Origin of the sequence: Streptomyces sp. NPDC047061, from assembly GCF_040643955.1 — a bacterium.
Classification (GTDB): Bacteria; Actinomycetota; Actinomycetes; order Streptomycetales; family Streptomycetaceae; genus Streptomyces.
This window is the reverse complement of the sequence record NZ_JBEYVI010000029.1, coordinates 112,246-153,967: the sequence shown is the minus strand read 5'-3', so window position 1 is coordinate 153,967 and position 41,722 is coordinate 112,246. Positions and strand designations below refer to the sequence as shown.

General features: G+C 69.2%; 36 protein-coding genes and 3 pseudogenes (1 of these 39 cut by a window edge). 14 read left to right on the top strand and 25 right to left on the bottom strand.

All coding sequences use genetic code 11. The features are described 5' to 3' along the window. The coding region (locus ABZ887_RS33905) for an enoyl-CoA hydratase/isomerase family protein (RefSeq protein ID WP_361297896.1) at window positions 1-956 on the bottom strand (956 nt) is incomplete at its 3' end. A gap of 345 nt (window positions 957-1,301) precedes the next feature. Between ABZ887_RS33905 and ABZ887_RS33900 the strand changes: the two genes are divergently transcribed. Beyond that, entirely contained in the window at window positions 1,302-1,991 is a 690-nt protein-coding gene (locus ABZ887_RS33900; RefSeq protein WP_361297893.1) for a WHG domain-containing protein, read from the top strand. Window positions 1,992-2,015: 24 nt separating this feature from the next. Here ABZ887_RS33900 and ABZ887_RS33895 read toward each other — a convergent pair whose 3' ends face one another. From ABZ887_RS33895 to ABZ887_RS33850, 10 genes and pseudogenes are all read right to left on the bottom strand, one after another. Next, window positions 2,016-2,924 carry a short-chain dehydrogenase/reductase gene (locus ABZ887_RS33895; RefSeq protein WP_361297890.1) on the bottom strand — a complete coding sequence of 303 codons (909 nt, stop codon included), beginning with the start codon at window positions 2,922-2,924 and terminating at the stop codon, window positions 2,016-2,018. 232 nt (window positions 2,925-3,156) lie between these two features. Further along, window positions 3,157-3,834 carry a response regulator transcription factor gene (locus tag ABZ887_RS33890; protein WP_361297887.1) on the bottom strand — a complete coding sequence of 226 codons (678 nt, stop codon included), beginning with the start codon at window positions 3,832-3,834 and terminating at the stop codon, window positions 3,157-3,159. A gap of 39 nt (window positions 3,835-3,873) precedes the next feature. Further along, entirely contained in the window at window positions 3,874-5,052 is a 1,179-nt protein-coding gene (locus tag ABZ887_RS33885; RefSeq protein WP_361297884.1) for a sensor histidine kinase, read from the bottom strand. 77 nt (window positions 5,053-5,129) lie between these two features. Then, window positions 5,130-7,313, bottom strand: coding sequence for an MMPL family transporter (locus ABZ887_RS33880; protein ID WP_361297881.1), 2,184 nt, complete (start codon window positions 7,311-7,313; stop codon window positions 5,130-5,132). A gap of 389 nt (window positions 7,314-7,702) precedes the next feature. Next, a pseudogene (locus ABZ887_RS33875) lies at window positions 7,703-8,081 on the bottom strand (ISKra4 family transposase); the annotation flags it as partial. 537 nt (window positions 8,082-8,618) lie between these two features. Continuing rightward, window positions 8,619-9,290 (bottom strand): response regulator transcription factor, encoded by a 672-nt coding sequence (locus tag ABZ887_RS33870; protein ID WP_361297878.1) that lies wholly within the window; start codon window positions 9,288-9,290, stop codon window positions 8,619-8,621. Then, on the bottom strand, window positions 9,287-10,483 hold the full coding sequence (locus ABZ887_RS33865) for a sensor histidine kinase (RefSeq protein WP_361297875.1): 1,197 nt from the start codon (window positions 10,481-10,483) through the stop codon (window positions 9,287-9,289). The genes ABZ887_RS33870 and ABZ887_RS33865 overlap by 4 nt, the downstream gene beginning before the upstream one ends. Before the next feature lie 117 nt (window positions 10,484-10,600). Continuing rightward, a complete protein-coding gene (locus ABZ887_RS33860) occupies window positions 10,601-11,746 on the bottom strand; it encodes an ABC transporter substrate-binding protein (protein WP_361297872.1) in 1,146 nt (381 codons plus the stop codon). A 465-nt stretch (window positions 11,747-12,211) separates the two neighbouring features. Continuing rightward, window positions 12,212-12,553: an alpha/beta fold hydrolase gene (locus tag ABZ887_RS33855; protein ID WP_361297869.1), complete on the bottom strand. Its 342-nt coding sequence runs from the start codon at window positions 12,551-12,553 to the stop codon at window positions 12,212-12,214. A gap of 475 nt (window positions 12,554-13,028) precedes the next feature. Continuing rightward, the gene (locus tag ABZ887_RS33850) at window positions 13,029-13,631 is read right to left on the bottom strand and encodes a TetR/AcrR family transcriptional regulator (RefSeq protein ID WP_361297866.1); all 603 of its coding nucleotides are present in this window, start codon (window positions 13,629-13,631) and stop codon (window positions 13,029-13,031) included. A 129-nt stretch (window positions 13,632-13,760) separates the two neighbouring features. Between ABZ887_RS33850 and ABZ887_RS33845 the strand changes: the two genes are divergently transcribed. Then, window positions 13,761-14,903: an NAD(P)/FAD-dependent oxidoreductase gene (locus ABZ887_RS33845; protein WP_361297863.1), complete on the top strand. Its 1,143-nt coding sequence runs from the start codon at window positions 13,761-13,763 to the stop codon at window positions 14,901-14,903. 718 nt (window positions 14,904-15,621) lie between these two features. Here the strand turns inward: ABZ887_RS33845 and ABZ887_RS33840 are convergent. Then, window positions 15,622-16,677, bottom strand: coding sequence for an aldo/keto reductase (locus ABZ887_RS33840; protein WP_361297860.1), 1,056 nt, complete (start codon window positions 16,675-16,677; stop codon window positions 15,622-15,624). A gap of 236 nt (window positions 16,678-16,913) precedes the next feature. On the opposite strand from ABZ887_RS33840, the gene ABZ887_RS33835 reads away from it, so the two are divergent. Further along, window positions 16,914-17,519: a helix-turn-helix domain-containing protein gene (locus ABZ887_RS33835; RefSeq protein WP_361297857.1), complete on the top strand. Its 606-nt coding sequence runs from the start codon at window positions 16,914-16,916 to the stop codon at window positions 17,517-17,519. A gap of 369 nt (window positions 17,520-17,888) precedes the next feature. On the opposite strand, the pseudogene ABZ887_RS33830 reads toward ABZ887_RS33835, so the two are convergent. After that, window positions 17,889-18,053, bottom strand: a pseudogene (locus tag ABZ887_RS33830) (pirin family protein); the annotation flags it as partial. A gap of 95 nt (window positions 18,054-18,148) precedes the next feature. Between ABZ887_RS33830 and ABZ887_RS33825 the strand changes: the two are divergent. Next, complete coding sequence (locus tag ABZ887_RS33825; RefSeq protein WP_361297854.1) at window positions 18,149-19,303, top strand: tyrosine-type recombinase/integrase; 1,155 nt, start codon at window positions 18,149-18,151, stop codon at window positions 19,301-19,303. Window positions 19,304-19,325: 22 nt separating this feature from the next. On the opposite strand, the gene ABZ887_RS33820 is transcribed toward ABZ887_RS33825, so the two are convergent. The 6 genes from ABZ887_RS33820 to ABZ887_RS33795 all read right to left on the bottom strand — a co-directional run bounded on the left by ABZ887_RS33820 (window position 19,326) and on the right by ABZ887_RS33795 (window position 25,909). Next, window positions 19,326-19,511 carry a hypothetical protein gene (locus ABZ887_RS33820; RefSeq protein WP_361297851.1) on the bottom strand — a complete coding sequence of 62 codons (186 nt, stop codon included), beginning with the start codon at window positions 19,509-19,511 and terminating at the stop codon, window positions 19,326-19,328. 933 nt (window positions 19,512-20,444) lie between these two features. Further along, window positions 20,445-22,073 carry a CocE/NonD family hydrolase gene (locus ABZ887_RS33815; RefSeq protein WP_361297843.1) on the bottom strand — a complete coding sequence of 543 codons (1,629 nt, stop codon included), beginning with the start codon at window positions 22,071-22,073 and terminating at the stop codon, window positions 20,445-20,447. Window positions 22,074-22,086: 13 nt separating this feature from the next. Continuing rightward, a complete protein-coding gene (locus ABZ887_RS33810; RefSeq protein ID WP_361297840.1) occupies window positions 22,087-22,488 on the bottom strand; it encodes a hypothetical protein in 402 nt (133 codons plus the stop codon). Then, entirely contained in the window at window positions 22,485-23,582 is a 1,098-nt protein-coding gene (locus ABZ887_RS33805) for a dihydrodipicolinate reductase (RefSeq protein ID WP_361297837.1), read from the bottom strand. Before ABZ887_RS33805 ends, ABZ887_RS33810 begins: the two co-directional genes overlap by 4 nt. 31 nt (window positions 23,583-23,613) lie before the next feature. Next, window positions 23,614-24,984 (bottom strand): cytochrome P450, encoded by a 1,371-nt coding sequence (locus ABZ887_RS33800; RefSeq protein ID WP_361297834.1) that lies wholly within the window; start codon window positions 24,982-24,984, stop codon window positions 23,614-23,616. 64 nt (window positions 24,985-25,048) lie between these two features. After that, on the bottom strand, window positions 25,049-25,909 hold the full coding sequence (locus tag ABZ887_RS33795) for a mycofactocin-coupled SDR family oxidoreductase (protein ID WP_361297831.1): 861 nt from the start codon (window positions 25,907-25,909) through the stop codon (window positions 25,049-25,051). 231 nt (window positions 25,910-26,140) lie between these two features. Here ABZ887_RS33795 and ABZ887_RS33790 point away from each other — a divergent pair, with 231 nt between their 5' ends. The 5 genes from ABZ887_RS33790 to ABZ887_RS33770 all read left to right on the top strand — a co-directional run bounded on the left by ABZ887_RS33790 (window position 26,141) and on the right by ABZ887_RS33770 (window position 31,259). Beyond that, window positions 26,141-27,583 carry an aldehyde dehydrogenase family protein gene (locus ABZ887_RS33790; protein ID WP_361297828.1) on the top strand — a complete coding sequence of 481 codons (1,443 nt, stop codon included), beginning with the start codon at window positions 26,141-26,143 and terminating at the stop codon, window positions 27,581-27,583. 57 nt (window positions 27,584-27,640) lie between these two features. Further along, the gene (locus ABZ887_RS33785) at window positions 27,641-28,234 is read left to right on the top strand and encodes a TetR/AcrR family transcriptional regulator (RefSeq protein ID WP_361297825.1); all 594 of its coding nucleotides are present in this window, start codon (window positions 27,641-27,643) and stop codon (window positions 28,232-28,234) included. Between the two features lie 445 nt (window positions 28,235-28,679). Beyond that, window positions 28,680-30,053, top strand: coding sequence for an ABC transporter substrate-binding protein (locus ABZ887_RS33780; RefSeq protein ID WP_361297822.1), 1,374 nt, complete (start codon window positions 28,680-28,682; stop codon window positions 30,051-30,053). 39 nt (window positions 30,054-30,092) lie between these two features. Further along, entirely contained in the window at window positions 30,093-30,284 is a 192-nt protein-coding gene (locus ABZ887_RS33775; RefSeq protein WP_361297917.1) for a ferredoxin, read from the top strand. A gap of 150 nt (window positions 30,285-30,434) precedes the next feature. Next, window positions 30,435-31,259: an NAD(P)-dependent oxidoreductase gene (locus ABZ887_RS33770; protein ID WP_361297819.1), complete on the top strand. Its 825-nt coding sequence runs from the start codon at window positions 30,435-30,437 to the stop codon at window positions 31,257-31,259. Between the two features lie 28 nt (window positions 31,260-31,287). Here ABZ887_RS33770 and ABZ887_RS33765 read toward each other — a convergent pair whose 3' ends face one another. Beyond that, complete coding sequence (locus tag ABZ887_RS33765; protein ID WP_361297816.1) at window positions 31,288-31,869, bottom strand: TetR/AcrR family transcriptional regulator; 582 nt, start codon at window positions 31,867-31,869, stop codon at window positions 31,288-31,290. Between the two features lie 133 nt (window positions 31,870-32,002). Between ABZ887_RS33765 and ABZ887_RS33760 the strand changes: the two genes are divergently transcribed. Genes ABZ887_RS33760 through ABZ887_RS33745 form a run of 4 tightly spaced genes read left to right on the top strand, consistent with a single transcriptional unit; the run spans window position 32,003 to window position 35,215 of the window. Beyond that, window positions 32,003-33,019 (top strand): zinc-binding dehydrogenase, encoded by a 1,017-nt coding sequence (locus ABZ887_RS33760; RefSeq protein ID WP_361297813.1) that lies wholly within the window; start codon window positions 32,003-32,005, stop codon window positions 33,017-33,019. A 37-nt stretch (window positions 33,020-33,056) separates the two neighbouring features. Continuing rightward, entirely contained in the window at window positions 33,057-33,593 is a 537-nt protein-coding gene (locus tag ABZ887_RS33755) for a nuclear transport factor 2 family protein (RefSeq protein WP_361297810.1), read from the top strand. Then, window positions 33,590-34,429 carry an NAD(P)-dependent oxidoreductase gene (locus ABZ887_RS33750; protein WP_361297808.1) on the top strand — a complete coding sequence of 280 codons (840 nt, stop codon included), beginning with the start codon at window positions 33,590-33,592 and terminating at the stop codon, window positions 34,427-34,429. The genes ABZ887_RS33755 and ABZ887_RS33750 overlap by 4 nt, the downstream gene beginning before the upstream one ends. Before the next feature lie 15 nt (window positions 34,430-34,444). Next, window positions 34,445-35,215 (top strand): SDR family NAD(P)-dependent oxidoreductase, encoded by a 771-nt coding sequence (locus ABZ887_RS33745; protein ID WP_361297805.1) that lies wholly within the window; start codon window positions 34,445-34,447, stop codon window positions 35,213-35,215. Window positions 35,216-35,233: 18 nt separating this feature from the next. On the opposite strand, the gene ABZ887_RS33740 is transcribed toward ABZ887_RS33745, so the two are convergent. Next, on the bottom strand, window positions 35,234-35,392 hold the full coding sequence (locus ABZ887_RS33740; protein ID WP_361297802.1) for a hypothetical protein: 159 nt from the start codon (window positions 35,390-35,392) through the stop codon (window positions 35,234-35,236). A gap of 189 nt (window positions 35,393-35,581) precedes the next feature. Next, window positions 35,582-36,586, bottom strand: a complete 1,005-nt coding sequence (locus ABZ887_RS33735; protein WP_361297799.1) for a dienelactone hydrolase family protein — start codon at window positions 36,584-36,586, stop codon at window positions 35,582-35,584. 192 nt (window positions 36,587-36,778) lie between these two features. Between ABZ887_RS33735 and ABZ887_RS33730 the strand changes: the two are divergent. Further along, window positions 36,779-37,099, top strand: a pseudogene (locus ABZ887_RS33730) (sugar ABC transporter permease); the annotation flags it as partial. A gap of 50 nt (window positions 37,100-37,149) precedes the next feature. Here the strand turns inward: ABZ887_RS33730 and ABZ887_RS33725 are convergent. From ABZ887_RS33725 to ABZ887_RS33715, 3 genes are all read right to left on the bottom strand, one after another. Then, complete coding sequence (locus tag ABZ887_RS33725) at window positions 37,150-38,682, bottom strand: hypothetical protein (protein ID WP_361297796.1); 1,533 nt, start codon at window positions 38,680-38,682, stop codon at window positions 37,150-37,152. A gap of 897 nt (window positions 38,683-39,579) precedes the next feature. Beyond that, on the bottom strand, window positions 39,580-41,058 hold the full coding sequence (locus ABZ887_RS33720) for an aldehyde dehydrogenase family protein (RefSeq protein ID WP_361297793.1): 1,479 nt from the start codon (window positions 41,056-41,058) through the stop codon (window positions 39,580-39,582). 128 nt (window positions 41,059-41,186) lie between these two features. Next, on the bottom strand, window positions 41,187-41,722 hold the 3' portion of the coding sequence (locus ABZ887_RS33715) for an oligopeptide/dipeptide ABC transporter ATP-binding protein (RefSeq protein WP_361297790.1). It continues 466 nt past the right edge of the window; only the last 536 of its 1,002 coding nucleotides appear in the window; the start codon falls outside the window, past its right edge; it ends in the stop codon at window positions 41,187-41,189.

The window sequence follows — 41,722 nt, the reverse complement described above, 5'->3', positions numbered from 1 at the left end:
GCCGAGCGGGGCCCGGGCACGGTGCCGGACGCGAGCGCCTCGGCGTAGGTGTCCGGCCGGTAGAGCGGAAGCTCCCCCGTCGCGTCCGTCGTGTCCATGTAGTCGAGCATCAGCTCCTGGCCCTCCCGCGACAGGACTCTGGTGAAGAACTCGGTGCGTTCGACGTGCAGGCCGTCCGCCAGGGACATCGAACCGCCGAAGTACACCGACCTCTTCGCGGCGGCCACCGATCCCTTCGGCCGGGCGCCGAAGTGCCGGCCGAGTTCGACCGCCCGCGTGACCACCTCGCCCGGCGGAACGACCTCGTCCACCGCCCCGTTGGCGAGAGCCTGAGCAGGGGTGAACGGTTTGCCTTCGAGGATCGCGACGAGAGACCGGTGGGTACCGATCAGGCGGGTCAGCCGCTGGGTGCCGCCACCGCCCGGAATGATGCCGAGAAGGATCTCCGGCTGGCCGATGAAGAACTCTCCGTCGGCCATCACCCGCAGATCGCACGCCCAGGCGAACTCCGCGCCGAGGCCCAGGGCCGAGCCGTTGAGAGCGGCGACGAAAAGCACCCCGCTGGCGTTCATCCTGAGAAAGGTCGTGTGCAGGGCTTCCAACTGGAGTGCTCCGCGCAACGGGGTCCTGCGCGCCACGGGCTCCAGGATCCGGGTCCGGTCCACGCCCTTCGCCACACGAACGACGGCGCCGGCACCGCGTCGGCCGACGGCAGGGCTCGCTGCGCCCTCCTCCTGAAGCCACCGGACCTCGGCGTGGCTCACGAACCGCTCGGGGTGCGCGCCCGTGAAGACGACGGCACGGACGCCGGGATCGCGGTCGACCCGGTCCACCAGCTCCTTGAGCCGGTCGGCGATGTCGGGGCCGAACACGCCGTGCGGCCCGCCGTCGACCCGGACGGTCAGGACGGCTCCGTCGTCCTGGATCTCAAGATGACCCTTTTCGGGTTTTCTCATGGAATCTGCTCCCGTGCTGAATCCGTGGAGAGGGGGCGGTGGGAAGGGAAGGGGCGTGTGCCCGAGTGGGCGGGGACCGCCGCCGAGGTGCCTCGATCTACCCGCGCGACCGAGCATCGGCTCGGGGGATACGAGCGTGAGGGGTCCGTAACCCGTGTCGGCCCTGGTGCGTGAGTCTCGGACCTGCTGTGATGAGGGCCGCGAGGGGTGCGGCAGTGCTCGCGGCGCCGCGTCACCCGTGATGTGTATCCTGGCTCGGAGAGTGCATATAACCAAGTTATTTGAAGTGTGGCAACCGTCACTCCGGTCGACGGCGCGAGATCGGTTGCGGAGTCGGGTGGAATCATGGGAGACACATCGGAGACGCCGGCGTCCCGGGGGATACCGGAACGGCTCATCAGCGCCACGATCGGCCTGCTGGCCGAGCAGGGGCCTTCGGCCATCAAGGCGCGCACGGTGGCGTCCGCCAGCGGCCTCTCGACGATGGTGGTCTACAGCCACTTCGGGGGCATCCCGGAGCTCGTCCGGGCCGTCGCGGACCACGGGTTCGAGGAGCTCGGCAAGGCCTTCTCCCAGGTGCCGGTGACCGACGACGCGGTCGCGGATCTCTTTGCCATGGCGTTGACCTGCCGACGGGTCGCCGGTGAGAACCCCCACCTGTACGACCTGATGTTCGGGCTGTCCACTCGTGCCACCTACCGGCCGCTGTCGGACGCCGACCTCCGGTTCAGCGGACGCTCGCCGGCCTTCCGCAAGGCCTACGCGGTCGTCGCCGAAGCGTGCGCCCGGCTCGTGGGTTCCGGCCGGGTGGCGCAGCAGGACCCCGACGTCGTGACGGCCCAGCTCTGGAGTTACGTCCACGGCTACATCACCCTCGAACTGGCCGAGCACTTCACCGAGTTCGAGGACCCGGTGGCGCAGGTGCTGCTGCCGATGGGCGTGGGTTTCGCCGTAGGGCTGGGTGACGACCGGGAGCGCGCGCTGGCCTCGCACGAGGAGGGACTGCGCTCCTTCCGTTCGACTGCAGGGAGTTGACGGAGGGTCAGGCCGGTATCCGTCTCAAGTGCCGGGCCGGGAAGGTCCGGTGCTCCCGGTGGGGTTGTCCATGCCGGGTACCAGCTGGTTATGCCGGCCCAGTGCCTCCACCTCGCGTTCGAGGGTGGGCACGGCGCGGGCCGCGAAACGTCGTGCCCAGGGCCATGCGAGCGGTGAATTGACGGCTGCTTTGGCCCAGTTGGCCGCGGCGATCGCGCGTGGCACGTACACCCTGCTGCGCCGGCGGACGAGTCCGTCGACGATCGCCGCGGCTGCCTGGTCGACGCTCGTGGTGACGTTGCCCGGGTACGGCAGCCGTCTGCGCAGGTCCTGGAAGGAGGGCAGGTCACCTTCGGCACCCCGGACGATGTCCGTGTCGATCCAGGAGGGGTGCACCAGGCCGACCGTGACACCGAGATGCGCCACCTCCTGGCGGTAGGCCAGGGTGAGCATCTCCACCCCGGCCTTGCTCGCGCCGTACGCGGCCATCGAGGCCAGCGGCATGAAGGCCAGCGCTGAGGACACGACCATCGCATGGCCGCGGCTGCGCTCCAGGTGGGGCGTCGCGTACTTCAGGGTCCGGAAGACACCGTTGAGGTTGATGTCCAGAACCCGCTCGAACGACGCGTCGTCCGTCTGCCGTACGGTCCCGTAGGCCGCGACCCCCGCGTTGGCGACGATGATGTCGATGCCGCCCATGGTCTGCGCACAGTCGTCGATCGCCGCCTTCAGGGCGGCCCCGTCACGTACGTCGGCCGTCCGCCAGGACGCGTCAGGGCCCAGGGCGTGGGCGACTTCGCGCAATCGATCGGGTTCGAGTCCGAGGAGGGCCAGCCGGGCGCCTCGGGCGGCGGCGACCCTCGCCACCTCGGCCCCGATCCCGCGCGCGGCTCCCGTGACGACCAGCCTTCGGCCTGCCAGGTCTTGTTTCATGGCCCGTAACATAACTTCGTTATTAGGGGGAGCGCAATAGGCGGTAGGTGCCGGGGCCGAGGGGAAGTATCCGGGTGCGTCCGGCTCGGCCGACGGACGGATCACGCTCACCTCGGAGTCCTGCGGACCGATGATCGGCACGTACGAGGCGGACGCCAGGGCGGCACGCCAGTGGTTCCGGACGCGATTCTGATGGGCACGCCGTGGGCACAGCGCCCCGAGGCGACCGTCCTCAGGGTGGTGTCTCTCCGGCGCGGACCAGGCCGCTTTCATAGGCGATGACGACGAGCTGGGCGCGGTCGCGGGCGCCGAGTTTGGCCATGGCCCGGTTGGCGTGGGTCTTGACGGTGACCGGGGTGACGAAGAGGCGCTCGGCGATCTCGACGTTGGACAGGCCGGTGGCGATCAGGGTCATCACCTCGCGCTCCCGTGGGGTGAGGGTGGCCAGGCGGCCGGGGTCGGAGAGCCCGCCCGGGGACGGCTGGGCGAGGAACCGGGCGATCAGTTTCTTGGTCGCGGCCGGAGAGAGCAGCGCCTCGTCCGCCGCGACGAGCCGGATGGCGTCGAGGAGTTGGGCGGGTTCGATCCCCTTGCCGAGAAAGCCGCTCGCACCCGCCCGGAGTGCGTCGACGACGAACTCGTCGACCTCGAAGGTCGTGAGGACCAGTACCTTCACTCCGGCCAGGTCCTCGTCCCGCCCGATGAGCCGGGTGGCCTCGATGCCGTCGACCCCGGGCATCCGGATGTCCATCACCACGACGTCGGCCCGCTCGGACCGCGCCAGCAGTACGGCTTCACGGCCGTCGGACGCCTCTGCGACGACCTCCATGTCGGGTTGCGCGTCGATGAGCAGCCGGAAGGTGCCACGCAGCAGGGCCTGGTCGTCGGCGAGCAGGACACGAATGATCATGGACGGCGGTTTTCCTCACGGGATGTCGGAGCGGGTGCGTCAGAGGGCGGTGGGGGCGGGGGAGAGCGGCAGTTCGGCGACGACCCGGAAACCGCCCTCGGGCCGAGGGCCGGCGGTGACGGTCCCTCCGACGGAGCTGGCGCGCTCGCGCATGCCGATCAGGCCGTGGCCGGTGCCCGGCCCCTTGGCCGGGTGGGGCGGACCGTCGTCCGTGACGGTGACGCGCAGGGCCGTGGCTCCGTAGTCCAGGGTCACCTCGGTGCGTGCCGCGGAGGCGTGTTTATGGGTGTTGGTGAGTGCTTCCTGGATGATCCGGTAGGCCGTCAGTTCGGTGGAGGGTGCCAGGGGCCGGGGAACGCCCGTGCGGGCCACTGTCACGGTCAGCCCGCCGCCGCGGACGCGGCTGATGAGGGATTCGAGGTCGGCCAGGTCGGGGATGGGGGCCCGGGAGTCGGGCGCGTCGTCGGGCTGGCGCAGCAGGCCGACGGTGGCCCGCAGTTCATCGAGCGCGGAGCGGCTGTTGTCCTTGATGTGGGCCAGGGCCTCGTACGCCCGGTCCGGGTCGGTGCGCATGAGGTGGTGGGCCACGCCCGCCTGGGCGTTGACCAGCGTGATGTGGTGGGCGACCACGTCGTGGAGCTCGCGGGCGATGCGTACGCGTTCCTCGGTGACGCGGCGCCGTGCCTCCTCCTCCCGAGTGCGCTCGGCGCGTTCCGCGCGGGCTTCGACCCGTGCGAGGTGCCGACGGCGACTGTGTACGGCGTCGCCGATGGCGGTGGCCGCGATCGCGAAGTCGAGCCGCAGCAGACTGGTCCCCACGAGAAGCGGCTCGTCGTGGGTCGCGGCGTAGACCCCCGCGATCGCGACGGCCGCGATGACGCCGACCGACCAGGCAGTACGCCGGCTGCTGCGGGTGGCGAGCGTGTACAGGGCGACGAGGCTGGCCGCCGGAGCGAGGGCGCGGTCCGGGGCCAGAGCCATGCCGGTCAGATCGACCGCCAGGGTCAGTACGGCGACGGGCAGCGGCCAACGGCTCCGGAACACGAGGGGGACGCAGGTCAGCGCGACCCAGGCCACCCCCGCCGCCCGGGGCGCATGCCAGCCGGACTTCCCTGCGGCCGTCGCGGCCACGGCGACGACGATCAGCACCGCCGCGGGGAGCGCGTCCCTGATCCGGTCGTGCCGGGCCAGCCAGCGCCTCATCTCTGTCACCTGCATTTCCATAATGTACGGAGCGCGGGCCAGGGCGTGCCGGGTCCGCCCCAGCCGGCCACCGGCCCGCGTGCGCGTCGCTCTCAGTCGGTCAGTGCGGCGGGTTGCGGCTCCCGCACCGGATGCTGCGACGGGCGTACCGACTCGTCCGACGGTCCTTCCACGGACACCCGCGGCAGCGCCTTGTCCAGTCGGCTCGGCAGCCACCAGTTCGCCCGGCCGCACAGGTGCATGAGCGCGGGGACGACGACCATCCGGATCAGCAGCGCGTCGAGTGCGACGGCGACGGCGAGGCTCACGCCGAACTCGGAGATCACCCGCATGCCGCCGAAGACGAAGGAGCCGAAGACACAGAACATGATGGTGGCGGCGACGGTGATCACCTTGCCGGTCTCCGCCTGGCCGACCCGCACGGCCCGGTGGCTGTCGCCGGTGTGCGCCCATTCCTCGCGCATCCGGCTGACCAGGAAGACCTGGTAGTCCATGGAGAGGCCGAACATGATGCCGACGACCAGGATCGGCACGAACGACTCGATCGGTCCGGCGGCGCCGAGTCCGAGGAGCGAGGCGCCGTGGCCGTACTGGAAGACGACGACGATGGCGCCGAAGGCCACCCCGATGCTCAGGATGTTGAGCACGGCGCCCACGGCGGGAATGAGCAGACTGCGGAAGGCGACGGTCAGCAGCAGGAAGCCGAGTGCGGCGATCACCAGCACGAACAGCGGGAGCTTGCTCATCAGCACCGACGCGAAGTCGTCGTTGCTCGCGGTGAGACCGCCCACGTAGACCTTCATGGACGTGCCCTGTGCCGCCCGCGGGATCACGTCCGCCCGCAGGTGGTCGATCAGGTCGGAGGTGGCTGCCGACTGCGGGGAGGTCGTCGGGACGACGGAGATCACACCGACCGTCTGCCCTTCCTTGAGCGGGGCGGCGGTGGCACTGGCGACGCCGTCGACCTGCTTCAGGTCCGTGACCAGCTTCGCCTCGGCCGCCCTGTCAGCGGCGGTGGGGGCCTGGACGGCCAGGACGAGCGGGCCGTTGAAGCCGGGGCCGAAACCGTCCGCGATCATGTCGTACGCCTGGCGGTTCGTCGACGTCGTGGGCAGGTTGCCGTCGTCGGAGGCGCCGAGGCGCAGCGACAGGGTCGGGAGCGCGAGCGCCGCCAGCACGGCGAGCGCGAGCAGACCGAGAGCCCTGGGCCGGGCCTGGACCCGCACGGCCCACCGGCCCCACAGATCCGTCCCGCCCGCGCTGCCGACGGGAGCGCGACGTTCCCTGCGGCCGAGGACGCGGGGTCCGATCATGCCGAGCAGTGCCGGCAGCAGGGTGATGGCCGCCAGCACGGTCAGGACGACGGTGACGGCCGCGCCGACGGCCATCCCGTTGATGATGCCGACGTTCAGGGTGAGCATGCCGAGCAGCGCGACGACCACGGTCAGTCCGGCGAACACCACGGCCCGGCCTGAGGTGTTGAGGGCCTTGGCGATCGACTCGGCGACATCCGCGCCCGCCCTCAGGTTGGCGCGGTGCCGGTTGACGATGAACAGGGCGTAGTCGATGCCCACGCCGAGGCCGATCAGCGAACCGAGGGTCAGCGTGGTGCTGGACAGAGTGATGACGTGGCTGAGCAGGATCACCGCGACCGCGGAGGTGCCGACGCCGACGACGGCCGTGACGATGGGCAGCACCGCCACCCACACCGCGCGGAAGGCGAACAGCAGCACGACGAAGGCGAGCGCGATGCCCATGGCGTCGGCGACCGGATTCGGCTCGGGGCTGACGGTGAACGCCTGCCCGTTCAGCGCGATGTGCAGGGTCGCGGAATTCGGAGCGGTCGCGAGTTCCCTGACGTGCTCGATCCGGCGGTCCGCCACGTCGCGGTCGAACGCCACCGTGGCGTAGGCCGTCCTGCCGTCCTTGCTGACCTGCGCCTCACCGACGGGCGTGTACGGGCTGGTCACGGAGGCGACACCCGGTGCGCGGGCGATCTTCCCGAGCACGTCCGTCATCGCCCGCTCGGCCGCGGGCTCGGTGACCTTGCCGCCCTTCAGCTGCCAGACGACCCGTCCGCTCTTGCCTGCCGCGCTGTTCGAGGCGCGCTGAAGCAGGGCCGTCGCCTTGGCCGAGTCGGTGTTCTGCGAGGTCGGACTGTTGCCGAAGGCGCTGCCGGCCGCACCGACCCCGGCCCCCAGACCGATCAACAGGCCCACCCAGACCAGGACGACGACGAGCCGGTGCCGATGGCACCAGCGGGCGAGAGGGGACATCGACGAGCCCTTCCAGGGATACATCACGTGAGCGGGCCGGTGATCCCGGCCCGCTTTCACGCTCGCACCGCCCCGGTCTCTCGTCGTCGGGCGGCCGCAGACACTTGCCTCTACTGCGATCGCAGCAGAGGCAAGTGCCCGGACAGCGGGTGACGGAGACACGGGTGAGCCCGGACCCGTCCGCCGTCTCAACGTGATCGACAGCTGCCCTTGAGGACGGCGTCCGCAGCGTCATGACGGACCTTGTCGCGGCGATGCTCGACGAGGAGGAGGACGCCCCTGCTCCAGGACCTCGCCGACGACGAGCCGCAGCCCCCCGCGTCGCCCTCGTCCCGTTGGCCGGCCTCTGTCTGGTCTCCCGCGCCCACCAGTTCAACGCGGAAGAGACCGTCGAAGACGCAGGCCACGGTGTCCATCCGTTTCCGGTCGGGTTTCTCGCCGGGGGCGAGCCGGCCCCGTCGGCCCTGGGCCGCGGCCTGGGCGGCCTTGCGGTGGGTGGCCTCGCGCAGTGCCTCGGGCCGCATGACCACGCCCTTGCCGTCGGCCTGGATGACCGAAGGAGCTGCGGACGGCCTCGGTCACGGGAAGACGGCGCAGGCCCAGCGAGTGCCGCCCGGTCGGCAGCGACAGCAGCGCGTCCGCGGGATACACATGGCTCACCCCTGGCCCACGGTGAGCCACACGCCGTACCCGGACACGGCCGAAGACCGTGGACAGCTACCGCTCATGGCCCGTCTCCCGTCACGGACACGTCCGGCCGTCCGGTCCCGGGAAAGAGGACCAACGGCTCCATCCCCTACCCGACCAGCACATACACGCACTTCAAGCCTGACGCGGGAACTCGCTCAGACAGAGCCGCACCCATGCTGCTTCTCGGCAGTGCTGAAGAGTGCCGCGCAACCCTGTGAGCCGGCGTTGATATGAGAGTCCTCCTCTCGGAGCAGGATGCGCAGGCCCTCGTGGCTGATGGCGTCTACTACCCCCCCCAGCGACCAGGAAGTCGGCCAGTTCGGCCAGGCTTCAGACAGCGCGGCACGTCACAACAGGTTCTCCGATGCGACACTTGCTCGAAGTCGCCAACTCACAGGCGTAACCCGCTCAGGCCGCACGGCGCACGGGACTGCCACCCGACAGGTCCGACAACCGACTCGCTCGAACTCGCAGGCGTTGGCGAAGGCGGTGTGCAGATGAAGGCGTCGGCGCACCGCGACTGCTCGCTCGGCTTCCGTCATCGGCCAGGCACACTACTCGGTGCCTGGGCGGTATCCACTGCCGGTCGCCCGAGGACCGGTGCCCGTGACAGGCTCAGCTGAGTTCGATCAGCCCGAGTCGGACCGCTTCGGTGACGGTGCCGGCGCGGTTCTCGGTGCCGAGCTTGCGGTAGATGCGGATGAGGTGGGTTTTGACCGTTGCCTCTGCCAGGTACAGCGTGCCTGCGATGGACCGGTTGCTGTGCCCCAGAGCCAGGAGCCGGACGACTTCGATCTCACGCTCGCTGAGCACGGGGCCCCGCTCGGCCGGAGGCCCGACGAACTGCGCTGCGGCTTCCGGCGCCAGCGCCATGCCGCCCGTCACCACGGCGCGCACGGCACGGAACAGTTCCTCGGGTGGGCCCGCCTTCAGGACGTATCCGCGCGCCCCGGCTTCCACGGCTCGCAGCACATCGACCTGGCGGCCATGGCTGGTGAGCACGACCACCTGGGCAGGTGCGGAGCCGGCCAGGATCCGGCGGGTCGCCTCGATGCCGTCGATACCGTGGTGGCCGTCGTGCGCGCCGTCCGTGTCCGACAGCCGGAGGTCCATCAGCACCACGTCGGGACGGAGCCGCTCCACCTGGCGTACCGCGTCGGTGCCGTCGCCGGTCTCGCCGACCACTTCGAAGCCGGGTTCGCTTTCGAGGAGAGCGCGCAGTCCGGCTCGTACGACGGTGTGGTCGTCCACGATGAGGATCCGCAGCGGTGGGGGAGTTCCGCTCATGGGGCGCTGACCGGGACCCGGTCCTCGGCCCGCAGGGCCGCCCGGGCACGGGTGCCGTGACCTGGCGTGCTCTCGACCGTGAGGGTTCCGCCGAACAGACCCAGCCGTTCGCGGGCCGCCATCAGCCCGAATCCGCGGCCGGTCTTCGTCGGCCGGATGTCCGTCGGGTCGAAACCCACTCCGTCGTCCCGGACTTCGACGGCCGCGTTCGCCTGGTCACCGTAGACCAGAGTCACGCGTATGTGTCCGGCCCGCCCGTGTTCGCCGGCGTTGGCGAGGAGCCCTTGGGTCACCCGCAGCAGAGTCACGGCTTGTTCTGTGGACAGGTAGTAGGGGGCATGCTCGGTGTGGAAGGAGATGCGGGGCGACCCGGGCACGTTGCCGGCACGGGCGCAGAGCTCGCGGAGTGCCGCCTCCAGGCCCTCTCGGGCGAGTACGGGAGGCGTGAGGTCGTCGATGATGTCACGGGTCTGTGCGAGATGCTCACCGAGAGCGCCGGTCACCGCCCGTACCTGTCGGCGGGCGGCTTCTGGACGGCGGTCCCAGTCTCGTTCGGCGGCCTGGAGCAGCATGCGACTGCCCGAGAGCTCCTGGGCGAGTGTGTCGTGGAGGTCTCGCGCGATGCGGGCTCGCTCGGCGAGCCGTCCGGCCTCCTGTTGCTGTCGCGCCAACTCGCCCCGTGCTTCCGCCAGTTCGCGGGTCAGTCGCTGCTGGGTACGGTAGAGGAGCACGGTGGCCCACAGGGCGGCGACCGGCGGCGCGAGCACGTCGGGATCGAGTCCGCCACTGGCCCGCAGCAGCACCGCGCACAGCAGTGCCATGAGGACGGCGAGTGCCGAGGAACGTGCCGCCCGGGTCGGCATCCGCATGGCCAGGACGGCCAGTGGCACGGCCAGCCACGCGTACCCGAAGGCGAGCGGGGTCGGCAGGCTCCAGGCCACCCACGTCCACAACAACAGGAGGAGGCCGAGCCAGGCGGGCCGGGCCCGGTGGCCGAGCCGGTCCCAGCGGGCCAGCCCGGCCGCGTACACCAAGGCCAGTCCGGCGGTGGGTGGGGCGATACGCCAGCAGAGTTCGTGATTCAGCTCGAAGAGCCGTACGAGGGTGCCGGCGAGGGCGATCAGGAAAACCAGGTGCGGAAGGTACCGTGCCGCGACGGAGGGCCGGTGTACGGCAGGGCCGGTGAGGGACACGGCTACGGCTCCCTGGGGGCGGGCCGGGCGGAGGCTACAACAGGGGCAGGAGTCTAGACCGTTGCCCGTGTGACCGTCGTAAACACCGCGGAGGGGCCGTGACCGCACGCGCCGATGTCAGCTTCCCGGATGCAGTCCGAGCCAGCCCGGCGACGGGTCGCCCTTGACCTCGCCGAAGTACAGGGCGAAGGTCTGCCTCAGCCGCTCAGCCTCGGCGCGGTCTTCCATGAACCGCGGGAAACCGTCGACGTGGGCGTTCTGGAACTCCCACACGGGCTTGAGGCTCGCGTTCGGAGTGACGTCCGTACGCACCGACCAGCCGTTGAAGCTGGCCAGCTGGCGTTCCTCGGACAACAGCCAGTTCATGTACAGCCTGGCCGCCGCCGGATGAGCGGCCTCCTTCAGGATCGCGGCCCGCTGCCCCCAGGCCATGAAGGGATGGTCACCCGACGGTACGACCCACTTCACGGTGGTCGACGTGGAGACCGTGCTGCCCGAGCCGCCGACACCGATGGTCTTCTGCCTGCTGTTGACGGCGGCACCCGGGGTGTTCGTGCCCCGGCCGAACTGCGGCTGCTGCGCGGCGAATCGGGCCACCCAGTCCCAGCCGTACCGCTGCTGGTACAGGTGGTAGAGGTAGAGCACCGCGTCGTCGTCGTTCGGATAGGAGGACGCGATGGCGCCCTTCCAGCGCTCGTCGAGCAGATCCAGCGGAGTCGTGGGCGCGTTGGAGCCGACGGCCTGGATGTCGTACATGAAGCTGAAGGCGATCACCATCAGCGCGGTCCAAGAACCGTCCGGGTCCTTGAAGCCCTTGTGGACCTTGGAGAACCCGGCGGGCTTGTAGCGCAGCAGCTTGCCCTCCTGCTTCCAGCGGGTGAAGTCCTGCAGCGTCTGCAACTGGACGACGTCGGGCACCAGAGTGCCGGTTGCGAGCTGGTTGTCCACGCGGACGTCGTGGTACTTGCTGTAGTCCACGACGGCCGTCAGCTCGACCTTCGGGAAGCGGGCGGCCCAGCCGGCCCGGACCCCGGCCGCCTGGCTGTCGACGTCTCCGCCCTGGTACAGGACGAGCTTGCCGCCTTCTGCGACGGCCTCCTCGTAGAGCTCGTCGAGGGAGCGCGTCTCCTCAGGGACACCGGCGAGGGAGGCGCCGACCGGGGCAGCACCCTGCGCGCTGGTGGTGACCGCCGCGGCGGCACCGCCGAGTGCGACACCGGCTCCGGTGGTGAGCAGCCGGCGCCTGCTGAAGTTCCTGGGCATGGTGGGGGTCCTCCCGCTGTTTCCGCCGTCGCGCTTCGTATGCGGCGGCGCGGCAAGTCTGCCGACGAGCCGCGTCGTTGCGCGTCGTCCGGATGTCGCTCTCTGGTTCAGCCCTTCGGTTGAACGGTCATCCGGTCAGCAGATGGCGACAGAGGGTCTCGTTCTGTAAGAGTGAACCGTCGCTCGCTCATGACCAGGCCGGCAGTGCGCGTGCAGCTGTGTCCGCAACTGGTGAGCGGCTGGCTGGATGCTCCCGTCCCGGCCCTGCTCGGGGGGAGGGCCTCCTGGGTCAGGGTTGTGTACAGGTACGGGTGGCGACGCGCTGGACGGCTCGGTCGACGAGGTCGGGCTGGTCGAGAGAATGGACTGCGCGAGGTAGGGCACCCCGTGCCGGACGACCTCCACGAGGATGTCGCCGGCAGAGCGCACCTTTCCGTCGGTGAACGAGAGTGTCTCCGCGTTGTCTCAGTGGCTCACGGCGAGGTACTGGTCGCGTGCCTCGGCACCCGGGCCGGTCGCGGACGGCGGGACGACGCGGGTGAGGCCGGCGGCCATGGCCGACGGGGTGGCGTCGAGCAGGACCAGGCCTTTGATCCGGTCCTGGTGTTCGGGGGCGTAGCGGGCGGCGATCAGCCCGCCGAGGGAGTGCCCGACGAGGACGACGGGCCGGTGGCCGGCCACCCGGTCGAGTACGGCGGTCAGGACCTTTCCGGTGCTGTCGATGGTCTGCGGGCCGGCCGGTGCGTCGCCCTCGCCGAGCCGGTCGTAGGAGCAGACCCGGTTGTTCGCGCTGAGTGCTTTCTGCACGCCGCTCAGCTTGTCCAGGCCGTCGCCGCGCTCGGCGACCGTGGCCGCAGCAGCCGGCTCCGGGCCGGCGAGGCGGCCCTGCTCCGCTCCGGCTGTCCCCGGGGAGTGCTGGTGAACGCCGGCGAGAGAGGCGCCCGCTGCGGCACGGAGCAGGGCGGTCGTGGCGGCGGTGGCGGTTCTGGCGATGCGTCAGAGACTAGGCTCGACACCCGTGGCCGCCCCAGCAGGCTGACTCCAGCCCTCCCCCGGGGGACAGCCCCACCCTCCAACAGGGCCGTGACACCACCTACTTGTCGGCCATGATCCACCCGAGTCGGCAGCCGGATGTGATCGCCTCAGCCGTCGTCACGGGTGCCGCTCCGGTGTCTCGGGCGCGTGATGCCCCCGAGGTGCCGGAGCGGATCACGGCGCGATGTGCGGAGCCGGCCTGACGTGCACGTGCCCTCCGGGCCGGTCTGGCCGGTTTTCCGCTGCCTCATGCGTCTGTGGGCCTGTGGTGGCCGCCGGGCGGCTGCCAGCCGTTGGTGAGGATGGCGAAGACCTCCTCGACGGCTGCTCCGCGGTCCTTCTGTCGTTGGGCCAGGCCAGGGGTCTCCAGGACGAAGCGGGCCAGGGCGGCGCAGGCGAGGTTGTCGTGGTCCACGCCGTACTCGTCGGCAATGGCCGCGGCGAGAGTGTCCGCGTGGCGGGTCCACATGCGTTCGGCGTAGGCGCGCAACGCCGGGGTGGTGTTGACCAGGCGGGTGAACTCCACTCTCTGCGGGTGTGCGGCGATCGGCAGCCAGGTGGCGAGTACGTGCTCGCGCAGGGCGTCGAGGACGCTCCGGCCTGCGGACCGTTCTCGCACGGCCGCGGCCAGGCGCGCGTCTGTGCTCTCTTCCTGGTCGAACACGAGGGCCTCTTTGCCGGTGAAGTGCTTGAAGACCGTGGCGGTCGACACGTCCGCGGCTTCGGCGATCTCTTTGATGCTCACGTGGTCGTAGCCGCGCTCCAGGAAGAGTCGGAGTGCGGCGTCGGCGATCGCCTGCCGGGTGGCGGCCTTCTTGCGCTCGCGGCGGCTGACAACGGGCTCGGTCATGCCGCGAGTGTATCCGAAAGTGCCACCCGAAAAAGAGTTGTCACATTCTACTTTTCTATCTACTCTACTTTTCGAGACCGTAGGGCAAGTGCGGCCCTGCAGCCCCGTCCCACAGCGAAGGACGAACCCATGACTTCCCCGAACCCCACTCACGCCCGGATCAGCATCATCGGAGCCGGACCCGGCGGGCTGACCTGCGCCCGCATCCTTCAGCAGCACGGAATCGCGGTCACCGTCCACGACCGCGACACCGGCCCCGACGCACGAAACCAGGGCGGCACCCTCGACCTGCACGCCGACAACGGCCAGATCGCCCTGCGCGAAGCCGGCCTGCTCGACGAGTTCTTCAAGCTGTCCCGCCCCGAAGGGCAGGAGATGCGCCAGATGGACCCGACAGGCGTGATCACCTCCCACCAGATCCCCGAACCCGACGAGCTGTTCAAGCCGGAGATCGACCGCGGCCAGTTGCGCGACCTGCTGCTCGACTCCCTCCAGCCCGGCACGGTGCACTGGGGCCACGGCCTCGACCGCGTCGGCGGACCCGCCCGGGGGCCACGCCTGCTGCACTTCACCGACGGCACCACCGCCGAGACCGACCTGGTCATCGGGGCCGACGGCGCCTTCTCCCGGGTACGCCCGGCCGTCTCGCCGGCCGTCCCCGGATACAGCGGGATCAGCTTCCTGGAGGCGTGGTTCTCCGACGTCGAATCCCGTCACCCCGACATCGCCGAACTGGTCGGCCAGGGCGGCGCGCACGCCGCCGACGGCGAGCGCGGCATGTTCGCCCAGCGCAACGGCAACGACCACATCCGCGTCTACCTGATCCAGCGGGTCCCAGCCGACTGGATCACCGCGAGCGGCCTGATGCCGAAGGACACCGACGCCATTCGCGCCCGGCTCCTGGAGCGCTACGCCCATTGGTCACCCCGCATGAAGCAGCTGATCGCCGACAACGACGGCCCCTATGTGGACCGCCCGATCTTCGCTCTGCCCGTGCCGCACACCTGGCAACACAGTCCGACCGTGACCCTGCTCGGCGACGCCGCCCATCTCATGCCACCGCTGGGCGTCGGCGTCAACCTCGCCATGCTCGACGCGAGCGACCTCGCTCTGGCCCTGGCGAACGCGGCGACCGTCGACGACGCCCTCCACGCCTACGAGAAGACCATGCTTCCCCGCTCGATCGAGAACGCCCAGGCCCTCGAAGGCGGCGCCGAGCACCTGCTGGCCACCGAGTTCCCCGACTTCGGCGACGACGACCCCCGGCACTGAAGACCCGCCACCAGCTGTCCACGGGCGCCCCCACCGATACGTCCGGGCTCCCTCCGGGTCCCGTTCCACAGGTCTCTCGGACCGAGCGAGACAGGGATCCGCAGCGCTCTTCAGGGCGCCCTGCGAGGCGCCTCACGGTGGTGTTGCCGAAAGGTTGGTCGACACGCGCCAGGCGGCGCCCCGGTGTCGAGAACCGCAAGAACTACTCACATGCCGTGGCCTGCTCGTGATCGCGCACACCAACGACAGGGGGCGACCGGTACGGGTCCACGCAGACAGACCCGAGAGGACCCCGGAGATCACCGCCTGTTGTCACGACAAGCTCACGCAGAAGCCGCGGGAGGCTGAGCTCGGCGTGATCGCCGACCGGGGACTCACCCGCCGACCGATGATCTTGTCGACGGACTACCGCCCCGGACATCGCCGAGTCTCTCCACACCCACGCCCAAGAGAACATCTGACGTGCAGTTTTCACGATGAGCACTGCTAGATGGGGGAGTGGCGTTTGTGTCCCGTCAGCGCTTTCTGTCGCACAGACAGCTCCGTGCCAGGGCTGCCGGGGCCGTCTGTCGGCGGAAGCGCCGTCCGACCGTGGGGGCCCGCCCAGCGGCGACTTGACGAACCGGTGGGCGACAAAGTCGCCTACCGACGCCCGTCGGTTGCGTGGAGTTCGACCGGCGCGATGGTGTCATGGCCCCACGACGGCAGGTACCGAGGCTCAGGCGATGGGCACCCGCGGCTGGATGATGCGGGACGCGTCACCACCCTGGACGGCATCGCGGACGCCGGCGGTCGCCTCGTGCGGCACCCCGAGGGGGATCGCGCTGATGTCGGACAGGCGCGCGAACTGCTTCGGGGTGAGCTGAACGTCCAGGGCACCCAGGTAGTCGTCGAGCTGCGCGAGGTTGCGCGGACCGATGATCGGAACGAACGGAGTCGAGGCTCGGGAGGCGCGCTCACGGAGCCAAGCCACCGACACCTGCGCGGGTGTCGCGCCGTTCTCCTCGGCGATGGCCAGGACGCTGTCCACAATGGCGGTCTTCTGCTCGGTGCTCTCGACGTGTACGAGCGTCTTGAAATCGGTCAGCCGCCCTTCGATGCTGCGGCGATACTTGCCGGTGAGCAGCCCTCCCCCGAGCGGGGACCACAGAGCTGCGCCCAGTCCCAGGCTCTCGGCCATCGGTAGCAGCTCCCGGTCAGCGGTCCGCTCGACGAGGCTGTACTCGATCTGGATGCCCGCGACCGGCGCCCAGTTCTTCAGGTCTGCGAGAGTGGCGGCCCGCGAGACCCGCCAAGCCGGGAAGTTGGACAGGGCGGCGTGGAGGATCTTGCCCGACGAGACCAGGTCGTCCAGTCCGCGCAGGATCTCCTCCATCGGCGTGAGGTCGTCCGGGAAGTGAACCCAGTACAGGTCGACGTAGTCGGTGCCGAGCCGCCTCAGGCTGGCCTCCAGCGAACTGACCATGTTCTTGCGGCTGTTACCCGTGCTGGAGATGCCGCGCCGCTGCGCGGCTCCGTTGGTGAACTTGGTCGCCAGGACGAAGTGATCCCGGTCGTTGGCGATGAACTTCCCGACCAGCTCTTCCGACTCGCCGAACTGGTAGCTGTCCGCGGTGTCGAGAAACGTCCCACCGGCCTCGGCGAACCGGTCGAACATCCGGCGCGATTCGTCGGGTTCGGCGCCGGCTCCCCATCCGGTGCCGAAGTTGCCCGTACCGAGTGCGTACTCGGAGACGCGGAGTCCAGTCCGTCGTCCGAAGGTCGTGTAGCGCATCACTTCTCCTTGGTGCCGATGACGGGTGGGCGGCCGGTCGGGCGTCGGTCAGGGCGACGGCCACGCGTGGCGCAGAGGCCGTGCCGAGCGCCGTCCGAACGGATACTGCGCCGACAAGCTGCGTATCCACGTGCGGTACGAACGCCGGGCACGATCGAGTAAACCGATCGGTTTACTCCAGGGTCTACCGTAAACGACGCCGACGGTCCGTGTAAACCGATCGGTATCCTCGGGGTATGGACGAACCTCATTCCGTGCGTCGGCGTCGTGGCCGTGATGCCCGGGAGCGGATCCTCAAAGCGGCGACCGAGCTGTTCACTGCGCAAGGGATCAATGCGACCGGGATGGAGCAGCTGTCGACCGTTGCCGCAGTGTCGAAACGCACTCTCTACACGCACTTCTCCAGCAAGGACGACCTCGTCATGGCGTACTTGAGCACCTTGAGGGGTGGCCTGCTCCCCGTCCTTCCAGGACCCGATCAACCGCCCCGCAGCCCGCGCGAGCAACTCCTCGCCGTCTTCGACTGGAAGCCGCCGCAGACTGCGGCTCCGGTACGCGGATGCCCGTTCCTGAACGTGAGCGTCGAGGTGCCGGACCCCGGGCGCGCCGCCCATCGACTGGCCGCGACGCACAAGAGGGAGTTCGCCCGCCGCCTGTCGGAGATCGCACGTCAGGCGGGGGTCGCCGCTCCGGAGGTCCTCGGTGAACAACTCGCGCTGCTCTACGACGGTGCGGCGGCACGTGGTACAGCGCTCAACAGCAGGCACACCCGTGCGTGTGCGCGAGACATCGCGGAGTCGCTGATCGATGCCGCCATGGCTGGAGCTCACACAACACGGTGATGACGGTGGCTTCCCGTGGTCGGGGGTACCAGGGGCCTCGGGGGGCAGCGTTACAGCCCGTCGAGCAGTCGAGCCACGTGTGCCTCGGCGTAGGTGAGCGCTGCGGCCTGCGAGCCGACGCTGGCGGTGCTGCTGTTCAGACAGTGACCGTACGGGGCGTGTGTGGCGGAAACGTTGACGAACAGGAACAGCGGCTGTCGGCGCCCGCGGGGGGATGTTCCCAGCCAGGCCGGTAGGCCGATTGCGGAATTGCTCAGGTTGGCTGGTGTCCGTCTTGTAACCCTGTTTTGCTCACGCTGCCTGGGTGAACCGGGCGGGGTGCGTCTCACCTTGCCCGGTGATGTGCGTGCCGGGTCGCGAAGTCCCGGCTCAGCGCACCCTTCCCCGTGGTTTCAGCGGCACAGGCGGCAGTTCCGGCGCTGGAAGGGGCGCTCCGTCGTACCCCTTCACTTCCCCGAACCTCGTCCCGCTCATCCAGCCCTCGCGAGCCTGTTCGATGTCCTCCTGGGTACGCCCGACGAAGTTCCACCACATACCACGGATTCGGCGGTTCTTCCCAGGTCAGAGGTATCGAAGACCCTCGGGCGTCAGCAAAAGGTCAGCATCGGACGCCGAGGAGACAGCACCACATGGCAGCACGCACACTCGCCCGCGGCATGGGCACCTTCTTCAAGGACTGCGAGCACCCTCAGTCCCGCTGGTCGAAGTGCCCGCACGAGTACAAGATCCGGTACCGCAGCGCGGCGGGCAAGCAGACGGAGGAGTCCGGTTTCGGGACCCAGGACAAGGCGATCGCGCGTTTGACGGAGGTCTACAACCAGAAGAAGTCGGCGCCACAGTCCCAGTCGAAGGCGGAGCGGATCCAGAAGTACGGGAGGATGCGGTTCGAGGAGTACGTCGAGGAATGGAAGGCTGGCCAACGGCACTTGGCCGCCTCGTCTCTACGTCACCTCGACTCGCTCCTGGAGCACCACCTCTACCCGGCGCTCGGCAGCCGGCGGATGAACTCCTTCGACCACAAGGTGGTCGACGGCTTCATCCGCACGATGGAACGCAACGGTGCCGGTCTGGCGACCCAGTCCAACGCATTCGACAAGCTGCGCGCGGTCCTCCTCGACGCGCATCGCCTCGGCCTCTTCTCCGACAACCCCATGGACGGCGTCAAGCCGCCGCAGTACGACCCGGCTCGGGCGGTGATCCCGTCCCTGGAACAGTTGCGAGCCATACGAACCGCCGGTGACGACGCCTTCAAGCTCGTCATCGACCTGATGAGCGGCTGCGGCCTGCGGAACGGCGAGGCGTACGCGGTGAACCTGAACAACCTCGTGGCCGATGACGTGTATCGGATCACCGAGCAGGTTGTGCTGTCCACCCGCAAGTACGGTCCACTCAAACACCGCAAGGCGGGGGAGTACCGCGATGTCCCCCTGCCCGCTCGGATCAGGGAGACGATCCAGTGGTATGCCGAGAAGTACGGCACGGTCGACGGCTACCTGCTGCGGCAGGAGACCGACCCCCGCAAGCCGTATCCACATTGGGGAATGGACAACCAGTGGCGGCGGATCAGGGCATCGGGAAAGGTGGACATCCCGGAGGGGATGGTCCTGTACGGGAACCGCCACTTCTACGCGTCGAACTGCCTGAGCCACGGCATCCCGATCACGGGTGTCGCTGAGTGGATGGGACACAAGAGCGTCGACGTCACTTTCAAGATCTACCGGCATCTCCTGCCGGGATCGATCGGCAAGGCCGCGCAGGTCCTGAACATGGCACTCGCGGCCTGACCCGAGCGTGGCATGGCGTGCCTCAGCCGAGTTTCTGTTGCCGAGCCCAGGCGTGCACATCGGTGATCTTGAACTGAAGCTTGGCGCTACGGCCGTTTCCGAACTTGTAGGGGACGAGTCCGAGTTTGGGTGCGTCCCGGTACACCCACGTGATCGACATGTTCAGATATTCGGCGGTCTGCTTGGCGTTCATGTACTGCGCGGGCATGCAAGGTCCTCAAGGTCACGTGGGTCGAGAAGGCAGCCTGAGCCTCCGATGCAGGCCACGGTTTGCCGAGGCAGAACATTGAGTGGTAGCGAAGCGTTCTCTCGTGATCTCCAGGCGCTGGCGTCGAACCCAGGGCGGCCGGGCAATAGATCGCTACTCGCCAGGGAGGGGTAGACCTCGGTCTCCGATACGCTGCACAGCCGTCCCAATAGTTTCTTCGTCTGCTGGCGGTACACGACGTACATGGCTCTGACCAGTACGAATGCCAGCTTTGGGGCAGGGACGGCGGGCTCTGGCCCGTATATGGTCCGGGTCTTGGTCGCGAACTGGGCGAGGCCGGAGTCGAGGGTGGGGCCAGCGGCTGCCGCCTTCGCGCTGGCGATGCAGACAGGTGGCGGCGGTACAGGGATTGCAGGAGCGGCGGGAGGCGGTTGGACGCGTGCGGGTGGACGGTCGGGGAGGCGCCGTCACGCCATGTCGCGGGTGGAATAGCCGCTGGTCCGCCTGGCGGTGCGCTGGGGAGGAACGGATATCTGTAACCGGCCACGGCTGCAAGGTAGATGCCCACACTGGTGGCTGCAGCATCCCGGCCGGCGCCGCAGGCAGCGGCCTGGATATCTACTTCGCTGCCGTTGCCGCCTACAAATGACTATGAGGATTGATCATGCTTCTGCTCGGCCGCCCGACCCACTGTATGACTGACGCCTCGCCGTCAGCCCGGCGCTTTCCCTGACGCACCGGCGCTCGCTGTGACGGGCCAGCTGGTTCAGTGATTGCTGCTGTGGTCGTGCTTCTTCACGGTGCGTTGGTGGTGGGGCGGCGGTTGCGGCAGGTGGGCCGACTGGGTATCGCCGGTCTCGCGCTGGACCTCGGAGGCTGACCGCGCACGAGGCGAAGGCGACGTGTCGAAATGACCGGCGATCGACAGAACGGTCAGTCGGTTGCCGATGCTGTGCGTTGGGTCCGGACCGGGAGGATGATCGCTGAGGGGTGTGCCGGGCCTTGGCGGACGGTCTGGTGGGCCGGGCGGAGGGTGGTGGCCGTGGCGAGCGGTTCTCCGGTGCCGGGGTTGCGGGCGTAGCGGGGGAAGGCTCCGCTGGAGATCTGGACCCGGATGCGGTGGCCCCTTTTGAAGCGGTGGGCCGTGGGCCAGAGCCGGACCTCGGCACACTGCGGCTGGTCGGCGTCGGTCAGGCTGAGGAGACCGTCGCAGATGTTCCAGGAGCGTCCGGCCGGGTCGACGTCGCAGAGTCGTACGAAGACATCGGCGTGAGGCAGGGTTGAACAGAACCAGACCTCGGCGCTGACCTCGCCGATGACTTCGATGTCCTCGCCCAGAACGGGAGTGGTGTACGCGACCACGTCGGAGCGGGCCTCCAGAGCCGTGTTGTCGACGCGGCCGCTGTTCCTGACCATGCGGACGCCGCCGACGGCCGGAGTGGGATGGGAAGGGTCGTAGCGGTAGTGGGTGGCTGTGGACACCGCGGGCGGCTCGGTCGACAGTGTGCCGTCCGGGTGGAGGTGGAAGCGTTCCGGTGTGTACCCCTGCGGTGGCCAGGACTCGAAATCCCGCCAGGTTTCCTGACCCATGACGTACAGGCGGACCGGCGGGCGAGGCGGTGGCTGTTCACCGCGCGCGTGACTCAGGCCGAACTCGATGGCCTCCCGCACCGGTTCAGGGCCGAACCTGGTGTGCGTCCAGGGCCCGATGATCAGCCGGGCCGGGTGCCCGGCCTGTTGGAGCAGCTTGAAGTCGTGAAGTTGGCCGGGCAGGAAGATGTCGTACCAGCCACCGATCGAGCAGACCGGTGCGCTTGCCTTCGCCACGCGGTCCCGGTGGTCGAATCCCTGCCAGCGGGAGTCGTCCGCGTCGCGGGTGAGGATGTCCTGGATGTACGGAGAGACCGTGCCACAGGCGGCGTGGTCGGCGCGGTTGAGGGGAAGTGTCCACAGGGCCCGCGCGGTCTTCCTCGACTGCAGAGGCTGCCGCAGCATGGCCAGCGGGCGTTCCAGAGTCGTGACGAGAGCCCCCCAGCCGAAAGGGGTCTCCAGCGACATCCCGTCACCGCGCAGAAACTCCAGCGTGAGCGCGGACTCCGTGACCACCGGGATGAGCGCCTTGACTTCCGGGGGCAGCCGGTCGGCCACAGCCCATTGGACGTGCCCCATGTAGCTCATGCCGTACAGCACGATCGCGTCCCCGGACCAGGGCTGTCTCACCAGCCAGTCGAGGGTGGCGAGGCCGTCGTCGCGTTCCTGCCTCATGGGATCGAAGACGCCACCGGATCCGAAGGTTCCGCGGACGCTCTGGAGCAGCACCTGGAAGCCGCGCTCGGCCAGTGGCCGAGCCATGAGGGTTCCGATGGGCCCGCTACGGCCGTAGGGGCAGCGGATGAGCGCGGTCGGCAGGCCCTCGTCGCCCGACCGCGGGGCCCACCTGTCGGCCAACAGGTCGACCCCGTCGGGCATCGGAACCCGCAGATCCCGGTGCACCACCACGTCCCGCGTCAGGGGCGGAGGCAGCTGAAGCCGACGCTGGATGAGATGGCTGATCAGTTTCACCGTGGGTTCTCCGTCACGAGCGGGGCTGTTGGAGGTAGACGTCGAGACGGCGGATCCGGGCGTCCGCGTCGAATCCATACACCGACAGGGAGTTGACCACGGCGAGGCCACCCGGCCGGGTGTGGCGCTCCTCGATCTCGTAGTAGACGAGACCTGGCAGCTCCGACACGCGCCGTACAGCGGTCTCGAAACCCATTGAAGCCGACGCCCACTTGGTCATGAACTCCGTGTACTCCCGCCAGTCCATGACCTCCATCCAGGTGCCGACGCGCCGGAACTCCGCCACGTCCACGAATGCGGTGAGTGCCGACCAGTCAGCTGCGGTGACGCCCGACTCCCGTGCCTTGAGGACGAGTTGGCGCACGGTGGCGTCGAACGCGAGCACCGTGCGGGCCAGCGGGCCGTAATCGCTCACGCCAGTCCGCCGGGGCGCGGGCCGCGAGGAAGGATGGGCGGGAGGTCGGTGGTGGTGAGGATTCCGGGGCGGGCCGCACAGACGTAGGGGATGGCGTTGACGGGCCCGTTGGCGTTGTACGCGGGGACGTGGTCGGCGAGGACGTCGAGTGAGACCGGCAGGGGCATCTGGATGTCGAAGGGGGCGTCGCTGTGGATGCGCAGCCGCCAGCCCGTGTCCCTGAGATCCCAGTGCGGGTCCACGTCCCTGGTGACGAAGGCGTACTGGGTGAAGCGGATGACGTCGACACCCTCGCGGCGGCCGGTGATGACGACCTTCTGGGCCGCCGCGGTGCCCTTCTCGACCACGCCGGCGTAGATGGAGACGTCCTCGCGCGCCGCCGCGACCCCGCCGGTTGCCGTCCACTCGTCCACGTCGAGGGCGGCGGCGTCGGCCAGCACCGTGAGGGCGGGCTGGTACTCGCCGTAGAGGTGGTTCTTGCGCCGGTCGGGGTCCCAGCCGTCCACCGGCTTTCCGAACCGCATCTGCTCCATGACCATGTGCGGCGACGGCCGGTGGGAGAGGTCCCCGAACTCCTCCAGTTCGATGAGGTCGATGTGACGCTGGACCGAGAGCAGGGCGAAGGGGAACGTCTCCGTGAAGAAGCCCGGATCGCTGCCGGATGGCCAGATGGACGACTTGCCCTTCTCACAGGCCTCCTGGACGCGGGCCTGTCCTTCCGGCCCGAGCCGTACACCTCGGGCCAGCAGGTCGGTGCAGGTGGTGACGATGCTGGTGCCGGATGCGAGCAACGGAACGATGTCGTCGAGGAGTTCCTCCTGGGTGAGGCCGGCGCGGGTGCGTCCGGAGCCGGTCGCGCGGGGCATGTAGACCACGCAGTCCGCGCCCAGGTCCAGGATCGCCTTGCGGTCCCGGGTGGCGAGGACACCGGTGGGCTCCTCACCGCACAACTCACCCGCGTCCTTTCCCTCCTTGGCCTCGTCGTAGACGAGGACCCCGACGAGTTCCATGTCCGGATGGCCGATCACTTCCCGGAGGGCGCGTCGGCCGGTGTCGCCGGTGGCCCACTGGGCGACTTTGTAACGAGTTGTCATCTGGTCTCTCCTTGTGCGGGGCGGGAGGGATTCAGCTGCCGAGGGTGGCTTTGGCCGTGCGGACGGTGACGGGTTCGGCGAGCTGCTGTTCGTCGCAGGCCTTCTGGACGGCGGCGATGGTCTCGTCGATTCCGGCACCGAGCCGGGGGCCGGGAGTGAAGGTGGCCGACAGGTGCTGCATCCCGTTGATGACGGCGACGGATTCGTAGTGGACCGTGCCGTGCGGGTCGCATCGGTAGTCGGGCATACGGTCGAGAACGGCGATGAGCATGCGCTTGAAGACCATCCGGGCCACGTTCGAGCCGATGCAGCGGTGGATGCCGAGGCCGAAGCTGTGGTGCCGGTTGCCGGTACGGCGCAGATCGATCTCGTCCGGGTGGTCGAACACGGCGGGGTCACGATTGGACATGGCCCACGACAGCCACAGGCGCTCGCCTTCCTTGAACCGGTGCCCGGCGATCTCGCAGTCCTCGGAGAAGGTGCGGCCGTCACCGACCGCTGGTGTGAAGTAGCGAAGGAACTCCTCGGTCGCGGAGTTCAGCAGCGTCGCGCGTTCCCGGGACAGCTCCGCCCGCCGGTCGGGGTGGGCCGAGAGCCACTCCAGGGAGTGGGCCGTCAGCGCGGTGGTGGTGTCGAACCCGCCGCCGATGACGAGGGCCAGGATGCCGAGGAGGTCGAGGTCTTCGGGCTGTTCGCCGTTGATCCGGGCCCCGGCCACCGCGCTGACGAGACCGGGGCGAGGCGTCTTGCGTATCTGGTCGAACTGGGCGTACAGGTCCTGGAACATGTTGATCTGGAGTTCGCGCACGCGGGAAGCGTCCGGTGAGTCCGGCGGGGTGTAGACCCCGGCGTGCGAGGGTTCGCAGTAGATCGTCCAGTTGATGAGCGGGATGCCCATCATGGCCAGGGTGAGCACGGCGGGCACGATGTTGGCGAGGTCGTCGACGAAGTCGATCCGGCCGGACTCGATCCGCTCGTCCAGACAGGCGCGGACCAGCTCGTCGACCACCGGTGTCCATCGGTCGACGGCCGCCGGCGAGAGATAGGGGTTGAGCAGCTGCCGGTAGTAGCGCTGTTCCGGCGGATCCATCTCCAGGAAACCGCCGCGGACCGGCGCGTCGACCGCCGCCGGGATGGAGATGCCCTTGTAGCCGCGCCGTTCACCCCGGATGTCGTGGTCGTTGGACAGGACGTCGGCGGAGCGGGCGAGTGCGAAGACCTCGGCGTTGCCCGCCGCGACCCAGTGCCCGCCGTGGGTGTCGCTCCAGGCGAGCGGACAACGGGACTGCATCTCCTGCGTGATCGTCTCGAACCGGTCGCGGTAGTCGCGGGTATGGCGGTCGAAGAGAAAACGGGGCTGCCGGCGCTCGGCAGCGTCCTCGGCGGGTGCTTCTTCGGACACGCGGTGACCTCCTTACGCTGGTCAGGCACGCTCAGAGCGGCCCGAGGGGGTGCGGCCGGGCTGGTCAGAGGTGGAAGTCGTACGACTTGAGGTAACCGCCCGCGTCCACGCGGAACTGCAGTCCGGTGACATAGCGGGCCTCGTCGGAGGCGAGGAAGAGCACGGCGTTGCTGATGTCGAGGGGCTCCACCCAGCCGATCGGCATGGCCTGCTGGACCGAGAAGCCGGGCTCCGCGTCCTCGCGGGTCGGGTGCTCCAGGTCCGGGCGGAAGGCCTGGTACATGGGCTCGCTGAACAGCATGTCGGTACCGACGTTGGTCGGATGCACCACGTTGGCCCGGATCTTGCGCGGTGCCAGCTCACGTGCCAGGTCGTGGACGTACTGCGCCAGCATCCGCTTGGCCACCATGTAGCCCATCCCGCCGGGGTCCTTCCCCACCTCCTGCATGGGCAGCGCGTTCACATACGCCGCCGTCGACCCGGTCGCGATGACCGAAGCCCCTTCCTCCAGATGAGGGAGCGCCACATTGATCGCGTTGACCGTGCCCATCAGGTTGGTGTCGATCACGTCGGCCCAGGCCTGGAGCGGGGGCTCGCCCTTCATCGCGGCGATCCCCGCCTGTGCCACCACGATGTCCACGTGGCCCAGTTCGGAGAGCCCGCGCTCCAGAGCCCCGCGCATCTGGTCCCGTTCGCGTACGTCGGCCTGGACCGCGACGATGCGGCGCCCCAGTGCCCCGACCAGGCGGACGGTCTCCTTCATGTCGTCGGGAGTAGCGAGCGAGTACTTGATCGTCTCGATGTCACGGCACACGTCCACCGCGATGATGTCGGCGCCCTCCTCCGCCAACCGCACGGCGTGGCTGCGGCCCTGACCGCGCGCCGCGCCTGTGATGAAGGCGACCTTGCCCTGCACACGTCCCATTCGCAGAACCCCATTTCCGGATTGCGTCACGCGGCCCGAGCGACCGGCGGCTAGCCGATCGACTAGGAAGGTAGCCGATCGGCTATTCAGCGGCAAGATGAGTCTGCTAGAAAGAGAACGGTGTTTTCACTTGGACCCATATGCGCAGGGAGACGACATGCGAACTCGGCGACCAAGGCGCGAACTTGGTGATGGCGCGGAGCGGAACGCCACTACGGGACGGACTGCGCAGTGACCGAGACCAGGCGTCTGCTCATCGACGGAAAGCTGGTCGAGGGCGGGCGGACGTTCGCCACGCTCAACCCCGCCACCGGCGCGGTGTTCGGCCAGGCGCCGGATGCCACACCCGCCGATGCCGAAGCCGCCGTCGCGGCGGCCCGTCGGACGTTCGACGCCGGCGGCTGGGCGACCGACCGGGCGCTGCGGGTGCGCTGCCTCGACCAGCTCCACAAGGCGCTGATCGAACACAAGGAAGAGCTGCGGGAGTTGACCATCAGGGAGGTGGGCGCCACCCGCATGTCCACCCACTCGAATCAGCTGGAGGCGGCCTTCGAGATCGTTCGGTACTACGCCGACCTGCTTCCCGGGTACCCGATGACCGAGACGCTGGCCGACGTGGACTTCCGCGGGAAGACCCACCGGCGATGGATGGAGAGGGAGCCCGCCGGGGTCGTCGCCGCCATCGTGGCGTACAACTACCCCACCCAGCTGGCTCTGGCGAAGCTGGCGCCCGCGCTGGCCGCCGGATGCACGGTGGTGCTCAAGGCCGCACCGGACACCCCGCTGATCACTCTGGCCCTCGGCGAGCTGATCGCGGAACACACGGACATCCCGGCCGGCGTGGTCAACGTACTCACCTCCTCCGGGGCGGACGTGGGCGAGGTACTGACCACTCACCCGGATGTGGACCTGATCACCTTCACCGGCTCGACCGCCACGGGCCGCCGGATCATGGCGGCGGCGAGCGGGACCGTCAAGCGGGTCTTCCTGGAGCTCGGCGGGAAGTCGGCCATGGTCGTGCTGGACGATGCCGATGTGGAGACCGCCGCCACGTTCTCCACCTTCTCCGTCTGCGCCCATGCCGGTCAGGGCTGCGCGATCGCCACCCGGATGCTGGTCCCCAGGGCGCAGCACGACGCCATCGCCGAGCGGGTCGCGGCCATGATGAGCACCATCACCTACGGTGACCCGGGTGCGCCCGAGACCTACATGGGACCGTTGATCAGCGAACGACAGCGGGACAAGGTGGACGGCATGGTCCGCCGTGCGGCCGCGGCTGGGGCCAGGCTGGTGACGGGGGGCCGGAAGGCGGACCCGGGTTTCTTCTACGCGCCCACCCTGCTCGCCGATGTCGATCCGGACAGCGAGGTGGCCCAGCAGGAGGTCTTCGGTCCGGTCCTGGCGGTCATCCCGCACGACGGGGACGACGACGCGGTACGTATCGCCAACAACTCGATCTACGGTCTGTCCGGGGTGGTGATGAGCCGTGACGAGGAGCGGGCCGTCGCCGTGGCGCGACGGATCCGCAGTGGAACGTTCAGCATCAACGGCGGCAACTTCGCCGGACCGGACGCGCCCTTCGGAGGTTACAAACAGTCGGGCATCGGGCGGGAGATGGGCGTCGCGGGGTTGGAAGAGTTCCTGGAACGCAAGACGATCGCGGCACCGAGGTGATCTCCGCTGGGCGTGGGCGATCGGCCGACGCCGGCACGTTCTGGTTATCCTCAGGAGGTGATCTCCGCCGAGCCTCCTGCCGACGGGCCGTCGGTCCTCCCTGTCCACAGTCCGGCCAAGGCCAGGATCGTCAGCGCCGCGGCGGACCTGTTCGCGGAACACGGTGTCGGGGGAACGTCGTTGCAGATGATCGCCGCCGCCATCGGCGTGACCAAGGCGGCTGTCTATCACCAGTTCAAGACGAAGGACGAGATCGTCGTCGCCGCGGTCGAGGAGGAACTCGCCCGGCTGACGGGGGCGATGGACGAGGCCGAGGCGGAGGCGGGGGCGAGCGCCGAGTTGGTGCGGGAAGCGCTGCTCGCCAGGATCGTCGAGCTCGCCCTCGATCGCCGCCGCATGGAGTTCGCCCTCGTCGGTGATCCGGTCATCGGCCGCTACTTCGCCGGCCACGAGCCGTTCCGACGGGTCGTGGAGCGCCTGTACCGCCTTCTGACGGGGGAGGCCGGCCCTGAGGCCCGGATGCGGGCCGCGATGCTCACCGCCGCCATCGGCGGTGCGGCCATGCACCCGCTCGTCGCTGAACTCGACACGGAGACCGTCCGGGCGCAACTGCTCGATCTCGGCCGGCGGTTCCTGGACCTTCCCGGCTGAGCAGGGGTTGCTTTGCCCTGCGTGTCGTGCTGTCCCGGATGCCATGCCGACCGGCCTGCTCGCCCGGACGTGGCCGTGCGCCTTCGTGAACCGGCTATCAGATTCTCTGCTTCGGATGCTTGATTGGCCGAATCAGAGAATGTAACTTCCGGCAGTGCGGGCAAGAAGGGGCCGGGCGACTGACGGCGGGGCCGCCTTCGACGGTTCGCCCATCAGCCCGGGTCGCTGACGGCCGACGCCGCTCGGCACTACATCGGGCCGACCGCTCTGAGATGGAACGAAGCCCTTCACCGGGCTCGGCGTTGATCCAACCCGACGCCCCCGTACAGCGAGTGGGATGTCAGCCAATCGGCCTTCCCCGCCGATGGTGCATGCGCAGCCGCACCGTCCCGCTCTTCTCCCACCTCTCTCGGACGACGGTGTCCGAGCTCCCCGAGGAGGCACCTTGCGCAGGCTCCTGATAGGAACGGTCACCGCGGGCGCGGTACTGCTGACCGGCTGCTCCGGCCACTCCGATGCCGGCGAGGCGGAGACGGGCGCGCCCTCCTCCTCGAGTGCGTCCGCCTCGGCCCAGGCGGACTTCGGCACGCTGAAAGACGTGTGCGGGCCCGGCACCGCCAAGTCCTCCACCGTCCAAGGTGTCACGGACAAGGAGATCCAGGTCGGGGTCATGTCCGACGTCGGGTTCACCAAGAACTCCGAATTCCCGGACGCCGCCAAGGTGTTCACCTCCTGGTGCAATGACGCAGGGGGCATCAACGGCCGCAAGCTGGTTCCCGTCACACGTGACGCCAAGCTCACGCAGGTCCGCCAGCAGGTGCTGGCCGCCTGCAAGTCCGACTTCGCCCTGGTCGGCGGCGGCGCCGCGCTGGACGGCCTCGGCGTGACCGACCGGCTGAAGTGCCTGCTGCCCGACTTCCCGGCCCAGTCCACCCAGGCGGTCGGCTCCGACCTTCAGGCCCTGGCCACCGGCGCGGGCGTCGGCTACTTCCCCTACACCGGCTTCTACACCTGGCTGCTCAAGGACAAGTACCCGGACTCGGCGCAGAAGGTCGGCATCATCGCCGGTGACAGCCCGGTCAGCAAGGGGTTCGCCGCCCAGTACCAAGAGGCCGTCAAGGGTCTCGGTGGCAAGGTTTCCTACACCGACGTCTACCCGGCCGCCGGCGTCTCCGACTGGACGCCGTACGCCCAGGCCATCAAGAACAAGGGCGTCAAGGGCCTGACGTTCCTCGGGGACTTCGCGAGCCTGGCCAAACTGGAGCAGGCGCTCACCGACACCGGTTATGCCCCCGACTGGATCGACGCCAACAGCAACGCCTACGGCCCCGCGTTCCTGCAACTGGCGGCTCCGGCCCTGGCGAAGCAGCACAACTACGCCGAACTCTCCGCCACCGCACCGCTGGAGAGCGCCTCCTCCAATCCGGCCACCGAGCAGGTCATCGAGCTGTTCAAGAAGTACGCCCCTGACAAGCAGGTCACCTACCCGGTGCTGCGCGCCTTCTCGGCCTGGCTGCTGTTCGCCACTGCCGCGCGGGACTGCGCCTCACTGACCCGCAAGTGCGTCTACGACAACGCGATCAAGCAGACCGCGTGGACGGGCGGCGGCCTGCAGGCACCCGCCGACCTCAGCAAGAACGACATCCCACCCAAGTGCTACTCCATCGTCGAGGCGACGGCGAAGGGCTGGCAGGCGGCCGACTTCCAGCCCGACGACGGCCCGTACCGCTGCGACGCGCCCGCCTACAAGCTCAAGGGCGACTACGGCAAGCCGGTCACTCTCGCCGACGTCGGCAAGTCGCTGTCCGATCTCACCTGAGCCCGCGCACCAGACGTACCCGAAGGAGAGTTGAGCGACATGAAGGTACGGATCGACGGCAATCGCTGTCAGGGGCACACCCTGTGTGCGATGAGTGCCCCCGAGATCTTCGAACTGAACGAGTTCGACGGGCACTCCTCGGCAGTGACCGAGGAAGTGCCCGCGGGCCAGGAGGACGCGGTGGCCGAAGCCGTCCGATCCTGCCCCGAGCGCGCCATCACCGTGTCCTGAAGTTCGGGCGATTTCACGTGAGACGACGGGCTCCGGCTCGTCGACGGCAAGGCGGGTCGTGCCCGGCGGGCCCCACGGTCCGCCGGGGCGCGAACGCCGCGTCTCCGGCTCGTACCTACGTTTGTGCCTCCCCCTACTTAGGAGATGCCCATGCGTGTGGGCTTCATCGGCCTGGGCAGCCAGGGCGCCCCCATGGCCCGCCGGATCATCGACGCGGGTTTCGCGACCACCCTGTGGGCTCGACGGCCCGATTCGCTCGTCCCGTTCGCCGACACGACTGCCGATACAGCCGGCTCGCCGGCCGAACTGGCCGCCGCCAGCCACCTTGTGTGTCTGTGCGTGGTGAACGACGACGACGTCGAGCAGGTTGTCACGGGGCCGGACGGAGTGCTGTCCGGTCTGCGCGCCGGCGGCGTGATCGCTGTGCACTCCACCGTCCATCCCGACACCTGCCGCGACCTCGCGGCGAAGGCCCAGGCTGCTGGAGTCCACCTCCTCGACGCGCCCGTCAGCGGCGGTGGACCGGCCGCTGAGCGGGGCACACTGCTCGTCATGGCAGGCGGTGACCCGCAGGTCTTCGCTCGCAGCCGCCCCGTGTTCGCCGCCTACGGAGACCCTGTCGTCCACCTCGGGCCGATCGGCTCCGGTCAGATCGCCAAACTGCTGAACAACGTTCTCTTCGCCGCCCAGTTGGGGCTGGCCGCGGACATCCTGGGGCTCGGCGAAAAGCTGGGCCTCGCTCCGGATGGACTCGTAGGCGTTCTGCCGCGCGGCAGCGCGGCCAGCTTCGCGCTGGAGCGGGTCGCCGACGCGGGCGGCACCCTCGACCGTATCGGCGCACACGCCGGCAGCCTGCTCGCGAAGGACGTCCGTCTCTTCGCGGAGATCGCCGAAACAGCGGGCGTGGCCGACGGGCTGGATGCCGAGCAGGTGTGCGCAGTGGCGCGTTCGGCACTGGTGGCGATGGGACTTTGAGCGGAGTCCGGCTGTGCGGAGCCGTCGGCTAGCGCGGTTCGAGCATGCGGATCATCAGATCGACCGTGCGGTCCACTGGTGTACGGCGGGCGGTGGCGCCGGGCAGGAGGACACGGGTCAGGATCGCCCCGAGCAACATGTCGAAGGCGTCGTCGGGATCCACGGCGGGGTCGATGGAGCCCGGTGGAGCGGCCCGCAGGATCTCCTGGAACTGGGGGCGTGCGGAGACCCTCAGATTCAGCTCGGGTGGACGGGGCCGGGACGAGGACCGGTTGTACGCGAGGAGTCCGGCGGCGGCCGCACGCGCCGCCGGGGTGGTGAAGGCGGAGACGTACACACGCACGAACCGGCGCAGATCCGCACGGAGTTCACCGGTCGGCCGTACCGCGCTCTCGTCGAGGCCGGGGAAGGTGGCCTCCGCGATGAGCTCGATACGGGAGGGCCAACGCCGGTAGAGCGCCGAGGAATGTACCCCCGAGTGCGCGGCGACGGCCTGGATCGTCGTCGCCTCGAAACCCCGCTCGACCAGCAACTCGCGTGTCGCGGCAAGGGCGCGATCACTGATCGTCGCGTCACGCGGCCGTCCACGCCCTCGTCCAGAATCTGTCACGGTCACCATGGTAACGGCCCAGGTGAGATCGGTGACGGTGGCGAATTTCAGGAGATTGTCTTCTATAAATACGGCCGTGTGGCTACAGTCCGAAGGGACACGCGCCACGGTTCTTCAGGACAGGGAGCGACCCATGCGCGCAGCCGTGCTGCGGAACAAGACCGTGCGAACGAGGACGATCGCGGACCCGGTCCCGGGCCCCGGTCAACTTCTCGTCCGCTCACTGGCCTGCGGGATCTGCGCTTCTGATCTGCACTTCATGGACCATCCGGAAGCCGGCGTGGACGACGACAGTGGCATGTCGAACTACGACCAGGATGTCGACATCGTGATGGGGCACGAGTTCTGCGCGGAGGTGGTGGACTACGGGCCCGGCGTGGAGCGGCGGATACCGCTGGGCGCGCGGGTGAGCTCGCTGCCTGTCCTGGTCGTGCCCGACGGGCGGCGGATCATCGGGCAGAGCCCGGAAGCCCCGGGCGGGTTCGGTGAGTACTTCCTGGTGACCGAGGCGCTCACCCGGCGCGTGGAGTCGGACCTGCCCAGCGAAATCGTCTGCGTCGCCGACGCGATCGCGGTGGGCTGGTCGGCCGTTTCGCGTGCCGCGCTGAGTGCGCGGGAGGTGCCACTCGTCATCGGCTGCGGCGCCATCGGCCTGTCGGCGGTCGCCACGCTGAGGTCGTTGGGGATCGGTCCCGTCATCGCCGCCGACTTCGTGCCGTCCCGCCGCGAAACGGCCCGCCTCATGGGCGCGGACAGGGTTGTCGACCCCGCCGAGGTGTCACCGTACGAAGCCTGGAGGGACGTGGCCGGCGGCGACGCCGGCTGCGTGGTCTTCGAGTGCGTCGGTCTGCCGGGCGTGCTCGACTCGATCATCAAAGGCGGCCCGAGCCGCACCCGGATCTTCTCCATGGGTGGCCCGCCCGAAGGTGATCTCCTGCACACCCTCACCGCCAAACGCAAGGGCATCGCCGTCCAGTTCGGCGGTGGACCGTCGCCGGACCACTGGAACGAAGCCTTCGAGGCCGTGTGCTCCGGGCGGGTCGACGTCCGGCCGATGCTCGGCTGGTGCGTCGGCCTCGACGAAGTACCCCTGGCCCTGGACGCATCACGAGCGGCCGATGGGCCGGCCCGCATCGTCGTCATGCCCTGACCATCACCGTCGTGCCGTCGGAAGGGACTGCGAAACCGTGAACGAGATCGATGAACTCCGGCAGACAGTCGCGGAGTTGACCCGGAGGGTCCGCGAATTGGAGGACCAGGCGGACATCGCGCAACTGGTCGCCCAGTACGGTCCCGCCGTCGACAGCGGCTCGGGCGACGCGGCAGCCGCCCTGTGGACCGAAGACGGGACCTTCGATGTCGTCGGGCACTTCCGTATGCGGGGCCACGACGACATCGCGGGAATGGTCCACGGCAGGGGGCATCAGCATCTGATCCACAACGGCTGCGCGCATGTGCTGACAGCACCTCACATCGAGGTCGACGGCGACCGGGCCACCGGACGCAACTACGCCCTCAACATCCGCTGGGACGCCGAGGCGGACAGGTTCTGGGTGGCCCGGGTCTCGGCCAACACCTGGCGCTGGGCCCGCACCGCCGACGGGTGGCGGGTCGTCGAACGGATCAACGCCAACCTGGACGGCTCCGCCGACCACCGGCACCTGCTGGCTCCGACGGCAGGCCCCGCTGCCGACCACACCCGTCCCGTCCAGGAGGCGCGGTGAAGATCGGATTCATCGGCCCCGGCCGTATGGGGCGGCCGATGATCGACCGACTGGTCGAGGCCGGACACGACGTCACCGTCCACGCACGTCGCTCACGAACCCGTTCCGCCGTCCAGGCTGATGGACTCACCGCCGCCGATACCGTGCCGGCCACGGTCGAGGGAGCCGATGCGGTGTTCGTCGCCGTACTGACGGACCAACAAGTACGGGCCACTTGCCTCGGCGTGGACGGGGCGATCGCGGCCATGGCTCCGGGGACGACCCTCGTACAGCACACGACCTGCGACCCCGGGACCCTCGCCGCCCTCGCCGAGGCCGGCGCCACACGAGGCGTGGACGTCCTGGACGCCGCCCTGTCGGGCGGACCGCACGACATCCGGGCGGGCAGCCTCACCCTGTGGGTCGGGGGCGACGAGGCAGTGCTGCACCGGGTCCGCCCTCTCCTGGAGTCGTACGCCTCGCCCGTGCTGCATGTGGGCGCCCCCGGCGACGGACAGCGGGTCAAACTCGTCAACAACGCCCTCTTCGTCGCCCAGGTGGGCCTGGTCGTCGATGCCGTACGCATCGCGGCCTCGCTCGGCGTGCCGGAGCCGACGATTCTGGCCGCGCTGGGCCATGGCAGCGGCGCGAGCCGAGCCCTGGCGGTCGTGGCGCGAGGAGGCTCGGTCGACTCGGTCGCGGACCGGCTGGCCGATCTGATGCGCAAGGACGTCGGCGTGGTACGTGAGGTCGCCGATCGCGCGGGTGCCGACCTCGGAGTCATCGGTGCGGTCCTGGCCTCGGACGCCGTCGAGGAACGCGTGCTGCGCACCGTGCCCGCTCCGAAGAATCCCTGATGAGAGGCGACGAGCGTGAAGAATTCCGATTACGGTCCCTGGGGAGTCGTCGCCGGGGGTTCCGACGGTGTAGGAGCCGCGTTCGCCAGGGCCATGGCCGCGCGCGGCATCAACCTCGTTCTCGTGGCCCGCCGTGTGCCCGTGCTGAAGGAGACAGCCGAGGCGATCCGGGCCGAGCACGGCGTTGAGGTCCGCAGCCTCGCACTCGACCTGAGTGAACCGGACGCCCTCGCCGAACTCGCGCGCGCCACAGCTGACGTGGAGGTCGGCCTTTTCGTCCACAACGCCGGCAGCGATGACAGCGCCGCTGCCTTCCTCGACCGGGAACGCGCGGACCACCTGAGGCTCGTACGGCGCAACTGCGTCGGCGTACTGGAAGCGGCCCACCACTTCGGCGCCCTGATGGTCGCGCGAGGACACGGCGGGATGGTCTTCGTGACCTCGGGAGCGGCCTGGGCGGGCGGCGCCACCCGGGCCACCTACGGGGCCACCAAGGCGTTCGGACTCGTCCTGGCCGAGTCCCTGTGGGCGGAGTGGCGGGGTGCCGGTGTGGACGTCCTGGCACTAGTCCTGGGCCGCACGGACACTCCGTCGCTGCGTCGGCTCCTCCCCGACCAGAGCGCGGCACCCGCCGGTCTCGCAGATCCCGCCGAGGTGGCCGAAGAGGCCCTGACCCACCTCGGCGACGGACCGACCTGGATCCACGGGAGTCCCGATCCCGCCGGCGGCTCACCGCTCGGTGCCCTCAGTCGCCGTGACGCGGTGATCGCGATGAGTCCACGCTGAAGTCCCGCGGGAGCAGCTCTATGTGAACCTGGCCAGCGCCACCTCCCAGAAATTCGAGGGACAGGTGAGCGTCCCGGCGGCGATCGCCTCGGTGATCATGTGATCGACGCCGGGCCGCACCGTGTACGTGTGCGCGATGCCGTACCGCGTGAGCAGCTCGCCGAAGGAATGCCACACGGCGGGCAACTCCGGCGCGTGCGGTGACGACGCAGGCGAGCTCCCAGGAGAGACCATGGCGAGGAGCAGGTGACCGACCCCATGCTCAACGGCCACCGGACATGGCTCGACGGCCTCGTCCCCGCCGCCAGGTAGCCCCCCACCCTTGTGGGCGGGGGAGGAGTACCAGGATCGTGAAGCCGGTCCGGTTCAGTGCTGGAAGGACCGGCGGATCTCCTTCTTCAGGCGTTTCAGACTGGCCTGCTCCGCGGAGGCATTCGCGGGGTTCGTGCCGGACGGATCCTCGCCCAGTCGCATGAAGGCGTGGTCCGCGCCGGTGTAGACGACGGGGTCGTAGTACTTCCCGGCGGCTGCCATCTCCTCGGTGGTCGCCTGGAGGCTGTTCATCACGCGGGTGTCGGTCTCACCGTAGAAGCCGTGGACCGGTACCGAGATCCGGTCGACCGGATAGTCGGTGAGTCCCTCGGTGCGGTGGCAGCCTTGTGTGACGGCGGGCGGACCGACGTCGTAGAACACGAACACCGAGTCGACCGACTTGGTGCCCGTCGCGGCGTACCGGAAGGCTGCTCCTCCGCCCCAGGAGAGTCCGACGATGTCGGTCTGGCCGGTGGAACGGGGCAGGTGCCTGGCGTAGTTCACCCAAGCGCTGATGCGGGCGCTGACCTCCTCGTCGGGGACGGCCGTGACGAGGTCGGAGGTCCCTCCACCGGTGCCGGTGAGGGTCCGGGCGTCGCCGCCGCCGTCGGGCCCGAGCCCGGAGATCATGTCGGGTGTGATGGCGATGTAGCCCATCGCGGCGATCTCGTCCGCGGTGTTGCGCGTGGAGTCGGTCAGCCCGAACACCTCGTGCAGCACGAGGACCACCGGCGCGTTCTTCCTGCCGACGGGGTAGGCCACCCAGGCCCTCATCGTCTGTCCGTGGAAGCGCAGGCTCACCCAACGAGACGTGCGCGGTGACGCGGCCAGTTTCTCGGTAGCGAAGGACTGCGAGGCCTGCTGAGAGGTCCAGCCCGAGGTGGGGGTGGCGGACTGCGTGCCGGTGACGGACGGACAGGGCGTGGCGGAAGCGGTCGAGGTGTCGGAGGCCTGCGTGGCCGCGAAGCCCTGCCCGCCCGCCACGGTGGTCTCGCCCGCGAGGAGGGCGGCCGACAGCAGCAGCGTCGCCGACAGTCTGGCGAGCGGCCCGCGCACCACGCGTTGCCGCCTCGCTCTGGATCCCTTACCAATCATGGTGATCACCTGATCCTGGTAGAAGGTGACGTTGGTGGCTGTGGTCTGCAGCGTGCGGATGCTCGTGTCGCGGAGGCGGCCGCGCGACCGGGACAACCGCGATCTGGTCGGCCTGGACCCTGCGGGCCGGCCGAGTGCTCCGGGCTGTCACCGACGCTGTCGGCGGGTGGCCGGCCACCATCCTCACCACGAGAAGGTCATGACGATCACCTCGGGGCTTCATCACGCCGTTCCTAATCGTGTTCGCCCTGGTCCTCCTCGCGCCCATCGGTTCCTCCGACTCCCTCAGCCTGTTCCAGGACTGCCTCATCGGAGGCACCACCTTCATTGGGCTCCACCACTACCGGCAGGCGTTCGAGGACGCGTACTTCCAGTCCGGACTCGGGAGGGTGGCGCTCTTTCCCCGCTGTCCCGGTGTCCGTCATGCTCGGCATCGCCCAGCTGGTCGCCCTGGCCCTGGACAGCGGACGGCTGTTCGTCGTCGGGCGGAAAGCAACCCGGAAGCGGCGAGTTCCTCGGGAATTTCCTTAGACCGCCTTGCTGGTCCCGAGGTGCGCCTGGGCGAACGTCCAGAAGCCGGTCCCGTTGTATCCGGTGTCGAACGGCGTCCCGAAGCCGTAGTCGTCGCCCTTGCCGAAATAGGTGTTCTCCAGCCAGCTGAACCTGTCGCCCGTCTGGCCGCCGTAGGCCTGCGCGAGACGGTAGAGCGCGCCCTCGTACTCGTCGTTCGTCGCGTGGCTGTCGTCGAGTCCGGTCTGTGCGTCCGAAACCGCCCGGGAAAAGATGTCGTGGTAGGCCTGGGTGACCCACGTTTCCGCTTCGGGGACGTCGGAGCCGTCTCCGGTGCTGGACACCGCGACGGCGACGAGTGCGTTCCGAGCTTTCTCGACCGCCACGGCGAGCGCGGTGTTCGCGGCCGCGCCGCGTGAGAAGCCGATGGTGACGCCGGCAGTGGCGAACCACTGGATGGCGGGTATGTCGTTCTCGCCCATCCAGTACATGGCCCTGAACGGCTGGGTGGGCCTGTTCCAGGGTTCCGAGTACTGCAACGTCAGGCGCGAGTCCGTGAACGCCGCTCCGTCGACCAGCTCGGCCAGGTCCCCCGACGAGTCAAGGCTCACGTCGAGGACCACGTTCCTGCCGACCGCGCGTTCCAGGTGCCACCCTTTGGCGTCCATCCAGTACAGGACCATGTTCTGACTCTGCGGACGCCCCTCGACATTCTTGTTGGGGAAGCTGACGGTGGAGGGATTCGGCTTGTCCGTACTGCCGTCACCGTGCCCCACGATGGTGAATTTCGTGACATCGCGGCTCCTGCTCACCGTGTTCGCGAAAGCGACGTCCTTGACGGTCGCGTCGATCGCGGTCACCACGCCCTTCGTGAGGGTGAGGCGATAGCTGATCCCCCGCATCAGAGTCACGGCGTTGACGAAGTCGACGACGGCGTCCGCATAGCTCTCGTTCGAGCCCTGCAACAGCACTTGGACGTTGTACGACCAGGTTCCGTCCGCGTTCTCCCACAGCCCGCTACCGCCATTGATGTCAAGGCGATCCGCGCTGTACCCACCGTTGCCGTTCGGGGTGGGCACCGGCACGTCGTTGACCGTCACCGCACCCGCCGCGATCAGGGCCGCCACCCCCTGCTTGGCGTCCCCGCCACTGAAGAGACTGTCATTGGACGCGTCGGTTATTCCTGTGACGCCGTCCGCGTCGATCGTCCTCGTGGTGGTGTCAGGACGACGGGGCGCCGCGGAAGCGGCCGACGACACTGACGCCAAGGACGTGGCGAGTGCTGAGGTCAGCGAAAGACCGATAAAGTCACGGCGTGTCTTCTTCACGTGAGTGAGGCTCCTAGGTCGATGAGACGCTTGTGGCCGCGTGGTGGGCCGGTACCCCATCAGGCGGTTGGGGGAGGGGCGCGTCGGCGCTGTCGCCGCCAGCGACGATCCAGTCGGTGTTGCCGGGAAGCGGTGCCGGTTGTGGCGCAGGTAGCGCACGGCGGCCTTGAGGTCGGCGATGCAGGCTGAGGCCTTGCCGTAGTAGGTGCCGTCGGCAGTCACGTTGTCCCGGCCCCGGACGCACGGTTCGACCACGACCGAGCCGTTGGCCGGCGAGTAGAGGGCGTTGTTCTGGCGCGGGGCGGCACCCTGGCCCGCGCCGTTGCCTCACAGCCCCGCCGTCGATCTCGACGGGGACGCTGAGGTTCAGGCTCTGGTAGGCCGCGGCGACCGGCTTCGCCACGTAGGTGATGGCTTTGCTGAAGTGGTGAGTGACCGTGTGGTCGCCGCTGCCGGTGGTGATGGTGGTCGTCAGCGCCGAGTAGTCGTCCTTGTCGAACACCAGTGACACGTAGTCTCCCGAGTTGGGCGTGGCGGCCGTGGTGCTGCCGGTCGATGGGGCGGCGTTCGCCGGGGTGGCCGAGGGGGCTGTGATGGCGGGACCTCTGCCGCGGTGGTTATTGCGGATATGACAGTCCTGCGCTTCCTGGTCAGGAAGGCTCTTCTCGGTCGGCGGCGCCCACGCTAGATTTCTGTTGGCGATATTGTCAACAATATGTGGTGGCTATTGACCAGTTCACAGCTTCGCGGCTGCCCCGCCGATGAACGGGAGCGCGGCGCACTTCCGTGAACTCGTGGAAGACGACGCGCATTCTGACGGCCGGGATCGGGACGGCGCCCCTGCGGTGATGACGCTGCTCGGCCTCGACACCCCTGCGCGCTCGGCGAGTGTCATCTGCGACAGGGGTGGCCCGACCCGGATTCAGGGGACGAAGGACTGCCGTATCGCCTTCTTCAGGAGCCTCGGAATGGCCTGCTCCGCAGCGGGGTTCGCCGCATTCGCGTCGGACGGATTCTCACGTGTGCTGTCGCGGTGCTGACGGCACCATGCGGCGTTCCTGCCTCTCTGCAGATCGGTCCGCCACGGGCGCCCGCCACCCGTGGCGGACGCTGCGGGACTCAACCGGCGTTGATGACAACGCACTTCACCTGGGTCCAGTCCTCCAGGTAGTCGGGGCCCATGGAGCGTCCGAACCCGCTGTGCTTGTAGCCGCCGAAGGGTGCGCCGATGGCACCGGCGGGTCCGCCGTCGCCCACCGTGTTGACGGCGATCTGGCCGGCCTGGACCCGGCGGGCGAGACGTAGGGCGCGCCCGATGTCCTGGGTCCAGACGGTGGCGGTCAGGCCGTAGCGGGTGCCGTTGGCGATGGCGACGGCTTCCTCCTCGTCCTCGTAGGTGAGGACGGACAGGACCGGGCCGAAGATCTCCTCCTGGGCGATCCGCATCTCCGGCTTCACCCGGTCGAAGAGGGTCGGCTCGACGAAGTACCCGTCGGTGTACGGCTGGCCGGTCAACTTGCCGCCGCCGACGACGACTTCGGCGCCTTCCTCCCGGCCGATGGCGAGGTAGTCCAGCACCCGCTTCTCCTGCCGGGCGTTGATGAGCGGTCCCATGTCTACGGGCTGGTCCCACAGCCCGACCCGGACCGCGCGGAACGCGTCCGCGACCTCGGAGACGAGCCGGTCGTGGAGGGAGGGGTGGACCAGGACGCGGGAGCCGGCGGCGCAGACCTGGCCGCTGTTCATGATGATGCTGCGGACGATCGCGGGTACGGCCTTGGCGAGGTCGGCGTCGGGCAGCACGATCTGCGGTGACTTGCCGCCGAGTTCGAGCTGGAGGGGGATGAGGTTGCGGGCGCAGGCCTCCATCACGGCGGTGCCGGTGGCGGGAGAGCCGGTGAAGGACATCTTGCGGATGCCCGGGTGGGCGGGCAGGGCCGCGCCGGCCTCCGAGCCGTACCCCGTGACGACGTTGAGGACGCCGGGCGGGAGGCCCGCCTCCTGGGCGAGGCGGGCCAGGTAGAGGGCGGTGAGCGGGGCGTCCTCGGCGGGCTTGAGCACGACGGTGTTGCCGGCGGCGATGGGGGCGGCGGTGTTGAAGACGGTCATCGGGCCGGGGGCGTTCCAGGGGATGATCGCGCCGACCACGCCGTAGGGCTCGCGCAGGGTCAGGCCCAGGACGTCCGGGGAGCGCGTGGGCAGGGTGTCGCCGAAGACCTTGTCCGCCTTGCCCGCGAGATAGGTCAGGCGTGCGGCGATGGGGGAGGGGCCGACCGGGTGGCCGACCTCGATGGCTTCGAGGCGGTTGATGTCGTCGTCGTGCTCGCGTACCAGCTCGGCCCAGCGGTAGAGGAGCTCACCGCGGGTGGCCGGGCTGGTGTCGCGCCAGGCGGGCAGTGCCGCCTCGGCGGCGCGTACGGCGTCGTCGATGTCCTCGGAGCTGCCGCGCGGGACACGGGCCACCAGCGCACCGGTGGCCGGGTTCACCACGTCGATGGTCGTCTTGGAGCGGGCGGGGACCCACTCGCCGGCGATGAGGTGGGTGCCGTCGGGGAGCAGGGCGGGGATGTCGAGAGGGGCGGGGGCGGTGGTGGTCATCTTGCTCCTTGACGGAATGGGGGCGGGGACTCCGGCCGACTCGGCGACGGAGAGAGGGCGAGGCGTCGGGCCGTCGCGGCCGGGACCGTGCGGGAGTCCGCGGCCGCGACGTGACACGCGGGCCGCGCTCAGGCGGCCTCGGACGTGATCTGGTCGTAGCGGTGGCAGGCGACGGCGATCCCGTCGTGGTCGGTCAGTTCCGGGCGGGTCGTCCAGCAGGTGTCCTGGGCGAACGGGCAACGGGGAGCGAAGTCGCATCCCCGGTTCGTACGGTCCGCCGGCGGGGTGGCGGCGGTCGTCCGCCGCCGCTCGGCCTGGCGGCGGCGCTGGACCTCGGGGTCCGGCACCGGAGCCGCGGCCAGCAGCGCGCGCGTGTAGGGATGGGAGGGACGGCCGGCGACCAGGGCCGCCGGGCCGCTCTCGACGACCCGGCCGGCGTAGAGGACGACGATCCGGTCACTGAGGTAGCGCACCACCGACAGGTCGTGCGAGATGAACAGGTAGCTGAGCCCGCGCGTGCGCTTGAGGCTGGCGAGGAGGTTGAGCACCTGGGCCTGGACGGAGAGGTCGAGGGCGCTGACCGCCTCGTCGCAGACGATGAAGTCCGGTTCCATCACCAGCGCCCTGGCGATGGCGATGCGCTGGCGCTGGCCGCCGGAGAACG

Bases quoted from the DNA above. Each gene is read 5' to 3' on its own strand.
- ABZ887_RS33880 (WP_361297881.1), bottom strand. From the start codon at position 7,313: ATGTCCCCTCTCGCCCGCTGGTGCCATCGGCACCGGCTCGTCGTCGTC.
- ABZ887_RS33870 (WP_361297878.1), bottom strand. From the start codon at position 9,290: ATGAGCGGAACTCCCCCACCGCTGCGGATCCTCATCGTGGACGACCAC.
- ABZ887_RS33775 (WP_361297917.1), top strand. From the start codon at position 30,093: ATGAAGGTACGGATCGACGGCAATCGCTGTCAGGGGCACACCCTGTGT.
- ABZ887_RS33890 (WP_361297887.1), bottom strand. From the start codon at position 3,834: ATGATCATTCGTGTCCTGCTCGCCGACGACCAGGCCCTGCTGCGTGGC.
- ABZ887_RS33825 (WP_361297854.1), top strand. From the start codon at position 18,149: ATGGCAGCACGCACACTCGCCCGCGGCATGGGCACCTTCTTCAAGGAC.
- ABZ887_RS33850 (WP_361297866.1), bottom strand. From the start codon at position 13,631: ATGACCGAGCCCGTTGTCAGCCGCCGCGAGCGCAAGAAGGCCGCCACC.
- ABZ887_RS33840 (WP_361297860.1), bottom strand. From the start codon at position 16,677: ATGCGCTACACGACCTTCGGACGACGGACTGGACTCCGCGTCTCCGAG.
- ABZ887_RS33795 (WP_361297831.1), bottom strand. From the start codon at position 25,909: ATGGGACGTGTGCAGGGCAAGGTCGCCTTCATCACAGGCGCGGCGCGC.
- ABZ887_RS33895 (WP_361297890.1), bottom strand. From the start codon at position 2,924: ATGAAACAAGACCTGGCAGGCCGAAGGCTGGTCGTCACGGGAGCCGCG.
- ABZ887_RS33835 (WP_361297857.1), top strand. From the start codon at position 16,914: ATGGACGAACCTCATTCCGTGCGTCGGCGTCGTGGCCGTGATGCCCGG.
- ABZ887_RS33885 (WP_361297884.1), bottom strand. From the start codon at position 5,052: ATGCAGGTGACAGAGATGAGGCGCTGGCTGGCCCGGCACGACCGGATC.
- ABZ887_RS33900 (WP_361297893.1), top strand. From the start codon at position 1,302: ATGGGAGACACATCGGAGACGCCGGCGTCCCGGGGGATACCGGAACGG.
- ABZ887_RS33760 (WP_361297813.1), top strand. From the start codon at position 32,003: ATGCGCGCAGCCGTGCTGCGGAACAAGACCGTGCGAACGAGGACGATC.
- ABZ887_RS33860 (WP_361297872.1), bottom strand. From the start codon at position 11,746: ATGCCCAGGAACTTCAGCAGGCGCCGGCTGCTCACCACCGGAGCCGGT.
- ABZ887_RS33820 (WP_361297851.1), bottom strand. From the start codon at position 19,511: ATGCCCGCGCAGTACATGAACGCCAAGCAGACCGCCGAATATCTGAAC.
- ABZ887_RS33720 (WP_361297793.1), bottom strand. From the start codon at position 41,058: ATGACCACCACCGCCCCCGCCCCTCTCGACATCCCCGCCCTGCTCCCC.
- ABZ887_RS33805 (WP_361297837.1), bottom strand. From the start codon at position 23,582: ATGACAACTCGTTACAAAGTCGCCCAGTGGGCCACCGGCGACACCGGC.
- ABZ887_RS33770 (WP_361297819.1), top strand. From the start codon at position 30,435: ATGCGTGTGGGCTTCATCGGCCTGGGCAGCCAGGGCGCCCCCATGGCC.
- ABZ887_RS33845 (WP_361297863.1), top strand. From the start codon at position 13,761: ATGACTTCCCCGAACCCCACTCACGCCCGGATCAGCATCATCGGAGCC.